Origin of the sequence: Kosakonia sp. H7A, assembly GCF_003028445.1 — a bacterium.
GTDB lineage: Bacteria > Pseudomonadota > Gammaproteobacteria > Enterobacterales > Enterobacteriaceae > Kosakonia > Kosakonia radicincitans.
This window is the reverse complement of record NZ_PYTZ01000004.1, coordinates 230,687-286,003: the sequence shown is the minus strand read 5'-3', so window position 1 is coordinate 286,003 and position 55,317 is coordinate 230,687. Positions and strand designations below refer to the sequence as shown.

Sequence of the window (55,317 nt, the reverse complement as noted above, 5' to 3'; positions counted from 1 at the left end):
GATACGATGTATTCGCCTTTTAGCGGCGCGCTTGCCGCCGGGATTGGACGCCGCTCGTCAATTTCGATAGCAATCGCAACAACAATCCCATCAATCGACTGCAGTAAAGCCTCATCAAGCGTATCGCCAACGGAGTTCATGAGCGGTAGATCGCGGCATGAGACCACGAACTGACCTGTAGCATCGTCTCGTTCAATGTGGACGGGATAATTAAACATTTAACACCTCTTTATCGCTAAGTTCTTACAGGCCTAAGTCCTTCATAATCTTTTTCCTCAACGGCTCAGGAATCTCTTTCGAACCATGAAAAGGGAAAACCGATGCCCTACCATTAAGCCTGACTTTAAAATGGCTTCCTCCACCTGGAGCTTTGGTTAGCTCCGCTCCCTGAGATAACAACCACTTTCTGAACTCGCTGTATTTCATTCGGCATCCTGCCTTATATTTTCCTTTTCAGAGTGCGAAAACTATAACTTAATTGTTTATTAATGCAACTTTAATGTTGTGTTTTTATACGCCCGCAAACATGAATCACCAGCGCAGCGCTATAAGCCAGCACAATGGCGAAACTCATCTTCCACATCGCTTCGCCGCCGATACCGGACAACGGCGTGGCGATGCCGCCAAAGACGAACATCAGCATGCCCAGTAACGCCGACGCGGTGCCGGAATGGCGGGCTTCGACGCTGTTCATCGCGGCTGAACCGGCAATGGTTGAAACCCCGCTGTTCAGCGCCACGGTGAAGAACAACCCCACCAGCGCCAGCACGGGCATGCCGAATCCGGCAAACAGCGCAGTCAGTACGGCGCTGCAAACGGCCAGGAACAGACCGCGCGTTAATAGCTTTTGCCCATCGATAAACCGCGCCAGCCGGGCAAAGATCAGTGCCGAAATAATCAGCCCGCCGCCATTCACCGCGAACAGCAGGCTGAACTGCATCGCCGTCAGGCCATATTCGCTTTGCAGAACGAATGACGATGACCCTATATAGGAAAATAACCCGGCCAGCATAAAGGCCTGAATAAAGCAGAAGGTAGAAAACTGCTTATTTTTAAGCACGATAAGCGAGGTTTTGAGCAGCCCGCCGCCGCTGCTTTTCTCCGACAATGTCTCTTTCAGTACCACCATGCTGGAGAGCAGTAATACCACGCCAACCGCCGCCATCGTCCAGAACAGCGCGCGCCAGTGCAGCGTAGAGGCGATATAGCCGCCGAGTACCGGCGAGACGATTGGCGCAATGCCGTTTACCGTCATCAGCAGAGCAAAAAATTGTGTCAGCAGCGTGCCGTGATACTTATCACGAGCAATCGCGCGGGAGAGCACTGAACCGCCTGCGCCCGCCAGACCCTGGATAAAACGCCAGAAGATCAGCCAGTGAATATCCTGCGTGGTCGCGCACAATACGGAAGAGAGGATAAACAGCAGCAGGGAAAGCATCAGCGGGCGTTTACGTCCCAGCCGATCGCTCAACGGGCCGAAAAAAAGCTGCCCCAGTCCCAACCCCAGCAGCGAGGCGGTCAGCGAGAGCTGCGTCAGCGTGGTAGTAGCGCTGAGTTGTCGGGTGATATCCGGCAGTGCGGGAAGATAAAGATCGGTGCAAATCGGCCCAATGGCCGTCAGCATGCCCAGCACGATTGCCCAGGCAAGAGAGATTCGTGGCATAACAACTCCGGTGAAAATACGGCGTCGGCTCCGGTGAAATCACATCAGAACCGAATATCCGGGGATTTAATTTTTAAACAGCATGGTGGTGATTTCCTGATATAGCCCCTGCATTTGCGCCGGGTCGCTTTTTTGCGGTGTCAGGCGACGAAAAGTGGTGCCTTCCATCAGCGTTGCCAGTAGCTCCACGCTACAGCGAATGCGTTCATCGCTTAATTGCGGATAGCGGCTCTGCATATGTGCACAGGCGTTTTCAAACATCCTGGCGTCGGCCTCGACCAGCATCTCCTGTACACGCGGATTGCGCGTTGCTTCGGCCGCCATTTCCAGCATCAGCGCATCATCGTCAGGGCTGAGTGTGTGCCGCCAGGCCAGTATTTCCGGCAGGTGTTCGGTTTCGGTCTTATCCTGCATTTCGGCGATGCGGTAGTCGATAATCCGGCGGATCATCTCTTCGATAATGGCGTCTTTATTGACGAAATAACGGTAAATCTGCCCAACGCTGAGCTGAGCTTCGAGGGCGATCTGCGACATGCTGGCCGCGTGGAATCCGCTAATGCGGAAGCGTCGGCGCGCGGCGGCAATAATCTCGTCCTGGCGTTGCTGGTGGCGCTGCTCCTGCGATAGTTTCGTCGGCATCTCTGTCCCTCGTGTCGTTTTGGTGAGAGTGATCGTTCTCATGAGTGATTAAAATAAACGAATCTGCGCGTTCGGGGTAACGTTTTTCCCCGGAACTTATAGAAAGTTACAAAAAAACAGATTGTGAAGAGAGGATGAGGAAAAGGTGAGATAACAATAACCGGCACGCATGACACGCACCGGTGAGCAGGTTATGGTTTACGTTGTTGATGGATCGACAGCCCGCTTTCGCCGGGGGCAATGTCCGGGTGCAGCGTCAGTTGTGGAATCAGGTAATCGCCGCCGTTTTGCCGACGAAAGGCCAGCGGTTCTGCTGACCAGAGCGTATCCAGCCGCTGTGCCAGCGCCGTACAACATTCGGTAAAACGCGTTTCGTCCATGCGATTGCTGCGATAAAACACCAGCGGCGGCAGTACTTCGAAGCCAGGATAAAACAGGATCCCATGCTGGATCGGAAACAGCAGATCGTTGATCGGGCCGTTAATACCGCGCGGAGCGTAATGCGATTCCCAGCCGCCGGTGGTCACCAGCAGCATCGCCCGTTTCCCCGCCAGGCTCCCTTCACCGTAACGATCGCCCCAGTGCGTATCGCTGTGTTCGCCCACGCCGTAAGCAAACCCGCAGGCATAAACGCGATCGACCCAGCCTTTCATGATCGCCGGCATGGAGAACCACCACAGCGGAAACTGGAAAATCACCGCATCGGCGCGTCGCAGTTTGGCCTGTTCCCGGGCGATGTCGTCCGCCTGTGTTCCCAGCTCAAATGCCTGTTTTGAATCAGACGAAGGATGATAAAAATCACCCACCGGCGGCGAGCTGCTGTCATCGGCATCAAGCTGCGATTTCCACTGCATGGCATAGAGATCGGAAACCTCGACCTGATGACCGGCATTTTCCAGATGCTGCACGGCAAAATCCTTTAGCGCGCCATTGAGCGAATGGGGCTGCGGGTGGGCATAAACAATCAGTACGTTCATAACAACTCCTGGCAACAAATTGAATATGCAGGGTAGGAGAGTGGCGGATATAGTAGAAATTAATTGCTTATATCACAGGTATAGTCATGGTTAATCTGCACCGGCTGGATCTCAATCTGCTGCGTACTTTGGATGTGCTGTTGAGCGAACACAATGTGACGCGTACGGCGCAGCGGCTGAATCTTTCTCAGCCTTCCGTCAGCGTGCAGTTGGCGCGGTTGCGGGATATTTTTGCCGATCCGTTACTCCTGCCGGGGCCGCGCGGTATGCAGCCGACCGCCAGGGCCGACGAACTGCGCGAACCGCTGCGCCAGGCGCTGGAAGCGCTGGAACGTGCGGTGGTGCCAGCCAGCGCTTTCGATCCAGCCCGTGCCGCCGTCACCTGGCGCGTGGCGGCCACCGACTATACGGAATCGGCGATACTGCTCCCTTTACTGAGCCGTTTGCGCGTCGCCGCGCCGGGCAGCCGTCTGGCGATATTTGAACTCAGCCCGTTGCAGATCCAGCGCCAGGCCGGGCAGGGCGATATTGATCTCTTTTTCCATCTGCGCGAAGGCGCGCCGCCTGCTCTGCACCAGCGGTTATTGTTCACCGAGCGTTACGTGTTGGCCGGGCGTTTGCACCATCCGGCATTAACAAACGGCCGCCCGACGCTGGCGCAATTTTGCCAACTGGAACATGTGGTTGTCTCGCCAGAAGGCGGTGGTTTTTATGCGGCAACGGATATCGCGCTGGCGGAGCGCGGTTTGCAGCGCAATGTGGTGCTCTCCGTCCCCCATTTCCTGTTTATGCTTGAGGCGCTGGCCCGTACCGATTTGGTGGCGGTACTGCCGGAACGGCTGGTCGCGAACAACCACACTCTGCAGGTGGTCGAGCCGCCGCTGGATCTTCCGGGCTTCGACATGCTGATGCTCTGGCATGAACGGTTACACCGCGATCCCGGTCATCAATGGCTGCGCCAGCAGATTATCGCCTCGTTGGGGACGCGCTAAAACGGGTAATATCTTGTCACACTTATGTGAGAATAATTCTCAATATTATTGATGCACACCAGGCCGGATGATAAGGTGTAAGCCGTTTCGCCCGGCGTCGGGCACGGGTTCGCGGCGGCTGTTGGCTATGCAAAAAAGAGACTTTTCGATTGACGACTTTATCGGTTTTGGCGAGCGCTACGGGATTGATTACCGTTTCCCGGCGCTGGCGTCCGGCCGATCGTTTCACAAAGAGAAGCGCATGGTGATTCAGGGGGAAGTCGAAGAGATGACACTCTCCTCCGGCCTGAATCTTACCCGCTCGGATATTCGCGTCCTTCAACCCTATGAAACCACATCGCTGCACAGCTGCCCGCTCTATATGCTGGTGGTGCTGGAAGGTTGCGTGCAGCTGCGCCTGAACGGCAAAGCGTTTACCGTGCGCGCGGGCATGGCGTTTACCTCGCGCCTGAGCGAACAACAGGTGATGAACGCCAGCCATCAGGCGGATAACCACTTGCGTACGCTGTCGATGGGCGTTGATCCGCTGCGCTGCCGGCAATCGCCGCTGCTGATGGCGCTCCTGCAGCAGTGGGAAGCGCACGGCGCGCCGACCTTTTTATGGTCCGTTCCGGCATTTTTGCTTTCCGGGCTGCAACACACGCAGCAGAACCAGCAACCGGGTTTATCGCGCCAGTTGATCCTTGAAGGCGTGATGTTGCAACTGCTCGGGCATGCGCTGTCGCAACCCTTGCCTGGCAGCGAAAAACGCAGTTCCGCGCCTGGCGGCGAGCAGCACCGGCTGGAAACCGTGCGCCGTTTGCTGGAACAGCAGCCGGAAAAAGAGTACACCCTCACCGCATTAGCCCAACTGGCGGCAATGAGTTCCAGCAGTTTGCGGGTGAAGTTCCGCCAGGCTTATGGCCTTTCCGTGTTTGATTACCTGCGCGATTGCCGCCTTGAACTGGCGCGGCGCTATCTGGCGCAGGGGTATAGCGTACAGCAGGCGGCCTGGATGTCGGGCTACCAGCATGCCACGAATTTCTCTACCGCATTTCGTCGCCGCTACGGCGTGGCGCCGAGCGAAATGCGTCTCGCCTGATTTCCTGCCATAGATCATGGCGACTTTTTTGCGTGCGTTTTGTCACTGCGCATAGGTGAATCGTCATTGCGCATAGCTATCGCGGAAGCCAAAAGGGTAATAATTCTTATTTACAATAATAACGGCTTCTGGAGATTTTCATGTTCGCAAAAACGCGACTGGCGCTAATGATTGGTATTACCGGCGGGATGAACGTATCGGTTCTGGCACAGGAAACCTCAACCACCCACGATACTGTGGTGGTCACCTCACAAATGCAAAGCGGCGCCACCAAGCTGGAGACGCCGGATATCGAAACGCCGCAGGCAGTATCGATTGTCACGCGCCAGCAGTATGAAGAGCAGGGCGCAACCAGCGTACGCCAGGCGGTGAGTTACACGCCGGGCGTGTACAGCAACCAGATCGGCGCATCGAACCGTTTTGATTACATCGTGCTGCGCGGTTTCTCCGACGGCAGCCTGGATAACGTCTACCTCGATGGCCTGAAACTGATGGGCGACACCAACTCGCACAGCTCGCTGGTTATCGATCCCTGGTTCCTCGACAGCGTGGAAGTGGTGCGCGGCCCGGCTTCGGTACTGTATGGCCGCTCCTCGCCGGGCGGGATTGTCGCGCTGAACTCGCGCAAACCGTCGTTTGATCCTGGCGGCGAAGTGAAACTGTTCGCGGGTAATAACAACCAGCGCGGCGCGGCATTTGATGTTACGGGGCCGGTAGACGATAACGACCGCGTAGCGGTACGTTTAACCGGCATGACCCGCTATGCGGATTCGCAATTCGACCATTTAAAAGAGCAGCGTTATGCCATTGCACCGAGCCTGACGTGGCGTATCACCGATCAAACCCGCCTTGAACTGATGGCCTATCTGCATCGCGATCCTGAAGGCGGTAGTCACTCCGGTTTGCCGTATGAAGGCACGGTAACCCCGCATGCAGGCAGAAAAATCTCCAATACCTTCTTTGAAGGGGAAGATGATTACGATAAGTATGACCGCCGGGAAAATATGGTCGGTTATAACATCGAGCACGCTTTTGACAGCGGCTGGTCGGTCCGCCAGAAGCTGCGCTACCTGCACACCAAAGTGAATCTCAACCAGGTGTATGCCGCAGGCTGGCTGAATGATACGGAACTGAACCGCGGCTATTCCGGTTCCGACGAATCGCTGTCGGCGATCACGCTGGATAACCAGATTGATGGCAGCGTTGATACCGGCATTATTAACCACCGTCTGCTGTTCGGCGTCGATTATCAGCGTCGCAGCAATAATGTCACCGCTTCGTATGGCAGCTTCCCGGCGATTGATGCATTTAACCCGGTTTACGGCGCCGATCCGCTGTCAATTTCGGTCTACAGCCGGGAAAAACACAAACTGGAGCAGACCGGGATCTACTTGCAGGATCAGATGTCGTTCGATCGCTGGCGGCTGACGCTCGGCGGCCGCCACGATCAGGTGAAGATCACCAACGTCAACAAGATTAACGATACCCGCGATACGCTGGATCAGGATCACTTCAGCAGCCGCGCGGCGCTGATGTACCTGTTCGACAACGGGTTTGCGCCGTACGTCAGCTACTCAACCGCCTTCACGCCGACCAGTTTTACCGATGAATACGGCAAAATTTTGCAGCCGATGAAAGGCAAGCAGTGGGAAGCGGGGCTGAAATTCCAGCCGGAAGGTTCACAGACGATGTACAGCGCCTCGGTCTATCGCATCAACCAGAAAAATATCGCCACCAAAGTGGAACCGACCGATCCGTACCGTTCAATTGGTGAAATCGAATCGGAAGGGGTGGAGCTGGAAGCGGTCGGTCAGTTGACGGACAACCTGCGTTTGCAGGCCGCCTACACCTACAACGATATTCGCTACAAGAAAAGCAGCGCGGAAGAGCAGGGAAAACGTGCGGTGTATGCGCCGCGCAATCAGGCCAGCGCCTGGCTCAGCTATGACGTGAAAACGGGGCTGTTCAACGGGCTGACGGTAGGTTCCGGCGTGCGTTATGTGAATGGCATTACCTCCGATCGCCAGAACACCCATACGCTGCCGTCCTATACGCTGGTGGATCTGGCCGTCGGCTACGATCTGGGAAATGTTGGCCTGAAGGGGATGAGCGCGCAGTTGAACGTCAATAACCTGACTGACAAACGCTACGTAGCCGCCTGTAACTCGCTCTCTTACTGCTATTTTGGTGCGGAGCGCAGCGTTGTAGGCAGCGTTTCCTGGGCATTCTGATGCAATACGCCACCCGGCAGTGCGCCGGGTGGTTGCAGGTGATTAGCTGAGATCCACGTTTTTATGACCAAAGAGCCAGGTGGCAATAAAACCGCACAGATAGGCGATGACGACGCCTGCCGCGTAAACCGCCATCCCGGCGTAAATGCCCTGGCCGGAGGTCATCAACGGGAGCGCCACCAGCCCGGAAGGACCAAACACCGTATTCAGGCCGACCGGCAAACCCAGCCACGCGACGGTGCCAATAAAAAATCCCCCGCACGCGCCGCCGATACAGGCGGTGGCGAAAGGCTTCACGCGCGGTAAGGTCACCGCGTAAATCAGCGGCTCGCCAACGCCCAGCAGACCGGGAATGATCGCCCCGCGCACCTGGTTACGCAGCACCGAATGCGGCGCCGAGCGGAAATAGAGCGCCAGCGCCGCGCCCACCTGACCGCCGCCTGCCATCGCCAGAATGGGGAATAGCGAGTTGAAACCCTGCGCATCCATCAGTGCGAAGTAAACCGGAATAAACCCCTGATGAACGCCAAACACCACGGCGATAAGGAACAGGCCCGCCAGCACCGCGCAGCCAAACGGGTTGCCGTTGAGGTGTAGGAACAGCCACGACATGCCTTTAAACAGCTCGCCGCCAATCGGCATAATCACCACAAACGCCAGTGCGCCGGTGATAAGCAGCGTCAGCAGCGAAGTGAGGATCATGTCGAGGTTATCCGGCACCACTTTGCGGATCTGGCGTTCGATCCACGCGCCAAGGATCGCGGCGAGCAGTACGCCGATAATGTTGCCGCGCGGATCAATTCCCATGCCGAAGAAGTTATCGATACCGGAGAAATAACCGACCGTGGCTTTCGGGTCATAACCCAGCACGAACAGCGCGGCGATAATGGCGCCGTTAACGCCGCTGCCGCCAAAGGCTTTTTGCGCGTTGTAGCCAATCAGAATCGGCAGGAAGGTGAACAGGCCTTTACCAAAAACCTTCATATAGCCGACGAGGTGCGCCACTGCTGTGTTCTTTTCTGCCGCGTTGAGCAGCAGGCTTTGCTCAATTAAGGTGGCAAAGCCCAGCAGCATCCCGGCGGCGATAAAACCGGGAATCAGCGGCGTAAAGATGGTGGCGAACTTCGCCAGAAACTGATGCACGCCGCTGGTCTGCTTCGCTTTCATTTGCTGTTTGGTGTCGCTGGCAATGCTCTTCAGCGACGCGGCTTCTACGGGCGCGGCGTGGCCGCCGATCATTGCATTCAGCATTTCCGCTGCGGTTTGCGCTTTGCCAGGGCCAATGATGATCTGCAACTGATCGTCGCTGTTCACCACGCCCAGTACGCCGGGCAGGGCTTTCAGGCTCTCCGTCTCCACCCGTGAATCGTCGCGGAGCGTCAGGCGCAGGCGCGTCATACAGTTGCCGCAGGTATTGATATTCTCCTTACCACCGACCTTTTCGATAATTGTCGCGATCAGATGTTCACTGATTTTGGCCATTACTTGATCCCCGCATCAACCAGCGCCTTGCGAATAAAGCCGCCGTTATCGGCTAACAAATGCGTGGCCTGTTCAGCGCTGAGCTGGCCCAGCACCATCACGATGGCGGTTTTGCAGCGCCCGCCGCAGGCCTGCAGCGCCTGTTCGGCGATGTCGCGGGTGCAGCCGGTGGCTTCCATCACAATGTTTATCTGACGCTGCACCAGCTTCAGGTTGGTGGCTTCCACATCCACCATCAAATTGCCATAGACTTTGCCGCTGCGGATCATTGCGCCGGTGGTCAGCATATTGAGCACCAGTTTTTGCGCGGTGCCCGCTTTCATGCGCGAGGAGCCGGTCACCACTTCCGGGCCAACCACCGGCACAATCGCAATATCGGCGATGCGCGCCATTTCGCTGTTTTCGTTACAGGTGAGCGCCACGGTCGTCGCTTTCAGGCTTTGTGCGTATTTCATAGCGGCAATCACATACGGTGTGCGTCCGCTGGCGGCGATGCCGACCAGCACATCGCACGCGGTGAAATTGAGCGATTTCAGGTCGTCAACGCCCAGCGTCAGGCTGTCTTCGGCGTTTTCCACTGCCTGCAAAATGGCACGATGACCGCCAGCAATCAGGCCGACAACCTGCTCGCGCGGCGTTCCGTACGTCGGGGGACATTCGCTGGCATCGAGGATGCCAAGACGCCCGGAAGTGCCCGCGCCGCAATAGATTAAACGACCGCCCTGTTTAAACGCGGCGACAATCACATCCACCGCCTGCGCGATAGCCGGGATCACTTTTTCCACCGCCAGCGCCACTTTCTGGTCTTCGTTATTGATCACGCGCAGCATCGCTTCGGTATCGAGCATGTCGATGTTTTCACTGGCGGTATTGCGGCCTTCGGTGGTCAGTCTGGATAGATCAATGTTCATGTCTCGCTCCACGTTTACGGGAAGGGTTGGCCGTTACGCTGCGGTGACGGCGTGCTGTAAGGAATAATATATTATTCCTTATAGTAAAAATAAGAATAATTTATTCTTGTGCCGGATGAGTGGCAAGAGTGTGACGCTGCTCATTTTGTGCAAGTCGCACTGCTTAGCGGTTGGTTGTTATTTTTCATTCATATTGATGTTGAACAATTGTTATTAATTAACGCAGATAATCAACGCCGGAATATATTGAGTATCTTTTACCATTCTGAAATATTCAAAATCAGAAATTGTCGTTTTTCGGGTAATTAAAAATAAAGATACTGGTGTATTGTTTTAATTACCAGTTCAGCGGGTGTCATTATTAAGATGTATTTCATTACGTTGCTGGCATATGCAATTTATTCTTATTTCACCGTGTTTATTTTGCCATTTTATATTTTAGAAGACATGTTCAAATAAAACTTACATAACATTTTCTAGCATAAACAATGAGTTTGACAATTTCAGAAAACCTGACGCCGCGTGATGAAGCGCGCTATATCAGCACTTACTTGCCGCTGGTGAATAAAGTGGTCAAACAATTGGCCTGGCAGCGAAATAGCGTCATGGGCAAAGACGATATGCAGCAAGTTGCCCTGATGGGATTGCTTTCCTCTTTACGACGTTATGGGCATCCGGATACGCACTTTTCAGGTTATGCTGCGCAGCGTATTCGTGGCGCCGTACTGGATGAATTACGTCAACAGGACTGGCGTCCTCGTCGTCTGCGGCAAAAGACGCACAAACTCAACGATGCTATTCGTGAAATGGAGCGCGAGCTGGGCCATACACCAGGGTTTGGCGAACTGAATGCGCGCTTTGCCTTAAGTGCAGAAGAGTATCAACAGTATCGTCTGCTCGACACGGCCAGCGAAGTGGAGAGCCTTGATGCACTGCCTGCCAGTGAAGCGACTCCGGCCGCGCTGGATAGCCGCCAGCTGGAAGATGAAGAGGTGCTCAGCCGGACATTACGCGGCGCGATAGCAAGCCTCGACGGGCGCGAGCAGAAGATTTTTGCGCTCTACTACCAGCATGAAATGAGCCAGAAAGAGATAGCCCAGCTCCTTGGCCTGACGGAAGCTCGGGTTTGCCAGCTTAACAAGGCGATAAGCCAGAAGATTCAGCGCTTTTTAGCGCAGTAACATATTACTTTTTATCATCCACCTTTACGCCCCGGTCGGAGCTCGCTCCGTACGTTTTGGGGCATTTTTTTTGCCAAAATTCCTCACTCCTCCAGCGCGGTGTGAATCGCTTCTCCTAACTGTTTGATCACTTCACGGTTTGCATCGGTGAGCGGCAAGGCGCAGTTCAGCCGCAGGCAGTTTCGGTACTTGCCGGAAGCGGAGAACAGCGAACCGGGCGCAATCTGGATTTTCAGACGGCAAAGCATGCGGGAAACGCAAACCATATCCACAGTTTCCGGCAGTTCGATCCACAGCAGATAGCCGCCCTGCGGGCGCGTCACGCAGATCCCGCAGGGAAAATACTGGCGCACCCAGCAGGTGTACGTTTCCAGATGCTGCTGGTAAATCTGACGCATGCGGCGCACATGGCGGTGATAGTGACCATCGCGGATAAACGCCGCCATCGCCAGTTGTGGGCCGGGCGTGTTGGTGCCGATAGCAGCATATTTTTTGTGCAATACCCGGTCGAGATAACGTCCTGGCGCAATCCAGCCCACCCGCAAACCCGGCGCTACGGTTTTGGTGAAGGAGCTGCACAGCAGCACGCGGCCATCGATATCCAGCGATTTGATGGTGCAAGGGCGCGGGTAAACTGCCGCCAGCTCGCCATAAATATCATCTTCAAAAATCACAATGTCGTGACGTTGCGCCAGCGCCAGCACCGCCTTTTTGCGCGCTTCCGGCATGATAAAACCGAGCGGGTTATTACAGTTCGGTACCAGAATCACGCCTTTAATCGGCCACTGTTCCAGCGCTAATTCCAGCGCTTCGATGCTGATGCCGGTTTCCGGATCGGTCGGAATTTCAATGGCTTTAATATCCAGCCCGCGCAGCAATTGCATGGTGCCGTAATAGGAAGGCGATTCAACAGCGATAATATCGCCCGGCTGGCAGACGGCCAGCAGCGCTAGCGACAGCGCGGGGTGGCAACCGCTGGCGATCACGATTTCATCAGCGGTGATGGCCGCACCACCATCCAGCATCAGGCGGGCGATCTGCTCGCGTAATTCGCGGCGGCCAGGCAACGTATCGTAACGCAGCACGTCCTGGATTTGATGTTGCACCACGCGCTGCATTTCCCGCCACAGCGGTTTAAGTGTCGGTTGGGTGATATCCGGCGCGCCGCCGCCGAAGGTGGCGAGTGTTTTGTCTTCGCGGCCTTCCAGCAGAGTCAGCACTTCGTCCCACTGCGTAACATCCACCGGGCGCTGAACCGGGCGCGACATCGCCGGGACGGGTGGCTTCGCTTTGCTTGGCGCGACAAAATAGCCGGAACGCGGCTGCGGGGTAATTAGCTGCAGATTTTCCAGCACCTGATAAGCCTGCTGTACGGTACTGATACTGACGCCATGCTCCTGGCTGAGGCTGCGCACCGAGGGCAACTTCTCGCCATGGCGATATAAACCTTGTTCAATACGCCCGGCCAGCAGGGTAGCCAGATGTTGGTAGCGGGTCATGCTGTATTCCTTTTCTTTGCCATACAGATTTAAAAACCAGTACAGATTCGCGGAAATAATGCCGTTCAGATGCTGTTTTAAGCGATCTGTATGTTAAAGAAAAGTATTTTCTGAATCTGTATTGCAAGGCGGGATTACGGAGAAAATGGGGCTCTGTTCAGGCGAGGAGAGCACCGATGGAATTTTTTGAAAATCGACACAAAGGCCCTTTTAGCGGGTTTATTTTTCTCTGGCGCAAGTTTCAGGCTCTGCGCTTACGCTGGCAAACGCGCAAGATTTTGCGCGCGTTAAGCGACGAACAGCTTAAAGACCTCGGGTTGCGTCGTGAAGAGCTGGGTTAATGATAGAAAATGCGGAGATAACATCTTGTTATTTCCGCCTCTTCAGCGTTGGGCTATGCTTAGCTCCATAACCTGAAGGGGAGAGAACAGATGCACTTTATTAACAGCAACGATGAAGACGATAAAAAAGAAGAGAAGGGCGGCAACGCTTCACAATTGATGCAGCAAAAGCTGCTGGATGCCCGCTCCATCATTATCTCTGGCGAGATCAACCAGGCGCTGACCGAGAAAGTGGTCACCCAGCTTCTGCTGTTGCAGGGCATCAGCGACGCGCCGATCAAGATCTATCTCAACAGCCAGGGCGGTCACGTCGAAGCGGCCGATACCATTCACGACATGATTAAGTTCATCACTCCGGAAGTGCACATTATCGGCACCGGCTGGGTGGCCAGCGCCGGGATCACCATCTTCCTTGCGGCGAAAAAAGAGCACCGCTACGCGCTGCCGAACACCCGTTTTATGATCCATCAGCCGCTGGGCGGCGTGCGTGGTCAGGCGAGCGATATTGAGATTGAAGCCAAAGAGATCATTCGCATGCTGGAACGCGTTAACCAGCTGATCGCCGATGCAACCGGTCAGCCGGTCGAAAAAGTGAAGCAGGATACCGATCGTAACTACTGGATGAACATCAAAGAGGCGATCGATTACGGCATCGTTTCCCGTGTGGTGAAATCCTACAGCGACCTTAACCTCGATTGATCTATTGGGGCGGGAAATGTTTCTCGCCTCATTTCGCTTTATCCCGCCAAAATAGACTTCTCCCCAATCGATAATTTCTGCACACTGTCGGCATTTCTCATTACGGAGTGATGGCATGAACAGTGGTATCAGGGCGGCGCTGGTGATGGCAGCGACGCTGAGTGCGCCCGCGCTGGCGGAGCAGTCGGGCATCTCGTTTGATCATAAAGACTGGGAAGTGGTGTGCGACAACACGCTTACCTGCCGCGCAGCGGGTTACAGCGCGGAAGAGGAAGCCAGCGGATCGGTACTGATCACCCGTAAAGCCGGGCCGGACACGCCGGTTACCGTGGATGTGGTGCTGGCCGAGATGGACGCGGATGAAACCGCGCCGCAGGCGGCGCTCTCGCTGTGGATCGACGGTAAGTCGCAGGGCGAAATCGCCACTGAAGATAATGATACCTGGCGCTTATCGGACGCGCAGGCGCACAGCCTGATTGACGCAGTGAAAGGCAGCGGCAAAGTGGAATTCAAAGGCGCAGCAAAACCCTTTGTGCTCTCCGGCGATGGCGCGTATGCCGTGCTGCTGAAATTTGATGATGTGCAGGGACGGGTCGGCACGCCGGGCGCGCTCAGTCAAAAAGGCGATAAAGCCGAAAGCACGGTGACGCCCGCGGTGGCTGCGCCGGTTATTCAGGCGGCAAAAGTAGAAAGCGGCGAAGACCGCGCGCTGACCGTAGCCGAAGTCAACACGCTGAAGCCGCGCCTGCTGGCGGCGCTCCCTAACAATAATGAGTGTGAAGGTCTTGCATCACCGCAAGAACCGGTCATTGATGGCGACAATGACGTTACGCTAACGCCGCTCGACCGTAAGCATGTCCTGATCTCCGCCCTTTGCTGGCGCGGCGCGTACAACGAAGGTTACGGCTACTGGGTGCTGGATAAGGCCTTGAAAGGCAACCCGCAATTTATCACCAACTCGGCGTCCGATTATGCCGACGGCATCATCTCGCTGGGGCAGCGCGGTCGCGGTATCGGCGATTGCTGGGCTTCTGCGGAGTGGGTGTGGGATGGCGAAGCCTTCCGTAAAAGCAGTGAATCCAGCACCGGCATGTGCCGTTATATCCGCGCGGGCGGCACCTGGGATCTGCCAGAGTTCGTCACCGAGGTGAAAGAGGCGCAGTAAGTAGATATATGGACACTGCACTTATCAAAATCACGCTTTTTGGTAAGTGTAGTGTTCATCATTTATTCTCCCCTGATCATTTATTGGATACTATACTTACCAAAACTCATTATTACGGTAAGTATAGTTTCCATGCCATCAGCTGAAAAACGTAGTGCGGTTGTCTTTCCCCGTAACCAAAAGATTCTCCGGCAGTTAGGTGAAAACATCACGCTTGCCTGCAAGCGCAGAAAACTCACCCAAACCATGCTCTCTGAACGCACGGGGTTAAGCCGCATAACTATCCGCAAAATCCAACAGGGCGATCCTGGCGTGTCACTTGGGCACTATGTGGCCGTGCTTGCTGTTCTTGGACTGGTCGAAGATTTTCTTGATGTGGCAAAGGATGATGAGTTGGGGCGCAAGTTGCAGGATATTGAACTTTTAAGGAAGAAAGGAGAAGCACATTGATGGCGACAGACGTTTTTGTTTTTGCAGACTGGCAGGACTTTGCAGAGCCAGGGCTGGTTGGCACACTGCGTTCGGAAGTGGTACGTAATAGCGAGCATTTTAGTTTTCGCTATGATGATGCGTGGCTGCTTTCGCCCTTCGTGCAGAAAGTCGATCCCGATCTTGAGCTTTATTCCGGTGAACAACATAGCGCTGTATCGCGAAACTTTAGAGTGTTTCTTGATTCATGCCCGGATCGCTGGGGGCGGGTATTGATGAAAAGGCGGGAGGCGATTCTTGCCCGGCAGGAAGCGCGTCGCCCCAGGTTGCTGGGAGAAATTGATTTCTTATTGGGAGTGCATGATTTTCACCGTCAGGGGGCTCTACGTTTTAAACGTGCTCTTACAGGTCCCTTCCTCGATGATAACGACCGGCTCGCCGCACCGCCGATGGCCTCGCTGAGAGAGTTAGCGTGGGCAGCGAAGCAAATCGAAAGTAATGACGATCGTGACGATGCTGAATACCTGCAATGGCTCAATATGTTGATGTCGCCTGGTTCATCTTTAGGCGGCGCGCGGCCTAAAGCCAGCGTACGTGATGAGAAAAACCAACTGTGGATTGCAAAATTCCCCAGTCGTTATGATGACTATGATATTGCAGCGTGGGAGTTTTTAACTTCACAACTGGCACGGAATGCGGGAATCGAAATGGCGGAATGTCGCATCGAACGCTTTGAGCGTGAGCATCATACCTTTTTAACGAAACGCTTTGATCGCACGCCTGATACCCGGCTGCATTTTACATCCGCCATGACGCAACTCGGTTATTACGATGGCGATTACGAAGCTTCATACCTTGAACTGGCGCAGTTCCTGACTGAACGTGGCTCGCGCAGCCGCGAGGACTTGTCTCAACTGTGGCGACGAATCGTTTTTAATATTGCAGTGTCGAATAATGACGATCATCTACGAAATCATGGCTTTATTTTCCAGAATGGTGGCTGGATTCTTTCTCCCGCTTACGATATCAATCCTGTGCCGGATGCGCAGGGGTTACATCTGAATATCAGTGATGTCGATAATCAACTGGATTATGAACTGGCAATGTCGGTGATTGATTTTTTCCGGCTCACGTTCGCGCAAGCCAAAGAAGTGATGGAAGAGGTCACATCCAGCGTCCGCAAATGGCGTGAGATCGCTGAATCTATGAATATTTCACGTGCTGAGCAGGAAAGAATGGCTCCGGCATTTAATGTTTGAACGTTTTCGGGGGAAACAGACCATGTTGCAGGGTCCCAACCATTTAACACTCGCAGTCAGCGATCTTGCCCGCAGCGTCGATTTTTACCATCAGCTGCTCGGGCTGAAACTGCATGCGCGCTGGGACAACGGCGCTTACCTTACCTGCGGCGAACTGTGGTTGTGTTTGTCGGTGGATGCGCAGCGTGAATATGTTCCGCCGCAGCGCAGCGATTACACCCATTACGCCTTTAGCATTAGCGAAAGCGATTTCACCGGTTTTGTTGCGCGCCTCGAACAGTCTGGCGTTGTAAGCTGGAAAGCCAATAAAAGCGAAGGCGACTCCTGGTATTTTCTCGATCCGGACGGGCACAAACTCGAAGCGCACGTCGGTAACCTTGCCCAGCGGCTGGCGGCCTGCCGCGAGAAACCTTACAAGGGAATGGTATTTTTTGACTGAAGCCGTTCGGTGCCTGCTTTTCACAATCCATGCTGTTTGCCCTCCCGTTTCTTGATACTTACCTTGATAACCATTATCTTTCCCTGCCTGTGAATCAGGGGAACTCCTATGACCGAAGATGAGCTGTTTGCCCGCCGACCGCTGGGAATGCGTATGGCGATGGTGGTGCGTCAGTGGCGCGCGACCATCGATCACGCGCTGAGCGATACCGGTATCACCCAGGCGAGCTGGACGGTACTGATGCAGTTGCGCCAGTTGGGGGACAACGTTTCGGTCAGCGAACTGGCGGAAGTGCACGGCATTGAATTACCGCCGCTGATGCGCACCCTGACGCAACTGGAAAACCAGGGGCTGATTGTGCGTACGACATCGCCGTACGACAAACGCATTCGTCTGCTGACGCTCACCGCTGAGGGCCAACGCCTGCTGGAGAAGATCACGCGGGTGATTGAAGCGTGCCAGGAGCGGGCGGCGGAAAATATCCCGCCAGCGCAGATGCACGCTTTTAGCGACACCCTGAATCAAATCGCCTGTAACTTGCGCGTGATGCGCGAAGAAGACAATAAAACCGAATAAGAAAATGATGACGCCAGAACAAAAATTTGCCCACTGGGTAAGGGTGAGTATTGCCTCTTTCCTGCTGATGTTTGTCTATTTTATCGTTGCCGATATCTGGATCCCGCTGACGCCGGACTCTACTGTCATGCGCGTAGTGACGCCGGTTTCCGCGCGCGTTTCCGGCTATGTCGCAAAGGTTCACGTGCAGAACAATAGCCAGGTAAAAAAAGGCGATCTGCTGTTTGAACTGGATCCGACGCCGTTTAAAAACCAGGTCGAAGCGGCGGAAATTGCGCTGGAACAGGCGCGCCTCAGCAACCAGCAACTGGATGCGCAAATCGTTGCTACGCAGGCCAGCCTGAAGACCGCGCAGATCACCGCGCAAAACGATCGCGTCACCTTTGAGCGCTACCAGAATCTCGGCGCGATGCACAATGTTTCGCAGTCCGATCTGGATAAAGCCCGCACCACCTGGCAGACCAGCGTGCAGTCGGTAAATAACATCAATGCCAGCATCAATGCGTTAACCATTGAGCGCGGCGACCGCGATGACGCGCGCAACGTGACGCTACAAAAATATCGCAACGCGCTACAGCAGGCGCAGCTGAACCTCGGCTGGACGCAGGTGCGCGCGGAAGTTGATGGTACCGTCAGTAACCTGCAATTAAGCCCCGGTTTTTACGCCGCTGCCGGTAGCGCTTCGCTGGCGCTGGTGCATGATAAAACCGATATCGTGGCGGATTTCCGCGAGAAGAGCTTGCGTCATACCCATACCGGAACCGATGCCGCAGTGGTTTTCGATGCTCTGCCGGGGCACGTGTTTAAAGCGCATGTGACCAGCAACGACGCGGGGATTCTGGCGGGTCAGGAAGCGGTAAATGGCGAGCTTTCCGCGCCGGAAACGTCGAACCGTTGGGTGCGTGATGCGCAGCGGATGCGGATCCACGTCGCACTCGATGAGCCATTGCCGAAGCCGTTGCCGACCGGCGCGCGCGCAACGGTGCAGCTCTACAACAGTGAAGGGGTCTTTGCCCGCTTCTTCTCCGGCCTGCAAATCCGCCTGGTAAGTTTGCTGCACTATGTCTATTAACACACTGGCGCGCGTATTTACGCCCCATGGCAATATCGTTTATACGCCGAATGATTTTCGGCAGACGCTGCGTATTGTCTTCGCCGGGATGATCGCCCTGAGCGTGTCGAGTTTTTACAACACGCAATATGGCGTGTTTTACGTGGTCTATCCGGTCATGTTGTTATCGCTGGTACCGGTGTTTAACCGCCACGTCGCAAAGCAATTTATCTTTAGCGCGGTGCTGAATTGCATCGAAATGGTGTTCATCATCGGCTATCTGTCGCGCTGGCCGGTGATTATGACGCAGGTGGTTTTCGGGCTGTACGTGATGCGTTTTCGCTTTATGAGCAAAGGCGCGCTGTTTCTGTTCGGTTCGGCGGGCGTGGTGTGCCAGAGCACGATGCTCAACTTTATGAGTTATCCCACCAGCGACTGGCACACGCTGCTGTTTTCCAATATTGAAGCCAGCGTGATGGCGGTGGCGCTGAGTGCGCTAATGAATTACCTGATCCCGGATGTGGAACCGCGCACGCGTCCGCCGTTGATTGAGAAAAACGCTGCCCGCGTGCGCCATGAATCGCTGCTTTCCGGCACCGTGGCGACAATCATTTTTGTTGTTTTTCAGATCAGCGACTTAAGCGATTCGCTGTCGGCGCTGATGGCGGGCATCTTGATCCTGTTCCCGATGCATTATCGCGGTTCGGTGCTCAGTTCGCTGTGGCGCGTGGTGGGCGTGGTGATCTCCTGCCTCTATATTCTGCTGGTCCAACTGATCCTTTATAACCACAGTAGCCATATGCTGCTGATGATGCCGCTGATTGGGCTGGGTCTGGCGTTCAGCGCCCGGTTGCATGTGATGGAAAAAGTCGGCGCAGGCGTGGGGTTCGCCAGCGTCACCACCATTGGCATTATGTTTGGTCAAAACCTCCATCCGGATACGGACCTGGTGTTCAGCGATCTCTACCGCATCGTGTCCGTCACCGTGTCGCTGGTGGCGACCTTAACCATGGTCTGGCTGGTGCACCTTATTTTGAACCGTTTCGAAGCAACACGGTTTGTGATTGAGGAGCAGTAAGGCCGGGATTTGCCGGATAAGGCAAAGCCGACACCCGGCGAATTACACCACCGGCGTGAAACTCTCGCCTTCGCAGCGATAAACCGCCTGCGTCACGCCGGGGATGATCCACTGATTTTCCTCGCCGGGCTGGCAGTGAAAACGGATGCACAACCCACATCCGCCGCGTAACTGGCGGGGAATATCCTGCACCCGAAATGTCATGCCTGCGGCCTGCATCGCTTTGCGGGTTTGCAGCACGCCGGGCGTATTGTGAAACAGCAGCAGATATTCGTTCATCACCGTTTTCCCTGCCGCTGACCTATCAGCGCGGCGCCGAGCGCGCCCGCATACTGCGCATCATCATGGGTAAACACCTCGCTGTTCAGGTGCCCGGCCAGCATGCGGCGGAAGCTGGCGCAGTGGCTGACGCCGCCGGTAAACAGCAGCGGGCCTTGCGTGGAGAGACGCGCGACAAAATGCGCGCTGCGCCGTGCCATGGCGTTGATTACCCCGGCGAGGATCGCTTCCGGCGCGATGCCCGCCGAGCGCAGGCTGATCACTTCCGATTCGGCAAACACCGTACACATGCTGGTGAGTGGATGCGGCTCCACGCCATCGGTAATGGCATCCAGTTGCTCCACCTGGGTGCCCAGCGTACGCGAGATAACGTCCAGAAAACGGCCAGTACCGGCGGCGCATTTATCATTCATCAGAAAATCGGTGAGATTTCCGTTCTCATCGAGGGCGATTACTTTGCTGTCCTGGCCGCCGATATCGATAACGGTGCGGGTATCCGATCGCAGCAGCCGCGCACCGAGGCCGTGACAGGAGATCTCGGTAACCTGCTTGTCGGCGAAACCCACCAGTTGCCGGCCGTAACCGGTCAGCGTCAAAAAAGGTTTTTCCGCCATACCGGCACGCAATGTTTCCCAGGCCTCGATAATCGAATCAGCAGGGCGAAACGAGGTCGGGCAGAGAAAGCGCCGCACAATGCTGTCGTCCTCCAGCAGAATGCCTTTCGTGGTGGTCGAACCGGAATCAATGCCTATGGTCAGTGCCACAACAGCTCCTTACAGCATCTCAATAAACGCGGCGACGCGGGTGCTGAGCTGCCCGATGTCGGATGTCGAGTAATCCGTCTCAATCGCCATATAAGGAATGTTGTGCTGCTGGCGTACGTGACGTTTGATCGCCAGCGATTCGACCGCATAAGTGTGGCAGGCCTGCAAAATCACATCGATCACGCCATCGGCCTGGTACTCGTCCACCATCTGGCTGAGTAGCTTCAGCCGTTCGTCGTTGGGGGAGATGCATGAGCAGCCAATCGCCAGGTATTTGTCGGTCAATGCATCATAGACATCGCCGCTCTCGTCAACGCAGCGTTCGGTCGCTTTCGCCCCGGTGCAGTTTTCGTAACCAACCACCCAGCCGCCGTTCTCTTCAATGGCGCGTACTACTTTTTCCGCCGCGCCGCCAATCGGGCAGCCGGTGATCAAAATGCGCGGGCGGGCATCGAGGCGTTTTCCGGCCTGCCAGTCCGCTCTGACCTGTTCAGCCATCGCGTTCAGTTCGCTAATCAGTGCCTCTTTATCGAAGCGGAAGGTCGCGCCGTAGACCACTTTCAAAATATCGACGCCGCTAAGCGCAGGAGGATTAAGCTGCCCGACGCGATAGAAGTTCGCCAGCGCCTGGCGTTCGCGGTTTTTCAGCGCGATGGCCTCGCGCAGCGCGGCCTCGCTAATTGGCTGACCAAAACGTTGTTCGATAACCTGCTGTAACCGCAAAATTTCCGCTTTCCATAGCGCGCGGGAGGCCGCATCCGCAGCGCTGTTCGGCAGTTGCATCACGTGTACGGCTTTAAATTCGGCCATGTACTCGTACATTTTTTTCTTGCCGTCGCAGGTGGTTTCGCCGACTACCAGATCGGAAAAGTAGAAGTAGGGACATTTGTCGGTTTTACCGAAGCCATAGCTGCTTTTGATTAACGGGCAGAGGTTGCGCGGCAGATCTTTTTCGGCTTCTTCGATGGTTTCATCGTTGGTGGAACAGAGCGAAACCACCACCGCTCCGGCCGCCATGGCGATCTCTTGCGGCATAAACGTGCAGTAGGTGCCGACCAGCGGAATGCCCTGTTCTTTCAGATCCATCACGGTGAGAAAGCCTTTCTGGCGGGCGGCGGAGAATTGCTCGAAAACATCCGGGAGTGCGGTGATAAGCGACATGATTTTCCTTCCCCGTGACACGGGAGATGATAAAAAGATGCCGCATTATAGCCGCGATAAATATGTGGTTTTGTTGATCGCGACGGCTCAAAAAGGAGAAAAGTGCAGCAGCGTGGGCAACTGTGACAGCAGATAAAGGATCAGGCCAATGCAGCCGCCGACCAGCGTGCCGTTGATGCGGATAAATTGCAGATCCTTGCCAATGTTCAGTTCCACCTGGCGCGACATGTCCCGCGCGTCCCAGCTTTTTACCGTGTCGCTGATATGGCGCGTTAAAAAAGCGGCAAAATCAGGCGCGACGCGATATGCCGCCTGCTCCAGATGCTCATTCAGCGAGGCGCGCAGCGCGCCGTCTGCCAGCAGTGTTTCGCCGAACCACAGCCCGGCATCGCTGATGCGCTTTTTCATGCGCGAATCAGTGGACTGCATATCCGCTTTCATCCAGCCGCGCAGATCCGCCCACATCTCGCCGACATAGCGATTAAAGGCTTCGTCATTCTTCAGATATTCTTTGATGTTGTCTGCGCGCTCGGCGATTTCCGGATCGGTTTTCAGATTGGCGATCAGCTTGATGGTTGCGCGATCAAAAGCCTGGCGGATCTGATGCGCGCGGTCTTCGTTAATATCATCCAGCAGAGAATTCACCGCCTCGGAGACCAGATCCGCGCTCTGCTCGCCGAGCCATTCCGTTGGCAGCAGCTTTGCTTTCATCGGGTGATCGGTCTCCAGCCAGTGCACAACCTGGCGGGCAATAAAGGTGCGGGTGCTCTGCCGCTGCAGCAGGGCGATAAGCTGGGCGATTAAGGTGTCGAGCAGTTTCTGGTGGCGATTGTTGCGCGTCAGGCTCTCCAGCATGATGGCGCTGGTTTCGGTCAGATCGACTTTATCGATAGCTTTATGCACCGCGCGGCGCAGCAGGCGCTGAATGCGGGAGTCATCGGCCATTTCCAGAAAACCGCTCATGACCTGCAACAGATGCTGGCCGACGCGCTGCGCGTTTTCCGGTTGGCTAAACCAGACGCCGATCATCTGCGCTGGTTGGTGGCGCTGGATCAGTGCCACCAGCGACTGCGTATCGAGAAACTTCTCCTGCACGAACTGGCCAAGGTTGTCGCCGATTCGATCTTTATTGCGCGGGATGATCGCCGTATGGCGGGAAATGAACGGCAACGGTACGCGATGAAACAGCGCCACCACGGCAAACCAGTCCGCCAGCGCGCCTACCATTGCCGCTTCAGCAATGGCTTTGATCCCGCTCACCCAGAACCCTGGCGGCAGGAACAGCGTAGTGATAAACGTTGCGGCTGCAACCAGCAACAGCGAGAGCGCCAGACGCTTGGCGCGCTTAAGTTCGGCTAATTTTTCCATGACTTAAGCATATAACCCAACGACAGATTCATGCAAAAGGTTAAATCGCAAGCAGATCCCGCAGTAATCCAGCAAGGATCCACACCCCAAACACAATCAGTACTGCGCCAGCGCTGCGTTCTATCCAGCAGATGCTGCGGCTCAGGCGTTGTTGCACGGCGGGCAGGCCAATCAGCGTGACCAGCGCCAGATCCCACAACAGCACCACCAGCACCATCCAGATGCCGCTTGCCGATTGCTGAAGCAGCGTCACCTCCGGCCCCAGCAGTGCGGTCATCAGCGCAAGATAAAACAGCGCATTTTTCGGGTTCAGCAAAGCGGAACCGAGCCCGAGCAGGCACTGTTTTCGCAACGACGGGCGCTGCTGCTGCGTGTGTTTCATGGCCAGCGTTTGCGGGCGGCTACGCAGCAAATGGGTGCCAATCCACAGCAAATAGAGCGCACCGAGCAGTTCGATGGCGGTGAACAGCGGCGCGAATTGACGCAGGGCGCTGGCACCCATAATCACCAGCACAATATAGAGCGCATTGCCGGTGGCGATGCCGACGCATAACCCGGCGCTGCCGCGCAGGCGGTAACGAATGGCAAAGCCGATCAGCAGGAAGAAATCTGGACCTGGGCTAAGCAGCGCAACAAAATGCGCCAGCGCCAGTGCGGGAAAAGCAGAGGGAAATAGCGATTCCATAGTGACCTCAACAGGAAAAAACAGAGGCCACCGTAGCGCAGAGGGAGCGCTATTTATTGTCGGATATTGATCGGGCGTACTGGCGCGGTGTGGCGGCGGTGTAGTTCACAAAGGTACGGTGAAAGTGGCTCTGATCGGCAAAACCGCTCTGGTAACTGACGTCGGCCAGCGTTTCCCCGGCGCGCAGGCGGCTTTTGGCAAACTCCACGCGGGCGATATTCAGAAAGCTGCCGGGCGTCAGGCCGGTGTCCTGCTTAAAAGCGCGGATCAGCGTCTCTTTGCGCAGCGAAAAGCCGTACGCCAGCGCATCCAGCGTCGGTGGCGATTGCAGATTATCGGTTAACGCGGCCTGCAATTGCTGGCTCAGTGGACGCAGCGCGGAAGGATGATTGCCGTTGGCGGGCAGCGCATTCAGCAGATGAGCGATGGCCGCCGGTAACTCCCGCGCTTTCTCATGCTCAATAAGCGCCACAATTTGCAGATACTGGTGGAAAAGCCGTGGGTTGCGGATCACCTGTAATGCGGGCTGAGGGCGAGCTTCCTGCGTCAGATACAGCATATGGTAGCTGCGTGGTTGCCCGACAAGCGGATTACAGCTGTGCGGCGTTAAGGCCGGAATAACCATCAGATCGCCCGCCTGTAGCAGGTATTCTTGCTGATGGCAGACGCAGCGGGTTTGTCCATCGAGTATCGCGCCAATCGACAGTTGCGGATGGCTGTGGCGTTTATAAGCCTGCTGGCTGCGCCAGGTGCTGCGCAACTCGACGCCGGGCAGACGGCGGAACGTTTGTTGAATATCGCGGATGATCGACATAGCTGCCCTGGTGAGTGATGTGATTTCAGGTATATCACAGGTTGTTATTTGTCGCTAAACGCATTGCGCAGTAGCTGCCACATATGGTGGGCTGCCGGGGTAAAGCGGCGGTCGGAGCTACGCAGCAGATGGCACTGCGCGCTGCTGGCAATCGGATGATCGAGCGGCACGGCAACCAGCGAGCCCTGGCGAATAGGATCGGCGGCGGCATAAGCGGTCATAAACGAAATACCCAGCCCGGCCTGGCTCATGCCCATGGCGGTGGAAAACTGGTTGCAGCGGTACGCCGGGTGAAACTGCAACCCCTGGCTTTTAAACATCGCATTCATATGGCGTTGCAGGCCAAAGTTTTCCGTCAGCGCGATCAGCGGGTACTCCGCCAGCTCTTCAATGGTGATACTGCTGCGCCCGGCGATTGGATGCTGCGGCGACACGACCGCGCAAATCGGCCCCCACTGGAAGCTGTGGCGTTTGAGCTCTGGCGTACCGATCGGGCCGAATGCCAGCGCCATATCGGCTTCGCCGCTGACAATATCGTTGAGCATCTCCTGCATGCTGCCCACCACGATATCGACAAACACCTGCGGATAAGATTTGGCGAATTCACGCATCACGCCTTCGATAAAGGCGGTGATCAGCCCGCCGCCAATGCGGACCGAAATCGTGCCGCCGCGCATATGGCGCAGATCTTTTAGCTGGCTTTCCAGCTTCTCCCGCCGCTGGCGGCTGGCGAAATAGTCCTCGGCCAGCAGGCGACCGGCTTCCGTCAGCACCACGTTTCGTCCACGCCGCTCCAACAACGGTAGCTGGAGCGCGCGTTCCAGTTGGGCTATCTGACGGCTGATAACCGACGGGTTAACGCCGAGGATATCCGCCGCGCGGCGAATGCCACCCTGGATGCCCACTTCATACAGATAACCGACCGGTTTGTCCTGAAACATGCGCCGTTTCCTCGCTCGACTGTTGACCTGAAAGCAACAATAACATTCATTTGCAGGCATTTATCATGCCGGTTTAATAGAGATAATCAAATTAATGCTTAATTTATTCTGCCGGGAGGAAATGAAAAACAACGCCGATAGAATTGCACCAAAACGGTGCCCGAAAACGGTGAGAGGTTATTTTATTAGGGCAGTGTCAGGGCTTAATTAAATAAATTTTCGCTAACTTTGCTTTTTATTCCCGGTATTTTTCGGGAAGGTTTTTTATTGCGTTAAAAAATGCAATGCCAGTTATTTATTTTAGCATTTTGTTATTCAGGCACGGATCCTGCTTATTCATACAACATGGTCATCTAATTTATATTTAAAGAGAGATGTTATGAGCGAATCTAAAACGCTGGAGCAACCGGCAAACGAAGAAGCAAACGAGTGGAAAGTGGGGCCGGGTGCCTGGATCTCCTTGATCATTGTGCTGCTGGTTTTTTCCGGTTTCTTTTTTAAAGTGGACGGTATGGCGTGGCTGGGCGCCTTCGACTTCACCACGCTGGGCGGTAGTTTTGGCACCATGAAGTCGCCGGAAACCAGCACCTTTATCGGCAGCGGCGGCATCAGCGCCAAAGCGGGTTTCTTGTTTGCGCTGTCGCTGGTGCCAACGGTTATGCTGGCGCTGGGGCTGCTGGAGATATTCACCCACTATGGTGCTATTCGCGCGGCGCACAAATTACTGACGCCGCTGCTGAAACCGCTGCTGGGTATTCCGGGCTACACCGGGTTGGCGTTGATCACCGACCTGCAAAGTACCGATGCCGGTGCGGCGCTCACCAAAGAGCTGTATGACAGCGGAAAAATTGCCCGTAAGGACGTGGTAATTATGGGCGCGTGGCAATATTCCGGTGCCGGATTAATTAATAATTACTTCTCGATTGGATCGGCGATGTTTGCCTCATTAACCATTCCGATCATTATTCCGCTGGTCTTAATGTTTGTCCTGAAATTCGTTGGCGCCGCCGTGGTTCGCCTGACATTAAATACTGTCTATAAGAGAGATTTCGACCATGAATAATACCGCCAAAGTCTCCGGCAACCCGTTTGATATTTTCGTTATCGGCGCACGTAAAGGTTTTAATATCGCCATTAATAACCTGATGCCGAATGTCGTAATGGCCTATGTGATTGCTGAAATGCTCAACTTACTGGGCGTGATGCAGATTATTGGTCATCTCTTCGCACCGCTGATGGGCGTGTTCGGCCTGCCGGGCGAAGCCGTGACCGTGCTGCTCACCGCCTGGCTCTCCTCTTCCGCTGGAACCGGCGTTGCTATCAGCCTGCTGAGTAAAGGTCAGCTTGATGTCGGGCAGATCACCATTCTCGCCCCGGCCATCTTTTTAATGGGTTCACAGCTACAGTATATGGGCCGCCTGCTGGGTGTGGCCGATGTCCCGAAGAAGTACTGGCCGTTACTGATGGCCGTCAGCATTCTTAACGCGATTATTTCTATGCTGATCATGCGCGCTATTGCCTGAGTAAAGAATACCAAGGAGTAAGACGTGTCACGCACATTAGAACACTTTAATTACCTGCATCAGATCCCGGAGCTGGGATTCGAAGAGTACAAAACCTCTGCCTACATCGCAGGCGTACTGGAGGCGGCGGGCTACCAGGTCACGCGCCAGGTGAATAACACCACCGGCATCGTGGCCGTGCTGGACAGCGGTAAACCCGGCCCGGTACTGGCGTTGCGCGCCGATATGGACGCGCTGGGACATATCATCAATGGCGAGCATGTCGCGCGCCACACCTGCGGCCACGATGGTCACTCTTCCGTGGTGCTGACCACCGCCCAGGAAGTGATGGCGGAAGGGGTGGTGAAAAAGGGCAAGCTGAAGTTTATCTTCCAGCCAGCTGAAGAACTGGGCACCGGAGCGATCGCCCTCACCGAGGCTGGCGTGCTGGAAGATGTCGATATGCTGCTCGGCTTCCACCTGCGCCCGCTGGAAGAGTGCCCGATGGGGCAGGCTGTTCCGGCGATGTACTACTCGGCATCTGCCACTGTTGAAGTGATGTTCCACGGTAAAGCGGCCCACGCCGCGCGCCCGCATTTAGGGGTGAACGCGCTGGATGCCGCGGCGCACGCGGTACAGGCTGTGAATGGCATTCACCTTGCGCCGTCGCTGACCTGGAGCGCGAAAGCCACGCGTTTTCTCTGCGATGCTGGAGTAACAAACTCGATTCCCGATAAAGCGCAGGTGTGCTGGGATTTGCGTGCGGCGCAGAACGAATCCATGGATACACTCAAGCAACAGGTGCTGCGCGCCATTGAGAGCAGCGCCGCGGCGTATGGCGCACGCGCGGAGATCCGCATCCTGAAAGAGATGCCTGCCGCCATTATTCATGATGAGGCAACGGAAGTGGTTTCCCGCGCAATTCGTAGCGTGTTTGGCGATGCCGGGTTGACCGAACCGAAATCAACACCAGGCAGTGAAGACTTCTTCCACTACCTGCGTCTGCGCCCGCAGGTGAAAGGCGGTTTCTGGGGGCTGGGCGCCAACCTGACGCCGGGGCTGCATCACCCGGAAATGCACTTTGACCGCGAAGCATTAGCGCTCGGCGTGAAAGTGTTTAAAGCCTGTGTGCAGGATGTGCTGGGCTGAGTCAGGGCTTCCAGCGGCGCAGTGGCGTTTCACGCTCATAGGGCATCGGCGAGGGCCGGGAGATAAACTCGACGATGCTGCCCCACGGCGTGCGGCCGTAGCAAAACACATTACCCTCGCCTTTTTCGGTGGCAAAACTCAGCGGCTGCGGCGCGGTAAACACTTCGCCGCCCGCCGCGCGAAAACGCTGTAACGCGCGTTCAATATCGTCGCTGTAAACCGCAAAGTGCTGCAGGCCAAAATCATTGGCCCGCTGCGCTTCCCGCTGTGATGGTCCCTGCATTTCAAACAGCTCAATGCCGGGGCCATGCGCGAGTTTCAACATCCTCACCGCTTTCACCACCGTACCCGGCACCAGGCCTAACGTCTTCTGCTGCGCATCGTTATCAAGATCGTTATCTTCCGGCGAAACGGACTGATAAATCAGTTCGGCACCTAGCCCCTGGGTGAGAAATTGTGTGGCTTCCTCGATATCCGGAACGGTAATACCAATATGATCGATCCCGCGAACGGTCTGCTGCATGCTGCCTCCTGTGATGTTCATCGCATAAGCATAGCGCAACGTACGTCTGCCAAAATCAACGCTATAACCTGCCGGTTAATCATTATCTTTACTTATCTTTATCCTGTTTATTCTTATAAGACGTCATGTATCAACTAGTCTTAAGACTTGTGCCAGCGTTTAAAACTTAATGAATGACGATACCAGGAGACATGTAATATGGCTTATAAAACAGTGAATCCTTTTAACAATCAGCTCATTAAAGAGTACGCGAACCACAATGATGCCGAGATTGAAGTGGCACTGACAAAAGCGGATGCGCTGTATCACTCTTCGTGGTCGAAGGGGGATATTGATCAGCGGCTTACGGTGTTGCACAAACTGGCCGATCTGATTGATAACCAGCAGGAAGCGCTGGCAAAAATCGCCAGCCGTGAGATGGGGAAACTGATTGCGCAAAGCCGCAGCGAAGTACAGCTCTGTGCGCAGATCGCCCGCTACTATGCCGATAACGCGAAAACCTTCCTGGCACCGGTGAAATACCCGTCTGAACTCGGCGAAGCGTGGGTTGAGCACCATCCGATTGGCGTGATCATGGCCGTGGAGCCGTGGAACTTCCCCTATTACCAGTTGATGCGCGTGCTGGCGCCAAACTTCGCCGCCGGTAACCCGGTTCTCTGTAAACATGCCAGCATCGTGCCGCAGTGCGCCGAAGCTTTTGCCCATCTGGTGAGGGAAGCGGGCGCACCGGAAGGGGCGTGGACCAATCTGTTTATCTCTTCCGAACAGGTATCGGCCATTATTGCCGATCCGCGCGTGCAGGGAGCGGCGCTGACCGGTTCGGAAAAAGCCGGTTGCGCGGTAGCGGCGCAGGCGGCGAAGCACACCAAAAAATCGACGCTGGAACTGGGCGGGAATGACGTGTTTATTGTGCTGGATGACGCCGATCTGGATAAGGCGGTGGAAACCGGCGTGCAGGCACGCCTGGCGAATGCGGGCCAGGTTTGTACGGCAGCCAAACGCTTTATTATTCATCAGGATATTGCCGATCAATTTCTGCGCAAATTCACGGACGCTTTCGGCCAGGTGAAGCTGGGCGATCCACTGGATGAAAGCACCACGCTTGGCCCGCTTTCGTCGAAAGAGGCGCTGGATACGCTAAGCCAGCAGGTGAGCGAGGCGGTACAAAAAGGGGCGAAACTGCATTTCGGCGGTAAACCTGCCAAAAGCGAAGGCAACTTCTTTGAACCCACTATTTTGACCCATATTACGCGCGATAACCCGGCTTACTTTGAAGAGTTCTTTGGCCCGGTGGCGCAAATTTATGTGGTGAATAACGATGATGAAGCTGTTCGACTGGCTAATGATTCGCACTATGGCCTCGGCGGGGCAATCTTCAGCCGTAATATCAAGCGCGCGAAACAGATGGCTTCGCGCATTGAAACCGGAATGGTGTGGATCAACTGGCTGACCGATACCGCCGCAGAATTGCCGTTCGGCGGCGTGAAGCGCTCCGGCTTTGGCCGCGAACTCTCTGATTTAGGCATTAAAGAGTTTGTGAACCAGAAACTGGTGGTGGTACGGCAGTAATTTTCCCTTTCCCCCTCCAGCGAGGAGGGGGAATCTTTACATTCCATGATGAAAAAAACAGCAGATCAAAATACAAAAATGTATATACTTTTCTGTATATACACTCAAGGATGAGAAAAGCATGTCATGGAGTTTGAATGGGACGTCACTAAAGCAAGAAGTAATCAACGCAAGCATGGCATTCGCTTTGAAGAAGCCGTATCGGTTTTCGAGGATCCTTACCATTTGTCCATCCAGGACCGGTTCGAGAATGGCGAATAAAGAAAGGGATCGTTATGAGCATGGTTAAACATAAATCGGGTGAGTTGCCAGCGCTCAACAAGCAGCGTGAAGCTGAATTAAAAGCGCAGGCAAATAAATCGGACGGAGAGATTGATTACAGCGATATTCCGTCCACAGATGACGTGTTATGGGCTGGCGCTGTGCGCGGTAAGTTTTTTCGCCCGTTAAAAACGCAGGCATCGGTGCGTATTGATGCTGATGTGATGGAGTGGTTAAAACGACCGGGGAAAGGGTATCAGACGCGGCTCAATGCCATTTTGCGTGAGGCAATGATGCGCGATTTGCAGAACAAGAAGTAACGGATAGTTGCCGGATGGCGCTGCGCTTATCCGGCCTGCGTTCTGCTCTGCAAACCCCTGGCCGGATAAGGCAGTGGCTATTTTTTTAACCCTGCAAAGGCTTCGCGGATTTCGTCTTCCGGCAGTTGCACACCAATAAACACCAGCGTGCTGTGCGGGGTTTCATCGCCCCACGGGCGATCCCAGTCGGCGCTGTAGAGGCGCTGCACGCCCTGGAAAAGCAGACGGTTTGGCTCGCCGTCTATCCACAGCATCCCTTTGTAACGCAATAACTTTTCGGCAAAACTCAGCAGCAGGCTCTCCATTACGCGCGACACCTCGCTGATGTCCACCGGGTAATCGAGTTCTACCACAATCGAGCTAATGTCGTTCTGCTTGTCGGCCATAAAGTGGAAGCGCGGCTTCGCGGCGACCACGTTCTCTTCCAGCATAAATCCGTTGGTATTAAACAGATTCGCCAGCTCGATATCTCCGTGAGTAACGGTGTAAATCGGCGCGCGGGCGTTGATGCGGCGCAGGCGTTCGCGCAGTTTTTCGCTCTCGCCGGCAACATCGGTTTTGCTCAGCAGAATGCGGTCGGCATAGCCAATCTGCGATTGCGCCAGCGTAAACTGGTTCATTTGTTCATCGGCGTGGACAGCATCGACCAGCGCGATCACCCCGTCGAGCAGATAGCGCTGGCAGAGGGTCTCATGGGCGAAAAAAGTCTGAATGATTGGGCCAGGATCCGCCATGCCGGTGCACTCGATCACCAGGCGGTCAAAGGCGATATCGCCGCGATCGAGGCTGTCGAGCAGATCCAACAGCGCATCTTCCAGCTCACTGGAGCGGCTACAGCAGATACAGCCGTTAGTCAGGGTTTTGATTTGCGTGGCGCGATCGCCAATTAATTGATCGTCAACGGAGACTTCACCGAATTCGTTTTCGATGACGGCGATTTTGTAGCCGTGCTGTTCATTGAGGATATGGCGTAAGAGGGTGGTTTTGCCTGCGCCGAGGAAACCGGTCAACAGTGTGACTGCAATTGGGGTCATAACATCTCCTTTAGCAACAGCGGACACCGCCCTTGCCGTCGCCGCCGTAACGCGCCTGCTGGCGTTCGCGGAAGAACTCTTCGTAAGTCATGTACGATTTGTCGGGATGGTTGGTCTTCATATGGTCAACATAGTTGTCATAGTCCGGAATACCAATCAGCATCTTTGCCGCCTGACCGAGGTACTTTTTTGCTTCGCCTAAGTTACCAAACATTATTCTTCCCGGATATTGATTATGCTGGATGGCGGCGTTCGTCCTATCCGGCCTGCGATGACTGCTGAACTCATGTAGAACCCCGCTCTGCGGGGTTCTACATCATGAAGTTTTGTTAGGCCGGATAGGCGTAGCCATCCGGCATCAGGTTTAATGATGTGAAGAGGTTTTCACGCCGCCTTCCGGCACCGGAACATACGGTGTTTCTTTGTCGGTACGCACTTTATTGTTACGTACGTTCAGCCAGGTTTTGATGCCGTAGAAGATGATGCTGTAAACCACCACCAGGAACAGAATACTCAAACCGGCGTTGGTGTAGTTGTTCACCACGATATGGTTCATGTTGGCAATCTGTTGCGCAGTCAGGTCACTGCCGCCCGCGGCAATCTTCTCTTTGTACTGGTTAGCCATATACAGGAAGCCTTCCAGTTGCGGGTTGGTGCTGAACAGTTTCAGACCCAACGCCCAGGTGGTGCACAGCAGCAGCCACATGGCCGGAACCACGGTCACCCAGATGTATTTGGTGCGCTGCATTTTCACCAGCACCACCGTGCCCAGCATCAGCGCCACTGCGGCCAGCATCTGGTTAGAGATGCCGAACAGCGGCCACAGGCTCTTCACGCCGCCCAGCGGATCGACCACGCCCTGATACAGCAGGTAACCCCACAGACCCACGCAGCCCGCCGTACCGATAACGCCTGCTACCAGCGAATCGGTTTTCTTCAGGAACGGTACGAAGTTGCCCAGCAGATCCTGCAACATAAAGCGACCGGCACGTGTGCCCGCGTCCAGCGCGGTAAGGATAAACAGCGCTTCAAACAGAATACCGAAGTGGTACCAGAAGCCCATGTCTGCCATCGGGATGATTTTGTGGAACACGTGAGCGATACCGACCGCCAGCGTTGGCGCGCCACCTGCGCGGTTCAGTACCGACGGTTCGCCGATATCTTTTGCAGTTTGCAGGATCTGCTCAGGTGAAATCACAAAGCCCCAGGAGCTGACGGTTGCCGCCGCGTGCGCGGTTACATCTTTCAACTGCGCCAGAATCATCGGCGCGTTTTCACCGCCCAGCTCATGCAGGTTTGGCATGGTGATGCCCAGACCGGCTGGCGGGGTGTTCATCGCAAAGTAGAGGCCCGGTTCGATAATAGATGCTGCAACCAGCGCCATTACCGCAACGAAGGATTCCATCAGCATTGCGCCATAACCGATAAAGCGCGCGTCGGTTTCGTTGGCCAGCAGTTTCGGTGTCGTACCCGAAGCGATCAGCGCATGGAAGCCAGATACGGCGCCACAGGCGATAGTGATAAACAGGAACGGGAACAGTGCACCTTTCCACAGCGGGCCGGTGCCGTCAATGTACTGCGTCACCGCAGGCATTTTCAGTTCCGGGTTGAGGATCACGATGCCCAGCGCCAGACCGACGATCACGCCGATTTTCAGGAAGGTCGCCAGATAGTCACGCGGCGCGAGGATCAGCCAGACCGGCAGCAGCGCAGAAACAAAGGCATAACCAACCAGCGCGAAGGTGATGGTGGTGTCTTTGAAGGTCAGCGCCGGTCCCCAGTACGGGTCGTGGGCGATCACACCGCCAAACCAGATGGAAGCCACCAGCAGCACAATACCGATCACCGACACTTCACCCACGCGGCCAGGGCGCAGGAAGCGCATGTAGATCCCCATAAACAGGGCAATCGGTACGGTGGAGCAAACGGTGAACACGCCCCACGGGCTTTCCGCCAGTGCTTTCACCACGATCAGCGCCAGCACCGCGAGGATGATGATCATAATCAGGAAGCAACCGAACAGCGCGATGGTGCCGGGTACGCGGCCCATCTCCTCTTTCACCATCTCACCGAGAGAGGCGCCGTTACGACGGGAGGAGATAAACAGCACCATGAAATCCTGTACCGCACCGGCCAGCACTACGCCTGCCAGCAGCCACAATGTGCCGGGCAGGTAACCCATTTGCGCGGCCAGTACCGGGCCGACCAGCGGGCCTGCACCAGCGATGGCGGCAAAGTGGTGACCAAACAGCACGTAGCGGTTGGTTGGCACATAGTTAAGGCCGTCGTTATTGATCACCGCCGGTGTTGCGCGGGTCGGATCGAGTTTCATCACCTTTTGCGCGATGTAAAGGCTGTAGTAGCGGTAAGCCACCAGATAGACGGAGACGGATGCAACAACGATCCACAGAGCACTAACGTGCTCACCCCGGCGTAAGGCGACAACAGAGAGACAGAAAGCACCGATAATCCCGAGAATCACCCAGGGTATGTGCTTGAAGAGTTTTTTAGTATCCATATCAGACCTGGTTTTTTGCAGAATGAGTGAACTGGACTTGAAGTGTTGTTTTGACTGAATGCTGGCTGCGATCATGACAAATTACGCGCGTAAAGCGGCGATGATTTGACTCAGTGGTCAGAAACGGTTGCTGAGCGGTAAAGGGGTGGTGGTGAGCGGTTTCAGCGGCGCGTAAGTGCCGGAAAATATGTGATTTTGATCACGCAGAGAGAAAAGGCTGGTTGTCTTTTGTTCGGTGAAAAGCGAACAAAAATAGCACGATGCACCATAAAGTTTTTCTTATGCAGGCCGAAAACCTAACGTCTGTCTATAAGGAAAGAGAAAACATGTTAACTCGCATCAAACTTGTCACCAGTTTATTGCTGGTGCTGGGATTATTTGGCCTTTTACAACTCACTTCTGGCGGCTTGTTCTTTAACGCGCTGAAACACGACAAAGAAAACTTCACCGTTCTGCAAACCATTCGCCAGCAACAGTCCACGCTGAACGCCAGCTGGGTTGCGCTGCTGCAAACCCGTAATACCCTTAACCGCGCCGGGATCCGCTACATGATGGATCAGAACAATATTGGCAGCGGCGCGACGGTGTCCGATCTGATGCAGATTGCCAGCATCTCGCTGAAACAGGCAGAAGCAAGCTGGAATGCTTACCAGGCACTGCCGCGCGATCCGCGCCAGAGCGAGGAAGCTGCGGCAGAGATCAAGCGTAACTACGATATCTACCACAACGCGCTGGCGGAGCTGATCCAGTTGCTGGGCGCAGGCAAAATTAATGCCTTCTTCGATCAGCCGACCCAGAGCTATCAGGACGGTTTCGAGAAGCAGTACCTCAATTATTTGCAGCAGAACGATCATCTGTATGAAACGGCGGTCAGCGATAGCGAAAGCTCTTACGGCTCTGCCATTTGGATCATTATTACGGTGCTGATCGTTGTGCTGCTGGTGATCATCGGTGTCTGGGCTGGGATCAAGCGAGCGCTGATCGGGCCGTTGAACCACCTGATCGACAACATTCGTCATATTGCTGGCGGCGATCTGGTACAGCGCATTGATGTCCACGGTTCCAATGAGATGGGTGTGTTGGCTGACAGCCTGCGTCATATGCAGAGTGAGCTGGTGCGTACCGTCAGCGATGTGCGTAATGGCGCCAACGCGATTTATAGCGGGGCCAGTGAAATTTCGGTGGGGAATAACGACCTTTCCTCCCGTACCGAGCAGCAGGCCGCTTCGCTGGAAGAGACGGCAGCCAGCATGGAAGAACTGACGGCAACGGTGAAACAGAACGCCGATAACGCCCGTCAGGCGAGCCACCTGGCGCTGAGCGCCTCTGAAACCGCGCAGAAAGGCGGTAAAGTGGTGGATAATGTTGTGCAGACGATGCGTGATATTGCCGCCAGTTCGCAGAAGATCGCTGACATTATCAGCGTAATCGACGGTATTGCCTTCCAGACCAACATCCTGGCGCTGAACGCCGCTGTTGAAGCCGCGCGTGCGGGCGAGCAGGGGCGTGGCTTTGCGGTGGTGGCGGGCGAAGTTCGCAACCTGGCGCAGCGCAGCGCCCAGGCCGCTCGTGAAATCAAAAGCCTGATTGAAGACTCTGTCGGTCGCGTTGAACTGGGTTCTACGCTGGTGGAAAGCGCCGGGGAAACCATGGGTGAAATCGTGAATGCGGTGACCCGCGTGACCGACATTATGGGTGAAATCGCGTCTGCCTCCGATGAGCAGAGCCGTGGTATCGACCAGGTGGGTCTGGCGGTTTCCGAGATGGATCGGGTGACACAGCAGAACGCCTCGCTGGTGGAAGAGTCCGCTGCTGCTGCGGCGGCGCTTGAAGAGCAGGCCAGCCGTCTGACGCAGGCGGTTTCCGTATTTCGCATTAGCCAGCAGCAGAGCAAGCTGAACAGCGCGACGCCAGCCAGTTTCACCCGGGCCTCTCCGGCAAGCGCACTACCGCGTAAAGCGGCAGTGACCGATGCCGGTGATAACTGGGAAACTTTCTGACGGTTATTTGCGCCCTGTCATGCAGGGCGCATTTCCCCTCCGCTTCCCCGTGCTATGCTCACTGCATCATTTCGTGGAGAAGCCTTATGAACTTCGTCGCTATCCCTGCCATTCACTACAGTTGCACGCAACTTGCCGCCCTGGTTGGGCAATGTTTTGAAGGTTACAGCATGCCGTTTTCGTTGCCGCCAGCGGTATTTGCCCAGCGTTTTATCGCCGAAGGGCTTAGCCTCGTGGACTCATGCGTCTGGCTGGATGACGAGGAGCCTGCGGCGGTGGCCCTGATCACCCGGCGCGGCGCATCGGCGAGGCTGGCAGCGTTCGCCATTCGCCCGCAGTATCGTGCGCAGGGGTTGGGCAAACGTCTTCTTCCGCCCTTAATAACCGCGCTGCGCGATAAAGGCGTGCGGTTGCTGCGGCTGGAAGTCATTCAGGATAATCATCCGGCGGTTGCTCTGTATCACTCGCTGGGCTTTACCACAATCCAGCCACTTTATGGCTTTCAGGGCGCGAAGGAGGTGGACGGTGAAGATAATGCGTTGCGGGAAATTGATCCGTTGATCGTGGTGCGCAAAGCGGTCTGCGAGAGTAATGCCACGCTCTCCTGGCTGACCGATCCGCTCTCCGCCGTATCATTACCGGCGCGGGCGTTTGAGTACCGTAATCATGCGCTGGCAGTGATTGCCACGCACATGGAGACGCCGCAGCTACGGTTTATTTATGTGGAGCCGGAGTACCGGCGCAGAGGATTTGCCAGTGAACTTCTGCGGACGTTGAATCAGCATTTTCCCGGTCTGAGCACCTCGGTGGTGGTGCCCGGCGTATTTGCGCCGCTGTTCGATCGTGCGGGTTACAGCAAGCTTGCGCTTAGCCAGTATGAGATGAAGGCTGACCTGTAACGGCCAGCCTTCGATTTTTAACCTTCGTCACTCAGCACTTTGATTTCCGCCAGCCCGATTCCAATCTGACGCGGCGAGTGACCGAGAATATTCCCTTCGTTGGTGGATTGCGGGTCCGGGGGGACAATCACCAGCGTGCTGCTGCGGGAAGGATTATTGAAGCGCAATGTCGTGGTGCTGAGCGTGTTATCCAGCATCAGAGTTTGCTCTTCATCGCCGACACGCACCGGAATCGGGCGGTTGGCGTTCGGGCCATACGCTTTGGCGGTAATGACCAGTTCGAAATGTTCCGGCAGCGGCTGGTTATATTCAATCGACACTTCCTTGCCCAACTGCGCGTTGGACCAGCGCCCCCAGCTTTCCGGACGGGAAATGCCGTTGAATGATTTCACCTCTTCCGGTGCGCCAGGAACGTTAAAGACAAAACTGTCGGCTTTGTAGCGAATGTTGTTATCGAGGATCTTCAGCGTATCGACGTTATTCCGGTAGCGATCGGCGCTGATCACGCTCTCTTTAAACGCGGTTTTGCCTTTCCATAATGCCTTATCGATATGCTGAACCTGCTGTTCGCCGCCAAGTTGCCCCTGCGAGACGCACCAGTCGGTAGAGAGCGCCAGTTCTGGTGACCACAGGCGCGCCATTTTGTAGCACTGATCGATCCACACGAAGTTATCGCGCGGTGCAAAGTCGGCAAGCTGGAAGCGCAGCGGCGCGGAGTATTCGCTTTCGGGCAGCGGTTCAACGCGATGACTGGAAACGCGCACCAGCAGCGGTAAACGGAACTGGCTGCCGGAGAAGGCGACCATCTGTTTCTGGCTATCCACCGTGAACTCTTTCATCGTTTTCGGGAAGTTCCACAGGCGAATGACGTCCGGTTTCCATGCCAGCACTTTCTCTTTCATATTCAGGAATACCCCGGAGAGCGACTGGCCGGAAATACTGCTGCGCCCAAGGCCGAGGAAGTTGTCGCCGCCGAGGATATCGAGCACGGTTGCGCCGTTATCCAGCGTGCTGCGTTTGATCCCGGAAACATCCTCCTGGCGCTCATCGCCGCGCATCACAAAGAACAGATCGCTGCGATCTTGTTTGTTGAGGTATTTCCATGCCGTGTTGTTCATCGCCAGATGATCGGAAGAGACTACGATCACCGTGTCTTTAAACCACGGCGACGCTTTGATCTTATTGATCAACGCCGCGATATGCTGCTGGCTACAGGTGACGGCGCTGAATGACTGGTTCGGTTTGCCATCATAGCTGTAACTTTTTCGCTCGCAGGTGCGCGAGATAAAACCATCCGGATGGTGCGTATCGACGGTCAGCGCGAACAGCGAGAAGCGTTTGCCCGCGCGCGACAGCTCTTCGTAGCGTTTCCAGACGGCATCCAGCACCGTATCGTCGTAGAAGCCCCAGTCATTTCGGTAGTGGGGATCGGCGACCTGGCTTTTCAGCTCTTCCGCGCCAACGAGGTAATCAAAACCGTGTGATTTCAGGAACACATCTTTCCCGGCAAAGCGCAGATTCGCTCCCTGGATAAAATGGTTCTCGTAGCCGGAATTTTTCAGAATGTCGCCGAGGCAAAGATTCTGCGGGAAGAAACTGGACACCGAAGCGGAAGCGTTGCCTTCAAAAGGCGCGAACAGTGGAATACCGCACTGCGAGGCGACCATGCCGGCGATGGTGTAATCCGTACCGGGGAGTTGTTCCGTATGGCTAAAGTCGAGGCTTTGCGCTTTCAGCGCGCCCAGTTCCGGCGTCAGGCCAGGAAAGGCCTCTTCATTGAAGTAGGTACGCTCCAGACTTTCGCCGTAGATGTAGACCAGATTGAGTTTCGGTTCCGGGATCTTCTTCGCCGGGACTTTATAAAACGTGGCGAAATCAGGATCGCCCTCGCGCGTCTGGGATTTCACCAGTTCGGTGATCTGGCGAAATGCCGGGCTGGCATCGACCGAACCCAGTGCCAGCACCAGTGCCAGCAGGCTGTAACCAAAATGGTGGGGCAGATGGCGGCGACGGCGCAGCACCCAGCCCAGCGCGCAGAACAACGCCACCAGCGCGAGAACCAGCCCCACCCCGGGTAACATGTATTTGCTGATGCCCGCACCGGTCAGACTGTTGGTGAGGGTGTACAACACCGCATCGTTAATGCCATCGCCGGTAAAGTAATTACTGGCGTACAGCGTGATATTCAAAATAATAAACAGACCCAATACCAGCAGCGTTGCAGTAAACCACCAGCTATTTCGCCCCGCCTTACAGGCGTAAATCACGACCGAGGCGAGAAACAGAGCAATAGAGAGCAACTCGGACAACCGTCATTCCTCATCAAGACCAGACATATTGCTGGTTAATAATTTTTGTAACAGGAAAACTAATTTAATAGTGATGTCACACTGCTGCAATTGTAGTGTCACTTTATTCTGAGTTGATTAAGAAATGGTTTAGAAAGCGACAATGTTGCTGTACATCCTGTCTGTGAACGGGCGGAACGACGGAAAAAGAGAGGGGAAAATGCCGCGTTCAGGCCGAAAAAGCGCTCAACGCGGCGGAAGATCAGGAGAGGAAGTTGACGCCCTGTTTCAGAACGATATCACAGGCTTTTGACTTCACTTTTTCGGCCAGCGGCGTGCTGCCGATGTTGCTCAGGTTTAACTGCTCGCCGTTTTTGGTATTCAGCATACCCTGAAGGCCATCCAGATAGTTGGTGTCCTGTTTCTGCTGGCTGGCGCCGAGCCCCAGTTTATCCAGCACCTGGTTTTTCACATTCTCGGTGTTGGTGAGCGAGGAGAGCTTGTTTTTGGCGCACCAGGTCATTACGCCTGCCGCATTGTTCATGGTATTGGAACTGAGCGCCTGATTACCGCCGTTAAGCAGGCCGGTCAGGGAGGAGAGCGACAACCCACCCTGCTGCGAGGCGGTGCTGCTCTGATTTTTCTGGCTGAGCTGGCTGGCGGCGCTGGAGAGCGTATCCTGCCAGGAAGCGGCGTTGGCAAAGCTGGTTAGCAGGGCGCTGCTGATGGCAGCAGCGCAGAGCAGGCGTTTGGCGAATTTCATATCGTGCAGATCCCGATGTTTCAGTAAAGCGCTGAGTATACACCTGCGCAGATCCGCCACAGAGGTGAAAACTCTCAATACTCTTTACCGGTGACGCGGCTACGGTAGCTCTCCCAGTTGAAGATCACCCACAGACTGTTGCCGAGACGCATCCTGTCCATTACGCGCTCGCCCAACAGCTTATTCATCTCTTCCAGATTGCTGTTAGTGAGCATGCCGGTCGGGCGTTTGGACGAAGAACGCCTATCGACTATCTGATTGATAATGACTTTTTCGTAGCGGGATTCTGTCTGCATGCCGATTTCGTCAATCACCAGCAGATCGACGCTGCTTAAATCGTTCAGCAACTGTTCTTCACTGCTTTCGCGATTGCCGAACGTCTCTTTCATCGCAGACATAATGTCGGCAACGGTAATGATCAGCACCGATTTACCGCGCAGCAACAGTTCATTGCAGATAGCGGCGGCGAGGTGATTCTTGCCGGTGCCTGGTTTGCCGGAAAAGATAAAACTGGCGATATTGCCTTCAAACTCTTCGACATATTGACGCGCCTGGCTGAGGGCACGCATCTGGCCCTCCGTTTCGACCCGGTAATTTTCAAAAGAGCAGTTCTGGTGCAGCGGACGAATGCCGGAGCGATTAAACGTGCGCTGCATTTTCATTGCGCGGTTTTCTCGCTCCAGCGCCGCCGAACGGATTGCGCCCTGTTCTTTCTGCCAGGCCATTAGCTCCTCGCCCGTTTTAAAGGCAGGCACGGTGTTGGCGGGCATCATCTTTTGCAGTCGCTTCATCAATTCGCCGACGTTTTTCATCGTTATCCTCTAAAGCCTGGTGGGATTTGATTGTCCGGTTCTGATAGTGCATTGATATCGCGTTTCGCCGCGCTATTCTGGCTGGTACGACCGATTTGTACGCTGCGCGCCAGCTTTTGCTGCCACTGCACATGGTGGAACACTTTGCCTTCGGCCTGCCAGTAGGCAACAAACGAGGCCAGCTCTTCTGGCGTAACGGGCTGCGTTAACGCAATGCCCCACAACGCAGCCAGACGCTGGAAATCTGCATCCGGCTGCCAGCCTGCATACATGGCGAATTTGCCCATTGGCACATTCACCGGCGCGGCGGTGGGTTCTTCATAAAATTGTGCATCAAGGGCAATGTCACTGGCTGGCCGCGCAAGGCGGGCTTCAAGCGCCAGTAATTGCTCAAGGCGTTGCGGCGTAACGGCATAAAACGCGGGGCTGTTATTAGCAAAAACAGCGACAGCGCCGCCTTCCGTACGGGCCAGAACACTGGCGTGATCGCGCACAAATTCATCAATGCCGATGACATTCGATGTCAGGATTCTGGAAGACATAACGCGTTCTCAAACAGGATTACTACGGATAAGGCGCTCTGTGTTTTTTTCACACAGGCATAATGACACATAGTAACACAGTGAACGGAAAGGGCAGTACAGCATGAAAAAAGCCGGGTTTCCCCGGCTGTTGATTTTCTCAACGTGTCGCTTGCGTGTTACGCAATAATGTTCAGCGTAACGTCGATGTTGCCACGGGTGGCGTTAGAATAAGGGCAAACGATATGCGCGGCATCGACCAGTTTTTTCGCTTCGGCTGCGTCCATACCTGGCAGATGGATATTCAGTTTCGCTTCGATACCGAAACCGGTAGGCAGCGGACCAATGCCGACTTCACCTTCGATAAATGCGTCTTTCGGAATGGCAATTTTGTCGCGGCCAGCGACGAACTTCATGGCGCCCAGGAAGCAGGCGGAGTAGCCCGCAGCGAACAGTTGTTCCGGGTTGGTCACTTCACCGCCCGCGCCGCCCATCTCTTTTGGTACGCCCAGTTTGACATCCAGGACGCCGTCAGAAGAGGTTGCGCGGCCGTCACGGCCTCCGGTGGCTTTAGCTTTAGCGGTGTAGACGACTTTTTCTAATGACATGGCAGGTTCCTTAATTATCTTGATTGGTTGCTATAAAATAGCGTGCTATTTAGTTGGTTGAGATAAACTCCCCACGAAAGGGAGTTTATGCCCGTTGAAAGTTCTGGCGAAGCTGTTCCAGTTGCTGCTTGATATCGTGCAGCGTCGCGCTATCGCAGGCCATGGCACAGCCTATCGCTTCCGGAATGGACGTCGCTTGCTGCTGCAATGCGCGCCCGCTTTCACTCAACGTAATCACCACTTGCCGCTCATCCTGGCGTGAACGCTGACGGCGGATCAGCCCTGCACTTTCCAGCCGTTTAAGCAGCGGCGTCAGCGTTGCTGAATCCAGAAACAGGCGCTCACCAATCTCTGACACGGTGATATCGTCCTGCTCCCACAGTACCAGCATGACCAGATACTGTGGATAAGTAAGATTCAGCGGAGCCAGAAGCTGCCGGTAAAGCTTATGCAGCGCCAGGTTTGTTGAGTAGAGTGCAAAACAAAACTGGTTATCTAAGGCGAGCTGTGCGTTTTTGGTCGGTGTCGTTTTCATGTTTTTTAATATATGTAGTGTGCGATTTAATTGCAAGATATTTTTTTACGGGCAGGTATAACGTAGCACAACCTCGACTGCCATCTCCCGATAGTACTGGCGCTGCGCAGTCGCATCAGGGTTCTCTTCAAACAGCATGGAAAAAGAGTAGCTGTTGGCGACGTAGTGAAAGCTGAAACTGCTCATCAGACGGTGCACATCGCGGGCATTGACGTTTTTATTGAACAGCCTTTTTTGCTGGCCGCGGCGGAGAATATCTTCCAGTAAGGTCAGCGCGCTGCGGTTCACATCGCGCAGCAGGACCGATTGCTGAATAAAACGCCCGCGCTGCATGTTCTCCATGCAGATAATACGAATGAAATCAGGGTGATCGGCATGGTAATCAAAAGTGCTTTCGACCAGTTGCACCATCGCCTCTACGGGCGGCATATCCGCAAGATTCAGCTTTTTCTCGCTGCGGCGAATCATGGTGTAGACATATTCAAGTACCTGTAAATAGAGGTTTTCTTTGGTTTTGAAATGGTACACCACCATGCGTTTTGTGGTGGCGGCGCGCTCGGCGATTTGCTCCATGCGTGCGCCTGTCAGGCCGTATTCGGCAAACAGAGCGATGGCGCTGATGAAAATTTTGTCTTTCAGGTTGGATTCATCAAAATGTTCGGAAAGATCGCTGCCACGGTGTTCCACATCCACTCCTTACTGGCCGTCATTTGTCTGTGGATTATCACCATGGCCGCGACAGAAAACAAATCTCAAACGCGCGGGCGTTTGCGGTATATCCACAGACCGGGAATCGACAGGCCAATAGAAAGCGCGCCAACGATCGATGAGGCTTTCAGGAAATTCGTCAGTAACAGGATCATTAACTCTTCGCTGTAACCAAAGTGGCCGATTTTCACGGCCGAAACCATCGCTGTGTAGGCCGAGATGCCCGGAAACATGGGAATGACTGCCGCCACGGTAAACACTTTAGGATGCGCCAGATACCATCGCGACCAGCGAATGCCTATCGATCCCACCAGCATGGCGGCCACAAAGGTTGACCATTCGATATTGAAACCCCAGTACATCAGCGCAAAGCGGGAACCGTGGCCCAGTGCGCCAAGGAGCGCACACCAGGGCAGGGCACGATGGGGAACGTTGAAAACCATGGCAAACCCGACGGCGGGGATTGCGGCCAGCAACATATCTTGTATAAGAGCCAGAACAAAGGCGATCACATCCATCCGCGTAGCCCCCACAGTGTCATTGCCATTACCACACCGATACAGGTGGCGAGGGTTAATAAGCTGGCGATGGCCCAGCGCGCAAGACCGGTGTTGATATGGCCTTTGAACATATCAGCAACCGCGTTGATCAGCGGAAAGCCGGGTACCAGCAACAGCACGCTGGCGGCCATGGCGACGGTTGATGAATGAATAAAGGCAGGAAGAGTCAGCATCAAGCCGGAAACGGTCGTGGCCACAAAGGCGGTAATGCAGAAATTAATCTGTGGATGCATATGGCGATTCGCCAGTAGCAGTCGCACATACATCGCCACGCTGCTGGCGCAAAACGTAATAAATGCGCCGTCCCATCCGCCTTTATTGAGTTGGCAGAAACAGGCACAGGAAAGGCCAACCATAAGCGTGACCAGCCAGCGTGGGTAGCGCAGCGGTTTAACCTGGGCAAATCGCTTTTCAACGTCTCTGGCATCCAGCAACTTATGTTCGGTCATGATCACGATATGCTGTATTTCCGTTACTACGTGCATATTGATACCGCGATCGCTGTTTTTACGTGTTGAAGTCAGGCATTGCCCATCTTTGATGGTTGTCAGAACGATGGCGTTAGAGGAGATGAGACTTTCAACGCTGTCCATACCCAACGCGATGCCCAGACGCGTTGATAGCTCTTCCACTAATGCGCTCTCAGCGCCATGCTGCAACAAAAAAAGGCCACACTGAATACACAGCCGCGTAATAACACGCTGTGATGACTGGTCTGTTTGCATGATTACCCTGGTACCTGTTAACACAACGCTCACGAAGGATGGAGCGTAAAAGATAGTTTTAGCACAAGTGACAGGCAGAATGGCGCTCAGGTAGATCAAGATTTGTGCAGTAAGTCACGCTGAAGTTTGCTCTGAAGTCTTCTTAATTACCCGGTTAAGAATTCATTTAAGGTTTTTTTATAAAAAATCATATGAAAAGAAAAGAGGAGGTATTATTTGCGACTAACAGACTGGTTTTCGTAAAGTATTTCTTAAACATTTGTTAAGATTATTGTTTTTATCTTAATTATATTGTCTTTGATTATTTTAAATTTCCTTTTTATTTTTTAATAATACGCGAGATAATCTGGTGGGCTGTATGTTATATTGACATGTAAGTTGGTAATACTATAATTCCGGCTCTTTATGTTTGACCCCAACTCATAAATTTCGCCAATTCTTACGGCGACGCTTATCCAGATAATGTCATTATCTGTGGTTATTATTGGCTCCTATTGGAAAAAGTCATCGTGCGGATTGATAGAACTCGCAAATGGACGTGGAGATTTTATGTTATCAGCAGACAACACTCATGGGATTGTTATTAGCCAGACTCCGGTTCTCAGGGCCGGGATTGGCGGTATACTTGAACGTCATTTTCCTGAATACATCCTCAATTATTATTCCTGTGTAGAAGAGATAGATCTGCTGCAATTAAAGAGTGCTCGCCTGGTCATTGTTGACATCTCTGACGAGCTTTTCTATGCAAGAAGACGCTGTCAGAATTATTATTCTCTTTTTTCTCAAAGTGATAGCTCACACTGGATCTTTTTCACCCCACGTACGGTGCTGCCTGTGGCAATGGAGTTTTTGTTACGCCCGCGTATTACGTTGCTCTCCAGCCAGGAGCCCGTTGAAGGGGTGATTAATGCTATTCGCCACGGATATGGGAGCGAAGGAGAAATTAGCCAGGTGCTTATGCCAGAGGGAATGAGCAGGAGTGCGGCTAATGCTCCCCTAAGTAAAATACTTACCCTATCTGAACGTAACGTGTTACGTCTTCTTGGAAAAGGCTGGGGAATAAACCAAATTGCAATGCTGCTCAAAAAAAGTAATAAAACAGTGAGTGCGCAGAAAAATAGTGCAATGAGGCGGTTATCATTACGGAGTAATGCAGATTTATATATATGGATTAATAGCAGCCAGGGAATGGCTGAGTTGAATTCAGGCACGATGTATGGAGACCGAAATGAATGGAAAATAGCTACAAAAAGGGAAATGTCGCCATTATTGAAAAGTGCACAATGAGTCGGGAGGGATTACGACATTTATTTAGTGAATCGTCTATTAATCAGTATTCGTTTCATTTTTTTAAAGAGCATTCGGTGTTTCATCAGGCACTGAAGCACACGCCCTTTTTTTCCGTTATCTATTCACTTTTTGGGCACCGGAAAGAGCGGCGGGAGTGCCTGATGTGTTTGCACTGGCTTTCGCTTTCTCACCCGGGTGTTCAGCATATTGTTCTGGCGGGAGACGATCGGGAGGCCCAGTTGGTCGGGCATCTCTCTCCCTCGCGGCTGCATGGTATTTTGAGCAAATCGTCTCCGCTGCCTGTGTTACAGGAACAACTGGGGATGCTACTGGGTGAAACCCGGCGCATTAATGAGAACATGATTAATAATTGGTACGTGAGCCAGTGCCGTATGCTCAGCCCGACAGAGTGGGAGATCCTGAATTACCTGACGCGCGGTTTCTCGCTGGCCGAGATAGCCTCGCTGTTGGATCGGAATGTGAAAACCATCCGCGCGCATAAATTCAATGCGATGACGAAGCTGGGTGTTACGTCTGACGTCGGGTTATTGGATGCCGCAGATATTCTGACCTGGAGCCCACCAGCTCCTCGTTCAGCGTCGGAGTTGATGTAGTTCAGAGACGTCTCAGCGCCAGGCGTGCTGTACCTGGCGCTGAGACGTTACAGGCAAACGTCAATCCATTTTGCGCGTGTGAGTTCAGCCATTCGCTCAGGAGAAATGCGGACTGCGCTATGGGTAGCTCCCGCAGCGGGCAGGACTTCCGGATATTGTTTTAGTGAGATATCACAATAGATTGTCAGTGGGTTTTCTAACCCAAACGGACAGACGCCGCCCACCGGGTGCCCGGTAACCGTAACGACCTCATCGCTACTCAGCATGCGAGCTTTCGCACCAAAGGTGTTTTTCAGTTTTTTGTTATCCAGGCGCGCGTCGCCTTTAGCAACCACGAGAATGACTTCGTTTTTCACTTTTAATGACAGCGTCTTGGCGATTTGCCCTGGTTCAACATGGTGCGCGGCAGCGGCCAGTGCAACAGTCGCGGTACTTTGGTTCAGTTCAATAATATCGATATCGGGGGCGTTGTCGGCAAAGAATTGCCGCACGGACTGCAAACTCATGATGTTCTCCTGCCTGGGACCGCTATTAATCTGTCATAAGCCTGTTATCCATGTAAATATCCCGATGTAACAAACCACTCTACAAAGTTTCTCGATCGCCTTCACAATCGCGGAAACCGGTTACAGTAACCGGTTGCAGTGTCCACATTGCGGGTTAATACTGATTTTGTCCTTCCTTCTGTACATAAAATCAAATAAAGAGCCGTCTATGAAACCTACACTGCTTTGTCGTAATGCTGGTTTAAAAAACCGCATGGTTTCAAACCTAAAAATGGATCGCTGCACGGCAAAACATTCGCTGGTGCGCTTATTTTTTTAGCCTGACAGGAGAGCTGATATGTCTGCTAACCATGCTGCGTTTAACCTGATTTTCCGGTTTATAGAAAACTACGTCAGCCCGATCGCCGGGCGGATCTCTTCTCAACGTCATGTTATGGCCATCCGTGACGGCTTCATTTCTGCGATGCCGTTTATGATTGTTGGCTCATTCTTATTGGTCTTTGCCTATCCGCCCTTTTCACCGGATACCACCTGGGGCTTTGCGCGCGCCTGGCTGGATCTGGCGAAACAGTATGAAGGTCGGATCCTCACGCCTTTCGATATGACGATGGGCATTATGTCCATTTATATCTGTGCGGCGATTGCTTATAACCTCGGTAAGCATTACGTGAAATCGCACCAGCTCGACCCTTTCATGTGCGCAATGCTGTCGCTGATGGCGTTTTTACTGGTTGCGGCACCGAAAACCAACGGTACGCTTCCGGTGGACAGCTTGGGCGGAACCGGTATTTTCACCGCAATACTGGTGGCGATTTACTGTGTCGAAATGATGCGTTTCCTGAAGGCGCACAATATTGGCATTCGCCTGCCGGACCAGGTGCCGCCGATGATCAAAAACTCATTTGATCTGCTGATCCCGGTACTTGTCGTCGTGCTGACACTCTACCCGTTAAGCCTGCTGATCCAGTCGCAGTTCAATATGCTCATCCCACAGGCGATTATGGCGCTGTTCAAACCGCTGGTGGCGGCGGCGGATTCTCTTCCGGCGATCCTGCTGGCGGTGATTATTGCTCATCTGTTGTGGTTTGCCGGTATTCATGGCGCGGCCATTGTTTCGGGCATGCTGCAAATGTTCTGGTTAACCAATCTGGGGATCAACCAGAGCGCACTGGCACAGGGCGCGCCGTTGCCGCATATCTTTATGGAAGCGTTCTGGACTTTCTTTATCGTGATAGGTGGCTCCGGTGCAACAATGGGGCTGGTGTTCTGCTATTTACGCAGCCGCTCGGTTCACCTGCGTTCGATTGGCCGGTTGAGCGTCGTACCCAGCATCTTCAATATCAATGAGCCGGTGATTTTCGGCACCCCGATCGTCATGAATCCGGTGTTCTTTATTCCTTTCCTGCTGGCACCGACGGTCAATGCCATTATTGCGTGGGCAGCCATGAAGCTGGATCTGATCGGCAGAGTGATTTCTGTTGTGCCGTGGACGGCGCCTGCACCGATTGGCGGGGCGTGGGCGCTCGGCTGGGATTTCCGTGCCGCAATTCTTGTCGTACTGCTGGCCTGTATTTCAGCTGTCATCTATTTCCCTTTCTTTAAAGTGTATGAGAAACAGCTCCTGGAGCAGGAAGCGGAAGAGGCACAGCGTACAGAGGATGAAAAACAGGTCGCTTAAAACAGGATCAAGGAGAATAATCAGGGAGGCGTAACGCCTCCCTGATTATTTCAGCGTGCAGTCACCGCACTGTTGCACATCCGGCAACCGGTAACGCTGGCAACAGGTACGACGTACCAGCGCGCCATCGCGCAGCACAACAGTGCGCCACAGCGGATTATCGCTGCCATCGGAAAGCTGTTTTTCGAAGAAGCAGGTCTGGCGTAATGCCGCGACGCGAGCTTCACCCAGTTGCGGGATCATCTCACCCAGACACCAGTTGATCAGATAGCCGGTATTGCTCCAGATAAGTTTGCCGTTGATATCGCCCGTGGCTTCCAGTGCCTGAACTACCGGGAGCATCGCCTGCGAAGCCAGTGCAGTAATCCGCTGCGCATCATTTTGTAAGGTCAGTTGATGATCCTGCTGCACATCAATCCAGAAACAGGCCGCGCGACCCGTTTCATGAAATTCAACGTGAAAATGTTCAGGTGCGAGGCTAATGGCACTTTTCTGCGTTAACAACGCCAGTAGCAAGGGCGGTACCATTAATCCCAGATACCATTGTGCCCATAGTGACAGCAGCGGTTTGTTTTCGCGCGGCTGCGCCATTTGATGACGGTAAATATGATCGGAATAGGTCGCAATCAGCGATTGCAACGTGGTAGGCCGTGACCATTCCGCCAGTGTCTGTGCTTGCCAGGGCGCTGGTTCATTAAGGCGAATAAAATCGAGTAAGTGGGAGCGCGTGCTGGCGATGGCTTCCCGCATAGCATTAGCCAGCGAATCGCGTTCATCAACGAGACGGCTTCGCCAGATAGCATGTTCAGTGATCGATGCGGTACGGTAGGTCATGGCGCCAGCTGGATGCGGAATCTAAATGATAATGATTGCTAATCCTAGCCAGAGGTAAAATCGATAGCAAGATTTTTATCGTAAAGTTGGTGCTGCTACGCCTCAGGCGAGGCGCAATTCCCCGCTCACCAGAATATTGTTGCGGCCCAAATGCTTGGCTTCATATAACGCTTTATCTGCCCGCTCAATAGCGGCGTCGATATTGTCATCCAGCAACGGTGCAATACCAATGCTGATGGTGACATTCGTGGCGACACTTTCATTAAACATATGCGGAATCTTCAGATCGTACACTTTCTGCCGAATACGCTCGGCAGCCAGGCGCGCATGTTCCAGATCGGTATTATTCAGCAGGATCATGAATTCTTCACCGCCAAAGCGCGCGACGATATCGCGGGAACGCACGGCATCGCGCAATGCGGCAGAGACGCGAATTAGCGCCTGATCGCCCATCATATGGCCGTAGTGGTCGTTATAAGCTTTGAAGTGGTCGATATCCAGCAGCAGTACAAACCGTGAACTATCATCCAGTGCCAGCAGGTTATCGATTTTGGATTGCAGGCCGCGACGGTTATACAACCCGGTCAGGGGATCCAGCATGCTCAAATCGTTCAGGGTTTTCCGTTCCTGCATTAAACGGTTCATTAATGCCTGGGCGAAATTATCATTACGCTTCTGAATTGCATGTTGTATGGAGATACCTAATACCGGCAAAGCAAAACTAAATATTAAACGGAGCTCGCTCTCCGATCCGGAGAAATAGAGACAAGCGGCGAATACCGGCAATGAATGCAGCAGGAACGCGGCAATGTTATTAGAAAAAGCAATCGAGCCAATAAAGAGGACATTCAGCAGGGCGATCAGCAAATACGATGAGGCGTTGTGCTGGAGTAAATCGATCCTCACGATTACATGCCATGCCCAAAGGCAGCCAAACATAAGAGAAATCAATGGGATACTGATTTTCTTTTTCGGATAGTATCTGTGCCATACGGGCAACAAAACGCTCACCGCAAAAATAATACACGCTGGTAGCGTGAAGGCGCGCAGGTTATAGAGCGGCAGAGCCATGGAGAACATTGCTGAGAGTGCATTGAGCAGCAAGAAGAGTCGCAGCGACAAACGATATCTCTTGTTACACAGAGATTGCCAGGTTTGTAATGTCATACCTAAAAATCGTTATTTATCCACAATGTAGTACTACGCAGTGAGTCGATAAGAAAAGAAATAACGCGAAGAAACAGTCATCGCGAAAAATTAGTGATTTGGATTTTTATTTAAGCAGCGCTTAATTTATCACCTTAAGGAATGTCTGTCATCAGAAGATGAGCGATCTTCATACTGTGGTATTGGCAGTATGCTGACAAATGAGAAATGATGTCATATGATATTGGTTATCATTATCGATATCAGAGATGGAAACATGTTGCAGCGAGCGCTGGGAAGTGGTTGGGGGATCGTCCTGCCGGGCATGATTGTTGCCGTTCTGGCACTGGCTGATCTTTCGATCGACGCATGGCGGATGGTGATTTTGCTGGGTTTATTGCTGACTCCGGCGATGCTTTACCATAAGCGGTTACGACATTTTGTTTTGTTGCCTTCGGGCGTTGCGCTTGTCGGGGGGATGATAATGATGCTGCTGAATTTGAAAATGATGGTGTAACGGGGGAGTCATACAGGGAGAGTATAAGATATCTGGTGCGAGGGGGGGGACTTGAACCCCCACGTCCGTAAGGACACTAACACCTGAAGCTAGCGCGTCTACCAATTCCGCCACCTTCGCACAGTCATCTTACTTTTTAGATATCGCCTCGTTGGTGCGAGGGGGGGGACTTGAACCCCCACGTCCGTAAGAACACTAACACCTGAAGCTAGCGCGTCTACCAATTCCGCCACCTTCGCACAGTGCGAGCGATATCTGCGTGGTTTATGGTGCGAGGGGGGGGACTTGAACCCCCACGTCCGTAAGGACACTAACACCTGAAGCTAGCGCGTCTACCAATTCCGCCACCTTCGCATACCATCGATACCTTTGAAGTATCGTTACCACGGAGGCGCATTCTAGATGTTTTCAACTTTTCGTCAATAGTTAATTGCTGAGAGCAACACTGATTGCTGCAAAAATGGGCGCTGTGAATGGGTAAATCGGGGAGACCCGGCGAACAGCGCTCGCCGGGAGAAGAGTGATTATTTCAGCGCCTGGCGCGTCATCACTGTGCGGTAAACCTTGAAACGTCCGGTCTGGGCGAGCACTTCATGGAAACCGAAGGTCTGATCTAATACGTCCGGGTACGGCAGGAAGGCGTTAGCGACAATGCGCAACTCGCCGCCGCTGTTCAGATGGCGTACCGCGCCGCGTATCAACGTCTGAGCGGCTTCCAGACTGGTTTGCAGGCCATCATGGAACGGCGGATTGGAGATAATCATATCAAAGCGACCAGTGACTTCAGAGAAGACATTGCTGGCAAAAACCTCACCTTCAAAGCCGTTGGCAGCAAGCGTCGCGCGGCTGGCTTCTACCGCCGGAGCGGAAACGTCGCACAGGGTTAAACGCACTTTCGGCGAATGGCTCGCCAGCACCGCTGCCAGCACACCGGCACCGCAGCCAACATCCAGTACTTTACCTTTCGTGTGCGGCGTCAGGGTCGAGAGCAACAATTGGCTGCCCACATCTAATCCGTCACGGCTAAAGACGCCCGGCAGGGTTTTGATCGTCAGATCGCCCAGCGCATACTCGCCCCAGAAACCATTCGCATCGAAGTCAGATTTCTTCTCCAGACGACCGTAATACAGTCCGCAGCGACGCGCACTGTCTATTTTGTTGAGCGGGCAATACGCAGCCAGCATCTGCTCGGCGCTTCGCACGCCGCTACGGTTTTCGCCGACGACGAAAATATCGCAGCCCATTGGCAGCAGCGACAGCAGGTTCATTAATTGGAACTGCGCTTCGGGTTTGTTTTTTGGCCAGTAATAGATCAGCGTATCGACATCGCCGATCGTCTCGCTGTCAGCGACCAGGCTATAACGGGCACGTTCGCCCATCTGCTGGCTTAAGGTTTGCCACTGGTGAAACTGTTGCGTCCAGGCACGGCTTTCAGCCGTCTCCAGACGAGCGGGCAGGTCATCCTGCAAATCACCGGCAAACAGAATGCGGTTGGTTTCGAAATCGTCACTGTGGCGCAGCAAGACTTCACTTGCCGGGGTAAAAGCAGACATGAATGGGGGTTCCTCGTTTAACTCAGGCGGCGATTATACACGTTATCCTTCAAACTGCCTCTTTGTTGGCTTCACCTTTGCACCCCAGTCACTTACTTATGTAAGCTCCTGGGGCTGCTCAGTCTTGCCGCCTCGACGCAGTGTGAATGATTTTGTGTATACACGTTATCCTGCAAACTGCCTCTTTGTTGACGAGCGTCGTTGATAGCGAATTTTCGCCGGGTTTGCTATATTTGCGCGCCTGACACACAGGAGTGTTTCGCTATGACTTCCCGACGCGACTGGCAATTACAGCAACTGGGCATTACTCAGTGGAGCTTGCGACGCCCGGCGGTGTTGCAGGGCGAAATCGCCATTTCGCTGCCTGCGCATATTCGTCTGGTGATGGTCGCTTCCGAACCGCCGATGCTTGCCGATCCACTGGTGAGCGACGTACTGCGCGCGCTTACCATTACGGCGGATCAGGTATTACAGTTGACGCCGGATCGCGTCGCGATGCTGCCGCCTGGCAGCCAGTGCAACAGTTGGTGGCTGGGTGTCGATGAACTGCAGTCGCTGGCGGGCGCACAGGTCGCAACGCCCGGCGTGGATGAATTACGCACTAACCCTGCGGCACGCGCCGCGTTATGGCAACAAATCTGCGAACATGAACACGATTTCTTCCCTCAGCACGGCTGATTTAGCCCGCGCATACCAGATTGAAACACGGGCGCACGCCTTCCCCTGGAGCGAAAAGACCTTCGCCAGCAATCAAGGGGATCGCTACCTCAACTACCGGCTGATGGTGGGCGATGAGATGGCGGCTTTCGCCATTACCCAGGTTGTGCTGGATGAAGCCACATTGTTCAACATCGCGGTTGATCCCGCCTGGCAACGGAAAGGGTTTGGCCGCCAGTTGCTGGAACATCTGATCCGCGAACTGGAAGCCCGCGAGGTATTAACCCTGTGGCTGGAAGTGCGCGCCTCCAATGTTGGCGCGATTGCACTGTATGAAAGTTTAGGTTTTAACGAGGCGACAATCCGCCGCAATTACTATCCCACCGCCAACGGGCGCGAAGACGCGATAGTGATGGCTCTGTCAATTTAAAAAGGTGATGTAATGAAATGGGACTGGATACTCTTTGATGCTGACGAAACGCTGTTTACCTTTGATGCGTTTGGCGGCTTACAACGGATGTTTCTTGACTATAGCGTGACATTCACCGACAAGGATTTTCTTGAATATCAGTCTGTTAATAAGCCTCTGTGGGTTGATTACCAGAATGGCGCCATCACTGCGCTGCAACTGCAACACCGCCGTTTTCAGGGTTGGTCTGAGCGCCTGAACGTTCCGGCGGGTTCGCTGAACGACGCATTTCTTAATGCGATGGCTGAGATTTGCGCGCCGCTGCCGGGCGCTGTTTCGCTGCTCGACAGCCTGAAAGGCAAGGTGAAGCTGGGTATCATTACCAACGGTTTTACCGCGTTGCAGCGAATTCGTCTGGAACGCACCGGCTTGCGTGACTATTTTGATTTATTGGTGATCTCCGAAGAAGTCGGTGTTGCCAAACCCGATCGCCGCATCTTCGATCACGCGCTACAACTGGCCGGCAACCCGGATCGCGATCGCGTCATGATGGTGGGCGATACGGCAGAATCTGACATTCTGGGCGGTATCAACGCCGGGCTGTCCACCTGCTGGCTAAACGCGCATAATCGCGCGCTGCCTGAAGGCATTAACCCGACCTGGACCGTAACGTCCCTGAACGAACTGGAGCAACGCCTGTGTAAACATTGATTGTCTGCACTTCGCTGTTGAGTACAATAGCCGCATTTTTCGTATTTCATCGCGTGGCCTGGGCCGCGCAATTACACAGAAGATTTTTATTATGACGTTGTCTCCTTATTTACAAGAGGTGGCGAAGCGCCGTACGTTCGCCATCATCTCGCACCCCGATGCGGGTAAAACCACCATCACCGAAAAGGTCTTGCTGTTTGGACAGGCAATTCAGACCGCTGGTACGGTAAAAGGTCGCGGCTCCAGCCAGCATGCGAAATCCGACTGGATGGAGATGGAAAAACAGCGTGGGATCTCCATCACCACTTCCGTGATGCAGTTCCCGTATCACGAGTGTCTGGTGAATCTGCTGGATACCCCGGGGCACGAAGACTTCTCTGAAGATACCTACCGCACATTAAC

60 protein-coding genes, 3 tRNA genes and 1 pseudogene (2 of these 64 only partly in view) are annotated in these 55,317 nt (G+C 54.2%); 29 read left to right on the top strand and 35 right to left on the bottom strand.

The window, feature by feature from the left end; genetic code table 11:
* The 5 genes from CWM66_RS16495 to CWM66_RS16475 form a co-directional block, all read right to left on the bottom strand.
* Positions 1–218, bottom strand: the 5' portion of a protein-coding gene (locus tag CWM66_RS16495; protein ID WP_035943124.1) for a type II toxin-antitoxin system HicB family antitoxin. Its footprint begins 220 nt before the window's first position; the window shows 218 of its 438 coding nt (coding positions 1–218); it begins with the start codon at positions 216–218; its stop codon lies off the left edge, out of view.
* A 25-nt stretch (positions 219–243) separates the two neighbouring features.
* On the bottom strand, positions 244–426 hold the full coding sequence (locus CWM66_RS16490; RefSeq protein ID WP_035886605.1) for a type II toxin-antitoxin system HicA family toxin: 183 nt from the start codon (positions 424–426) through the stop codon (positions 244–246).
* Between the two features lie 70 nt (positions 427–496).
* The gene (locus CWM66_RS16485) at positions 497–1,663 is read right to left on the bottom strand and encodes a multidrug effflux MFS transporter (RefSeq protein ID WP_071920164.1); all 1,167 of its coding nucleotides are present in this window, start codon (positions 1,661–1,663) and stop codon (positions 497–499) included.
* A gap of 66 nt (positions 1,664–1,729) precedes the next feature.
* Positions 1,730–2,302, bottom strand: a complete 573-nt coding sequence (locus tag CWM66_RS16480) for a TetR/AcrR family transcriptional regulator (RefSeq protein ID WP_007372977.1) — start codon at positions 2,300–2,302, stop codon at positions 1,730–1,732.
* A 191-nt stretch (positions 2,303–2,493) separates the two neighbouring features.
* A complete protein-coding gene (locus tag CWM66_RS16475) occupies positions 2,494–3,279 on the bottom strand; it encodes an NAD(P)H-dependent oxidoreductase (RefSeq protein WP_107146910.1) in 786 nt (261 codons plus the stop codon).
* An 86-nt stretch (positions 3,280–3,365) separates the two neighbouring features.
* Here CWM66_RS16475 and CWM66_RS16470 point away from each other — a divergent pair, with 86 nt between their 5' ends.
* From CWM66_RS16470 to foxA, 3 genes are all read left to right on the top strand, one after another.
* Positions 3,366–4,271 (top strand): LysR family transcriptional regulator, encoded by a 906-nt coding sequence (locus tag CWM66_RS16470; RefSeq protein ID WP_107146909.1) that lies wholly within the window; start codon positions 3,366–3,368, stop codon positions 4,269–4,271.
* Positions 4,272–4,398: 127 nt separating this feature from the next.
* Positions 4,399–5,352, top strand: coding sequence for a helix-turn-helix transcriptional regulator (locus tag CWM66_RS16465; RefSeq protein WP_007372980.1), 954 nt, complete (start codon positions 4,399–4,401; stop codon positions 5,350–5,352).
* A 140-nt stretch (positions 5,353–5,492) separates the two neighbouring features.
* The gene (foxA, locus tag CWM66_RS16460) at positions 5,493–7,583 is read left to right on the top strand and encodes a ferrioxamine B receptor FoxA (RefSeq protein ID WP_107146908.1); all 2,091 of its coding nucleotides are present in this window, start codon (positions 5,493–5,495) and stop codon (positions 7,581–7,583) included.
* 42 nt (positions 7,584–7,625) lie between these two features.
* Here the strand turns inward: foxA and murP are convergent, their stop codons facing one another.
* Positions 7,626–9,065 carry a PTS N-acetylmuramic acid transporter subunit IIBC gene (murP, locus tag CWM66_RS16455; protein ID WP_107146907.1) on the bottom strand — a complete coding sequence of 480 codons (1,440 nt, stop codon included), beginning with the start codon at positions 9,063–9,065 and terminating at the stop codon, positions 7,626–7,628.
* A complete protein-coding gene (gene murQ, locus CWM66_RS16450) occupies positions 9,065–9,976 on the bottom strand; it encodes an N-acetylmuramic acid 6-phosphate etherase (RefSeq protein WP_107146906.1) in 912 nt (303 codons plus the stop codon). The genes murP and murQ overlap by 1 nt, the downstream gene beginning before the upstream one ends.
* A 488-nt stretch (positions 9,977–10,464) precedes the next feature.
* Here murQ and CWM66_RS16445 point away from each other — a divergent pair, with 488 nt between their 5' ends.
* On the top strand, positions 10,465–11,157 hold the full coding sequence (locus CWM66_RS16445; protein WP_072440642.1) for a FliA/WhiG family RNA polymerase sigma factor: 693 nt from the start codon (positions 10,465–10,467) through the stop codon (positions 11,155–11,157).
* 83 nt (positions 11,158–11,240) lie between these two features.
* Here CWM66_RS16445 and CWM66_RS16440 read toward each other — a convergent pair whose 3' ends face one another.
* The gene (locus tag CWM66_RS16440; protein WP_007372986.1) at positions 11,241–12,656 is read right to left on the bottom strand and encodes a PLP-dependent aminotransferase family protein; all 1,416 of its coding nucleotides are present in this window, start codon (positions 12,654–12,656) and stop codon (positions 11,241–11,243) included.
* A gap of 176 nt (positions 12,657–12,832) precedes the next feature.
* On the opposite strand from CWM66_RS16440, the gene CWM66_RS16435 reads away from it, so the two are divergent.
* From CWM66_RS16435 to CWM66_RS16395, 9 genes are all read left to right on the top strand, one after another.
* Entirely contained in the window at positions 12,833–12,997 is a 165-nt protein-coding gene (locus CWM66_RS16435) for a DUF1127 domain-containing protein (protein ID WP_071920170.1), read from the top strand.
* Between the two features lie 90 nt (positions 12,998–13,087).
* The gene (locus tag CWM66_RS16430; RefSeq protein WP_007372988.1) at positions 13,088–13,696 is read left to right on the top strand and encodes an ATP-dependent Clp protease proteolytic subunit; all 609 of its coding nucleotides are present in this window, start codon (positions 13,088–13,090) and stop codon (positions 13,694–13,696) included.
* 115 nt (positions 13,697–13,811) lie between these two features.
* The gene (locus tag CWM66_RS16425; protein ID WP_107146905.1) at positions 13,812–14,861 is read left to right on the top strand and encodes a DUF1176 domain-containing protein; all 1,050 of its coding nucleotides are present in this window, start codon (positions 13,812–13,814) and stop codon (positions 14,859–14,861) included.
* 132 nt (positions 14,862–14,993) lie between these two features.
* A complete protein-coding gene (locus CWM66_RS16420; RefSeq protein ID WP_187775369.1) occupies positions 14,994–15,311 on the top strand; it encodes a helix-turn-helix domain-containing protein in 318 nt (105 codons plus the stop codon).
* The gene (locus CWM66_RS16415; protein WP_369878902.1) at positions 15,308–16,549 is read left to right on the top strand and encodes a type II toxin-antitoxin system HipA family toxin; all 1,242 of its coding nucleotides are present in this window, start codon (positions 15,308–15,310) and stop codon (positions 16,547–16,549) included. Before CWM66_RS16420 ends, CWM66_RS16415 begins: the two co-directional genes overlap by 4 nt.
* A gap of 22 nt (positions 16,550–16,571) precedes the next feature.
* The gene (locus CWM66_RS16410; RefSeq protein WP_035886670.1) at positions 16,572–16,988 is read left to right on the top strand and encodes a FosA family fosfomycin resistance glutathione transferase; all 417 of its coding nucleotides are present in this window, start codon (positions 16,572–16,574) and stop codon (positions 16,986–16,988) included.
* A gap of 108 nt (positions 16,989–17,096) precedes the next feature.
* Positions 17,097–17,564 (top strand): MarR family winged helix-turn-helix transcriptional regulator, encoded by a 468-nt coding sequence (locus CWM66_RS16405; protein ID WP_007372993.1) that lies wholly within the window; start codon positions 17,097–17,099, stop codon positions 17,562–17,564.
* A 4-nt stretch (positions 17,565–17,568) separates the two neighbouring features.
* Positions 17,569–18,636, top strand: coding sequence for an HlyD family secretion protein (locus CWM66_RS16400; RefSeq protein ID WP_107146904.1), 1,068 nt, complete (start codon positions 17,569–17,571; stop codon positions 18,634–18,636).
* Entirely contained in the window at positions 18,626–19,693 is a 1,068-nt protein-coding gene (locus CWM66_RS16395; protein WP_107146903.1) for a DUF2955 domain-containing protein, read from the top strand. Before CWM66_RS16400 ends, CWM66_RS16395 begins: the two co-directional genes overlap by 11 nt.
* Positions 19,694–19,735: 42 nt before the next feature.
* On the opposite strand, the gene CWM66_RS16390 is transcribed toward CWM66_RS16395, so the two are convergent.
* The 7 genes from CWM66_RS16390 to CWM66_RS16360 form a co-directional block, all read right to left on the bottom strand.
* Entirely contained in the window at positions 19,736–19,972 is a 237-nt protein-coding gene (locus tag CWM66_RS16390; RefSeq protein WP_007372996.1) for a DUF3343 domain-containing protein, read from the bottom strand.
* A complete protein-coding gene (gene yjiL, locus CWM66_RS16385) occupies positions 19,972–20,736 on the bottom strand; it encodes a putative 2-hydroxyacyl-CoA dehydratase activator YjiL (RefSeq protein WP_107146902.1) in 765 nt (254 codons plus the stop codon). Before yjiL ends, CWM66_RS16390 begins: the two co-directional genes overlap by 1 nt.
* A gap of 9 nt (positions 20,737–20,745) precedes the next feature.
* Positions 20,746–21,897: a double-cubane-cluster-containing anaerobic reductase gene (locus tag CWM66_RS16380; protein ID WP_035886588.1), complete on the bottom strand. Its 1,152-nt coding sequence runs from the start codon at positions 21,895–21,897 to the stop codon at positions 20,746–20,748.
* 87 nt (positions 21,898–21,984) lie between these two features.
* Positions 21,985–23,265: a DUF445 domain-containing protein gene (locus tag CWM66_RS16375; protein WP_007372999.1), complete on the bottom strand. Its 1,281-nt coding sequence runs from the start codon at positions 23,263–23,265 to the stop codon at positions 21,985–21,987.
* A 40-nt stretch (positions 23,266–23,305) separates the two neighbouring features.
* Positions 23,306–23,950 (bottom strand): LysE family translocator, encoded by a 645-nt coding sequence (locus CWM66_RS16370; protein ID WP_071920174.1) that lies wholly within the window; start codon positions 23,948–23,950, stop codon positions 23,306–23,308.
* Between the two features lie 49 nt (positions 23,951–23,999).
* Entirely contained in the window at positions 24,000–24,764 is a 765-nt protein-coding gene (locus CWM66_RS16365) for an AraC family transcriptional regulator (RefSeq protein WP_107146901.1), read from the bottom strand.
* A 44-nt stretch (positions 24,765–24,808) separates the two neighbouring features.
* Positions 24,809–25,705, bottom strand: coding sequence for a LysR substrate-binding domain-containing protein (locus CWM66_RS16360; protein ID WP_007373002.1), 897 nt, complete (start codon positions 25,703–25,705; stop codon positions 24,809–24,811).
* Positions 25,706–26,084: 379 nt separating this feature from the next.
* Here CWM66_RS16360 and CWM66_RS16355 point away from each other — a divergent pair, with 379 nt between their 5' ends.
* Genes CWM66_RS16355 through CWM66_RS16345 form a run of 3 tightly spaced genes read left to right on the top strand, consistent with a single transcriptional unit; the run spans position 26,085 to position 28,356 of the window.
* On the top strand, positions 26,085–26,768 hold the full coding sequence (locus tag CWM66_RS16355; RefSeq protein ID WP_007373003.1) for a nucleoside recognition domain-containing protein: 684 nt from the start codon (positions 26,085–26,087) through the stop codon (positions 26,766–26,768).
* Positions 26,761–27,228 carry a YjiG family protein gene (locus CWM66_RS16350; protein WP_007373004.1) on the top strand — a complete coding sequence of 156 codons (468 nt, stop codon included), beginning with the start codon at positions 26,761–26,763 and terminating at the stop codon, positions 27,226–27,228. The genes CWM66_RS16355 and CWM66_RS16350 overlap by 8 nt, the downstream gene beginning before the upstream one ends.
* A 24-nt stretch (positions 27,229–27,252) precedes the next feature.
* Positions 27,253–28,356: a M20 peptidase aminoacylase family protein gene (locus CWM66_RS16345; protein ID WP_007373005.1), complete on the top strand. Its 1,104-nt coding sequence runs from the start codon at positions 27,253–27,255 to the stop codon at positions 28,354–28,356.
* 1 nt (position 28,357) lies between these two features.
* On the opposite strand, the gene CWM66_RS16340 is transcribed toward CWM66_RS16345, so the two are convergent.
* Positions 28,358–28,879 carry a VOC family protein gene (locus tag CWM66_RS16340; RefSeq protein WP_072440629.1) on the bottom strand — a complete coding sequence of 174 codons (522 nt, stop codon included), beginning with the start codon at positions 28,877–28,879 and terminating at the stop codon, positions 28,358–28,360.
* Between the two features lie 198 nt (positions 28,880–29,077).
* Here CWM66_RS16340 and CWM66_RS16335 point away from each other — a divergent pair, with 198 nt between their 5' ends.
* From CWM66_RS16335 to CWM66_RS16325, 3 genes and pseudogenes are all read left to right on the top strand, one after another.
* A complete protein-coding gene (locus CWM66_RS16335) occupies positions 29,078–30,448 on the top strand; it encodes an NAD-dependent succinate-semialdehyde dehydrogenase (RefSeq protein ID WP_035886583.1) in 1,371 nt (456 codons plus the stop codon).
* 126 nt (positions 30,449–30,574) lie between these two features.
* Positions 30,575–30,706 (top strand): annotated as a pseudogene (locus tag CWM66_RS16330) (BrnT family toxin); the annotation flags it as partial.
* Positions 30,707–30,723: 17 nt separating this feature from the next.
* Positions 30,724–31,029 (top strand): BrnA antitoxin family protein, encoded by a 306-nt coding sequence (locus tag CWM66_RS16325; protein WP_035886668.1) that lies wholly within the window; start codon positions 30,724–30,726, stop codon positions 31,027–31,029.
* A gap of 77 nt (positions 31,030–31,106) precedes the next feature.
* Here the strand turns inward: CWM66_RS16325 and yjiA are convergent, their stop codons facing one another.
* The 3 genes from yjiA to btsT form a co-directional block, all read right to left on the bottom strand.
* Positions 31,107–32,063: a GTPase gene (yjiA, locus tag CWM66_RS16320; RefSeq protein WP_007373010.1), complete on the bottom strand. Its 957-nt coding sequence runs from the start codon at positions 32,061–32,063 to the stop codon at positions 31,107–31,109.
* Between the two features lie 10 nt (positions 32,064–32,073).
* Complete coding sequence (locus tag CWM66_RS16315; protein WP_035886582.1) at positions 32,074–32,277, bottom strand: YbdD/YjiX family protein; 204 nt, start codon at positions 32,275–32,277, stop codon at positions 32,074–32,076.
* Between the two features lie 150 nt (positions 32,278–32,427).
* Positions 32,428–34,581, bottom strand: coding sequence for a pyruvate/proton symporter BtsT (gene btsT, locus CWM66_RS16310; protein WP_007373012.1), 2,154 nt, complete (start codon positions 34,579–34,581; stop codon positions 32,428–32,430).
* 326 nt (positions 34,582–34,907) lie between these two features.
* Between btsT and tsr the strand changes: the two genes are divergently transcribed.
* Entirely contained in the window at positions 34,908–36,581 is a 1,674-nt protein-coding gene (gene tsr / locus CWM66_RS16305) for a methyl-accepting chemotaxis protein (protein ID WP_107146900.1), read from the top strand.
* A gap of 86 nt (positions 36,582–36,667) precedes the next feature.
* Positions 36,668–37,480 carry a GNAT family N-acetyltransferase gene (locus tag CWM66_RS16300; protein ID WP_107146899.1) on the top strand — a complete coding sequence of 271 codons (813 nt, stop codon included), beginning with the start codon at positions 36,668–36,670 and terminating at the stop codon, positions 37,478–37,480.
* 17 nt (positions 37,481–37,497) lie between these two features.
* Here the strand turns inward: CWM66_RS16300 and opgB are convergent, their stop codons facing one another.
* The 9 genes from opgB to CWM66_RS16255 form a co-directional block, all read right to left on the bottom strand.
* Entirely contained in the window at positions 37,498–39,789 is a 2,292-nt protein-coding gene (gene opgB, locus CWM66_RS16295) for a phosphatidylglycerol--membrane-oligosaccharide glycerophosphotransferase (protein ID WP_107146898.1), read from the bottom strand.
* 241 nt (positions 39,790–40,030) lie between these two features.
* Positions 40,031–40,531 (bottom strand): DUF2501 domain-containing protein, encoded by a 501-nt coding sequence (locus CWM66_RS16290; protein ID WP_007373016.1) that lies wholly within the window; start codon positions 40,529–40,531, stop codon positions 40,031–40,033.
* A 74-nt stretch (positions 40,532–40,605) separates the two neighbouring features.
* The gene (dnaC, locus tag CWM66_RS16285; RefSeq protein ID WP_007373017.1) at positions 40,606–41,343 is read right to left on the bottom strand and encodes a DNA replication protein DnaC; all 738 of its coding nucleotides are present in this window, start codon (positions 41,341–41,343) and stop codon (positions 40,606–40,608) included.
* Positions 41,344–41,345: 2 nt separating this feature from the next.
* A complete protein-coding gene (dnaT, locus tag CWM66_RS16280) occupies positions 41,346–41,885 on the bottom strand; it encodes a primosomal protein DnaT (protein ID WP_007373018.1) in 540 nt (179 codons plus the stop codon).
* Between the two features lie 158 nt (positions 41,886–42,043).
* Positions 42,044–42,472, bottom strand: coding sequence for an organic hydroperoxide resistance protein (locus CWM66_RS16275; RefSeq protein WP_007373019.1), 429 nt, complete (start codon positions 42,470–42,472; stop codon positions 42,044–42,046).
* Between the two features lie 85 nt (positions 42,473–42,557).
* The gene (locus CWM66_RS16270; RefSeq protein WP_007373020.1) at positions 42,558–43,007 is read right to left on the bottom strand and encodes a MarR family winged helix-turn-helix transcriptional regulator; all 450 of its coding nucleotides are present in this window, start codon (positions 43,005–43,007) and stop codon (positions 42,558–42,560) included.
* A 45-nt stretch (positions 43,008–43,052) separates the two neighbouring features.
* Positions 43,053–43,694, bottom strand: coding sequence for a TetR family transcriptional regulator (locus CWM66_RS16265; RefSeq protein WP_107146897.1), 642 nt, complete (start codon positions 43,692–43,694; stop codon positions 43,053–43,055).
* A gap of 65 nt (positions 43,695–43,759) precedes the next feature.
* Positions 43,760–44,233, bottom strand: coding sequence for a threonine/serine exporter (locus tag CWM66_RS16260; protein WP_007373022.1), 474 nt, complete (start codon positions 44,231–44,233; stop codon positions 43,760–43,762).
* Entirely contained in the window at positions 44,224–45,000 is a 777-nt protein-coding gene (locus tag CWM66_RS16255) for a threonine/serine exporter ThrE family protein (RefSeq protein ID WP_007373023.1), read from the bottom strand. The genes CWM66_RS16260 and CWM66_RS16255 overlap by 10 nt, the downstream gene beginning before the upstream one ends.
* Before the next feature lie 549 nt (positions 45,001–45,549).
* Here CWM66_RS16255 and CWM66_RS16250 point away from each other — a divergent pair.
* Both CWM66_RS16250 and bglJ read left to right on the top strand, forming a co-directional pair.
* Positions 45,550–46,287: a helix-turn-helix transcriptional regulator gene (locus CWM66_RS16250; protein ID WP_007373024.1), complete on the top strand. Its 738-nt coding sequence runs from the start codon at positions 45,550–45,552 to the stop codon at positions 46,285–46,287.
* Complete coding sequence (bglJ, locus tag CWM66_RS16245; RefSeq protein ID WP_071920181.1) at positions 46,284–46,904, top strand: DNA-binding transcriptional activator BglJ; 621 nt, start codon at positions 46,284–46,286, stop codon at positions 46,902–46,904. The genes CWM66_RS16250 and bglJ overlap by 4 nt, the downstream gene beginning before the upstream one ends.
* A 47-nt stretch (positions 46,905–46,951) precedes the next feature.
* Here bglJ and CWM66_RS16240 read toward each other — a convergent pair whose 3' ends face one another.
* Positions 46,952–47,410: a YbaK/EbsC family protein gene (locus CWM66_RS16240; protein ID WP_007373026.1), complete on the bottom strand. Its 459-nt coding sequence runs from the start codon at positions 47,408–47,410 to the stop codon at positions 46,952–46,954.
* A gap of 337 nt (positions 47,411–47,747) precedes the next feature.
* Between CWM66_RS16240 and CWM66_RS16235 the strand changes: the two genes are divergently transcribed.
* Complete coding sequence (locus tag CWM66_RS16235; protein WP_007373027.1) at positions 47,748–49,088, top strand: PTS cellobiose transporter subunit IIC; 1,341 nt, start codon at positions 47,748–47,750, stop codon at positions 49,086–49,088.
* 45 nt (positions 49,089–49,133) lie between these two features.
* On the opposite strand, the gene fhuF is transcribed toward CWM66_RS16235, so the two are convergent.
* Both fhuF and CWM66_RS16225 read right to left on the bottom strand, forming a co-directional pair.
* Entirely contained in the window at positions 49,134–49,922 is a 789-nt protein-coding gene (gene fhuF / locus CWM66_RS16230) for a siderophore-iron reductase FhuF (protein ID WP_007373028.1), read from the bottom strand.
* Positions 49,923–50,024: 102 nt separating this feature from the next.
* Entirely contained in the window at positions 50,025–51,089 is a 1,065-nt protein-coding gene (locus CWM66_RS16225) for a GGDEF domain-containing protein (RefSeq protein ID WP_072440619.1), read from the bottom strand.
* A 217-nt stretch (positions 51,090–51,306) separates the two neighbouring features.
* Between CWM66_RS16225 and CWM66_RS16220 the strand changes: the two genes are divergently transcribed.
* The gene (locus CWM66_RS16220) at positions 51,307–51,585 is read left to right on the top strand and encodes a DUF1435 domain-containing protein (RefSeq protein ID WP_007373030.1); all 279 of its coding nucleotides are present in this window, start codon (positions 51,307–51,309) and stop codon (positions 51,583–51,585) included.
* Between the two features lie 33 nt (positions 51,586–51,618).
* On the opposite strand, the gene CWM66_RS16215 is transcribed toward CWM66_RS16220, so the two are convergent.
* From CWM66_RS16215 to rsmC, 4 genes are all read right to left on the bottom strand, one after another.
* Positions 51,619–51,705 (bottom strand) — tRNA-Leu (locus CWM66_RS16215).
* 32 nt (positions 51,706–51,737) lie between these two features.
* Positions 51,738–51,824, bottom strand: a tRNA-Leu gene (locus CWM66_RS16210).
* A 28-nt stretch (positions 51,825–51,852) separates the two neighbouring features.
* A tRNA-Leu gene (locus CWM66_RS16205) sits at positions 51,853–51,939 on the bottom strand.
* A 170-nt stretch (positions 51,940–52,109) separates the two neighbouring features.
* On the bottom strand, positions 52,110–53,138 hold the full coding sequence (rsmC, locus tag CWM66_RS16200) for a 16S rRNA (guanine(1207)-N(2))-methyltransferase RsmC (protein WP_007373031.1): 1,029 nt from the start codon (positions 53,136–53,138) through the stop codon (positions 52,110–52,112).
* Between the two features lie 264 nt (positions 53,139–53,402).
* Between rsmC and CWM66_RS16195 the strand changes: the two genes are divergently transcribed.
* From CWM66_RS16195 to prfC, 4 genes are all read left to right on the top strand, one after another.
* On the top strand, positions 53,403–53,816 hold the full coding sequence (locus CWM66_RS16195) for a DNA polymerase III subunit psi (RefSeq protein WP_007373032.1): 414 nt from the start codon (positions 53,403–53,405) through the stop codon (positions 53,814–53,816).
* Positions 53,785–54,225 carry a ribosomal protein S18-alanine N-acetyltransferase gene (gene rimI / locus CWM66_RS16190; protein WP_007373033.1) on the top strand — a complete coding sequence of 147 codons (441 nt, stop codon included), beginning with the start codon at positions 53,785–53,787 and terminating at the stop codon, positions 54,223–54,225. Before CWM66_RS16195 ends, rimI begins: the two co-directional genes overlap by 32 nt.
* 12 nt (positions 54,226–54,237) lie before the next feature.
* A complete protein-coding gene (yjjG, locus tag CWM66_RS16185; protein ID WP_107146896.1) occupies positions 54,238–54,915 on the top strand; it encodes a pyrimidine 5'-nucleotidase in 678 nt (225 codons plus the stop codon).
* 91 nt (positions 54,916–55,006) lie between these two features.
* Positions 55,007–55,317, top strand: the start of a protein-coding gene (gene prfC, locus CWM66_RS16180; RefSeq protein ID WP_090132666.1) for a peptide chain release factor 3. It continues 1,279 nt past the right edge of the window; the window shows 311 of its 1,590 coding nt (coding positions 1–311); it begins with the start codon at positions 55,007–55,009; the stop codon falls past the right edge of the window.

What these genes read in the sequence shown, in the direction of transcription:
- CWM66_RS16325 (WP_035886668.1), top strand. Translation starts at nt 30,724, where the DNA reads ATGAGCATGGTTAAACATAAATCGGGTGAGTTGCCAGCGCTCAACAAG.
- CWM66_RS16375 (WP_007372999.1), bottom strand. Translation starts at nt 23,265, where the DNA reads ATGGAAAAATTAGCCGAACTTAAGCGCGCCAAGCGTCTGGCGCTCTCG.
- CWM66_RS16195 (WP_007373032.1), top strand. Translation starts at nt 53,403, where the DNA reads ATGACTTCCCGACGCGACTGGCAATTACAGCAACTGGGCATTACTCAG.
- CWM66_RS16480 (WP_007372977.1), bottom strand. Translation starts at nt 2,302, where the DNA reads ATGCCGACGAAACTATCGCAGGAGCAGCGCCACCAGCAACGCCAGGAC.
- CWM66_RS16355 (WP_007373003.1), top strand. Translation starts at nt 26,085, where the DNA reads ATGAGCGAATCTAAAACGCTGGAGCAACCGGCAAACGAAGAAGCAAAC.
- CWM66_RS16235 (WP_007373027.1), top strand. Translation starts at nt 47,748, where the DNA reads ATGTCTGCTAACCATGCTGCGTTTAACCTGATTTTCCGGTTTATAGAA.
- CWM66_RS16490 (WP_035886605.1), bottom strand. Translation starts at nt 426, where the DNA reads ATGAAATACAGCGAGTTCAGAAAGTGGTTGTTATCTCAGGGAGCGGAG.
- rsmC (WP_007373031.1), bottom strand. Translation starts at nt 53,138, where the DNA reads ATGTCTGCTTTTACCCCGGCAAGTGAAGTCTTGCTGCGCCACAGTGAC.
- CWM66_RS16470 (WP_107146909.1), top strand. Translation starts at nt 3,366, where the DNA reads ATGGTTAATCTGCACCGGCTGGATCTCAATCTGCTGCGTACTTTGGAT.
- CWM66_RS16485 (WP_071920164.1), bottom strand. Translation starts at nt 1,663, where the DNA reads ATGCCACGAATCTCTCTTGCCTGGGCAATCGTGCTGGGCATGCTGACG.
- bglJ (WP_071920181.1), top strand. Translation starts at nt 46,284, where the DNA reads ATGAGTCGGGAGGGATTACGACATTTATTTAGTGAATCGTCTATTAAT.
- CWM66_RS16260 (WP_007373022.1), bottom strand. Translation starts at nt 44,233, where the DNA reads ATGGATGTGATCGCCTTTGTTCTGGCTCTTATACAAGATATGTTGCTG.
- rimI (WP_007373033.1), top strand. Translation starts at nt 53,785, where the DNA reads ATGAACACGATTTCTTCCCTCAGCACGGCTGATTTAGCCCGCGCATAC.
- CWM66_RS16240 (WP_007373026.1), bottom strand. Translation starts at nt 47,410, where the DNA reads ATGAGTTTGCAGTCCGTGCGGCAATTCTTTGCCGACAACGCCCCCGAT.
- CWM66_RS16420 (WP_187775369.1), top strand. Translation starts at nt 14,994, where the DNA reads ATGCCATCAGCTGAAAAACGTAGTGCGGTTGTCTTTCCCCGTAACCAA.
- CWM66_RS16350 (WP_007373004.1), top strand. Translation starts at nt 26,761, where the DNA reads ATGAATAATACCGCCAAAGTCTCCGGCAACCCGTTTGATATTTTCGTT.
- CWM66_RS16440 (WP_007372986.1), bottom strand. Translation starts at nt 12,656, where the DNA reads ATGACCCGCTACCAACATCTGGCTACCCTGCTGGCCGGGCGTATTGAA.
- CWM66_RS16400 (WP_107146904.1), top strand. Translation starts at nt 17,569, where the DNA reads ATGATGACGCCAGAACAAAAATTTGCCCACTGGGTAAGGGTGAGTATT.
- CWM66_RS16445 (WP_072440642.1), top strand. Translation starts at nt 10,465, where the DNA reads ATGAGTTTGACAATTTCAGAAAACCTGACGCCGCGTGATGAAGCGCGC.
- CWM66_RS16220 (WP_007373030.1), top strand. Translation starts at nt 51,307, where the DNA reads ATGATATTGGTTATCATTATCGATATCAGAGATGGAAACATGTTGCAG.
- CWM66_RS16435 (WP_071920170.1), top strand. Translation starts at nt 12,833, where the DNA reads ATGGAATTTTTTGAAAATCGACACAAAGGCCCTTTTAGCGGGTTTATT.
- CWM66_RS16425 (WP_107146905.1), top strand. Translation starts at nt 13,812, where the DNA reads ATGAACAGTGGTATCAGGGCGGCGCTGGTGATGGCAGCGACGCTGAGT.
- CWM66_RS16395 (WP_107146903.1), top strand. Translation starts at nt 18,626, where the DNA reads ATGTCTATTAACACACTGGCGCGCGTATTTACGCCCCATGGCAATATC.
- CWM66_RS16300 (WP_107146899.1), top strand. Translation starts at nt 36,668, where the DNA reads ATGAACTTCGTCGCTATCCCTGCCATTCACTACAGTTGCACGCAACTT.
- CWM66_RS16465 (WP_007372980.1), top strand. Translation starts at nt 4,399, where the DNA reads ATGCAAAAAAGAGACTTTTCGATTGACGACTTTATCGGTTTTGGCGAG.
- murP (WP_107146907.1), bottom strand. Translation starts at nt 9,065, where the DNA reads ATGGCCAAAATCAGTGAACATCTGATCGCGACAATTATCGAAAAGGTC.
- foxA (WP_107146908.1), top strand. Translation starts at nt 5,493, where the DNA reads ATGTTCGCAAAAACGCGACTGGCGCTAATGATTGGTATTACCGGCGGG.
- btsT (WP_007373012.1), bottom strand. Translation starts at nt 34,581, where the DNA reads ATGGATACTAAAAAACTCTTCAAGCACATACCCTGGGTGATTCTCGGG.
- CWM66_RS16380 (WP_035886588.1), bottom strand. Translation starts at nt 21,897, where the DNA reads ATGTCGCTTATCACCGCACTCCCGGATGTTTTCGAGCAATTCTCCGCC.
- fhuF (WP_007373028.1), bottom strand. Translation starts at nt 49,922, where the DNA reads ATGACCTACCGTACCGCATCGATCACTGAACATGCTATCTGGCGAAGC.
- yjjG (WP_107146896.1), top strand. Translation starts at nt 54,238, where the DNA reads ATGAAATGGGACTGGATACTCTTTGATGCTGACGAAACGCTGTTTACC.
- tsr (WP_107146900.1), top strand. Translation starts at nt 34,908, where the DNA reads ATGTTAACTCGCATCAAACTTGTCACCAGTTTATTGCTGGTGCTGGGA.
- CWM66_RS16340 (WP_072440629.1), bottom strand. Translation starts at nt 28,879, where the DNA reads ATGCAGCAGACCGTTCGCGGGATCGATCATATTGGTATTACCGTTCCG.
- dnaT (WP_007373018.1), bottom strand. Translation starts at nt 41,885, where the DNA reads ATGTCTTCCAGAATCCTGACATCGAATGTCATCGGCATTGATGAATTT.
- CWM66_RS16290 (WP_007373016.1), bottom strand. Translation starts at nt 40,531, where the DNA reads ATGAAATTCGCCAAACGCCTGCTCTGCGCTGCTGCCATCAGCAGCGCC.
- CWM66_RS16275 (WP_007373019.1), bottom strand. Translation starts at nt 42,472, where the DNA reads ATGTCATTAGAAAAAGTCGTCTACACCGCTAAAGCTAAAGCCACCGGA.
- murQ (WP_107146906.1), bottom strand. Translation starts at nt 9,976, where the DNA reads ATGAACATTGATCTATCCAGACTGACCACCGAAGGCCGCAATACCGCC.
- CWM66_RS16390 (WP_007372996.1), bottom strand. Translation starts at nt 19,972, where the DNA reads ATGAACGAATATCTGCTGCTGTTTCACAATACGCCCGGCGTGCTGCAA.
- CWM66_RS16335 (WP_035886583.1), top strand. Translation starts at nt 29,078, where the DNA reads ATGGCTTATAAAACAGTGAATCCTTTTAACAATCAGCTCATTAAAGAG.
- CWM66_RS16360 (WP_007373002.1), bottom strand. Translation starts at nt 25,705, where the DNA reads ATGTTTCAGGACAAACCGGTCGGTTATCTGTATGAAGTGGGCATCCAG.
- CWM66_RS16250 (WP_007373024.1), top strand. Translation starts at nt 45,550, where the DNA reads ATGTTATCAGCAGACAACACTCATGGGATTGTTATTAGCCAGACTCCG.
- CWM66_RS16255 (WP_007373023.1), bottom strand. Translation starts at nt 45,000, where the DNA reads ATGCAAACAGACCAGTCATCACAGCGTGTTATTACGCGGCTGTGTATT.
- CWM66_RS16475 (WP_107146910.1), bottom strand. Translation starts at nt 3,279, where the DNA reads ATGAACGTACTGATTGTTTATGCCCACCCGCAGCCCCATTCGCTCAAT.
- CWM66_RS16405 (WP_007372993.1), top strand. Translation starts at nt 17,097, where the DNA reads ATGACCGAAGATGAGCTGTTTGCCCGCCGACCGCTGGGAATGCGTATG.
- yjiA (WP_007373010.1), bottom strand. Translation starts at nt 32,063, where the DNA reads ATGACCCCAATTGCAGTCACACTGTTGACCGGTTTCCTCGGCGCAGGC.
- CWM66_RS16365 (WP_107146901.1), bottom strand. Translation starts at nt 24,764, where the DNA reads ATGTCGATCATCCGCGATATTCAACAAACGTTCCGCCGTCTGCCCGGC.
- CWM66_RS16315 (WP_035886582.1), bottom strand. Translation starts at nt 32,277, where the DNA reads ATGTTTGGTAACTTAGGCGAAGCAAAAAAGTACCTCGGTCAGGCGGCA.
- CWM66_RS16270 (WP_007373020.1), bottom strand. Translation starts at nt 43,007, where the DNA reads ATGAAAACGACACCGACCAAAAACGCACAGCTCGCCTTAGATAACCAG.
- CWM66_RS16225 (WP_072440619.1), bottom strand. Translation starts at nt 51,089, where the DNA reads ATGACATTACAAACCTGGCAATCTCTGTGTAACAAGAGATATCGTTTG.
- CWM66_RS16410 (WP_035886670.1), top strand. Translation starts at nt 16,572, where the DNA reads ATGTTGCAGGGTCCCAACCATTTAACACTCGCAGTCAGCGATCTTGCC.
- CWM66_RS16370 (WP_071920174.1), bottom strand. Translation starts at nt 23,950, where the DNA reads ATGGAATCGCTATTTCCCTCTGCTTTTCCCGCACTGGCGCTGGCGCAT.
- dnaC (WP_007373017.1), bottom strand. Translation starts at nt 41,343, where the DNA reads ATGAAAAACGTCGGCGAATTGATGAAGCGACTGCAAAAGATGATGCCC.
- CWM66_RS16430 (WP_007372988.1), top strand. Translation starts at nt 13,088, where the DNA reads ATGCACTTTATTAACAGCAACGATGAAGACGATAAAAAAGAAGAGAAG.